The following is a 57,671-nucleotide window of genomic DNA, read 5'->3' as shown; positions in this document are numbered from 1 at the left end:
ACCGACCTGGGCATCATCCGTACCAAGGCCGAACCTCAGGCTGACGGTTCCTACAAGGTCAGCGGCACCAAGATCTTCATCACCGGCGGTGAGCACGACCTGACTGAAAACATCATCCACCTGGTGCTGGCCAAACTGCCGGACGCACCGGCGGGGCCGAAAGGCATTTCGCTGTTCCTGGTGCCGAAGTTCATGGTCAATGCCGATGGCAGCCTGGGCGCGCGCAACCCGGCGAACTGCGGTTCGATCGAACACAAGATGGGCATCCAGGCGTCCGCCACTTGCGTGATGAACTTCGACGAAGCCGTGGGTTACCTGGTCGGTGAGCCGAACAAGGGCCTGGCGGCGATGTTCACCATGATGAACTACGAGCGTCTGGGCGTCGGCATTCAGGGCCTGGCCACCGGCGAGCGTTCCTACCAGAACGCCATCGAATACGCCCGTGACCGCCTGCAAAGCCGTTCGCCGACCGGCGCGCAGAACAAGGACAAGGTGGCCGACCCGATCATTGTCCACCCGGATGTGCGTCGCATGTTGCTGACCATGAAAGCCTCGAACGAAGGCGGTCGTGCGTTCTCCACCTACGTGGCGATGCAACTCGATACCGCCAAATTCAGCGAAGACGCCGCCACCCGCAAACGTGCGGAAGATCTGGTGGCCTTGCTGACACCAGTGGCCAAGGCGTTCCTGACCGATCTGGGTCTGGAAACCACCGTACACGGCCAGCAGATCTTCGGCGGCCACGGCTACATCCGTGAGTGGGGCCAGGAGCAACTGGTGCGCGATGTGCGCATCACTCAGATCTACGAAGGCACCAACGGCATTCAGGCGCTGGACCTGGTGGGTCGCAAGATCGTCGGCAGCGGCGGCGCGTTCTACAAACTGTTCGCCGACGAGATCCGCCATTTCACCGCGACCGCCAGTGCCGATCTGGGCGAGTTCACCAAGCCGCTGAATGACGCTGTCGACACTCTCGACGAGCTGACCTCGTGGCTGTTGGACCGGGCGAAAACCAACCCGAACGAAATCGGCGCGGCATCGGTCGAGTATCTGCAAGCGTTCGGCTACACCGCTTACGCCTACATGTGGGCACTGATGGCCAAGGCATCGCTGGGCAAAGAAGCGCAGGACGATTTCTATGCGAGCAAACTCGGCACGGCGCGGTTCTATTTCGCCCGTCTGCTGCCGCGGATTCACTCGTTGAGCGCGTCGGTGAAGGCCGGCAGCGAGTCGCTGTTCCTGCTGGACGCTGCGCAGTTTTGATGATGTAACGTCATGTAAGCGATCTCTTACATGACGTGCTGCTGTTCTCCCATAGGCGTAGATTGGATCCAGAGCTAATCTACTTTCCATGGACGTCGCGCAGGAAGCGCAAAGCAACAACACGGACACGTAGGATTCTGCCAGGGTGGCGGAGTGAAATGGATGTCAGGGAAACAGTCTGCAAAGCCCCGCTTCGGCGGGGTTTTCTTATGCCCGCAGAAAACTTTTCAGCTCAGCGCGTCCAGTGACGGCGCACCTTTCAGCGGTTTGTCCTCACGCTGCATCACCTCTTCCAGCAATGTTCGCAGCAAGGCCAATGGCGCCTGCTGGCGTTGCACATCGCGACACACCAGCCCGACCTTCAACGGCACGCGCGGCTCACTCAACGGTTTCCACAGCAGGTCCTGATCGTCGTACTCCTTTTGCGAACGACCAGGCAGCACCGTCGCCAGACGGGTATGCGGCAGGCTGTCGAGAATCCCCACCATATTGTTCAGTTCGGCCTGCACTTGCGGGCGTCGTCCGAGGCTGGCCAGTTGCGCCTGCCAGATCTGGCGGATCTGAAATTCCTCACCCAGCAACAACATCGGCAATTCAGCGGCCTGACTCATCGAGACTTTCTTGAATTCCCGCAGCGGATGATCCGCCGGGATGACCAGCGTCAGTTCATCTTCGTACAACATCACGCCGTGCAGACCCGGTTGGCGTGGCGGCAGATAGCTGATGCCGATGTCCAGTGAGCCGTTGAGCAGTCGCCGCTCGATCTCAAGCCCCGTCAGTTCATAAATCTGCACCACCAGATGCGGCTGGGCCTTGCGCACTCTCTCCAGCATTTGCGGCACCAGGCTGGTGTGCACGGTTTGCAGCACGCCGATCGCCAATGTGCGCAGTGCCTGACCCTTGAAGTTGCCCAGCGCCTCACGCGCCCGCTGCAGGCCGTCGAGCAGTGGCAAGGCGTGGTTGTACAAGGTGTGGGCGGCGAGGGTCGGCAGCAGGCGTTTGCTGCTGCGTTCGAACAGGGTGACGTCGAGGTTTTGTTCCAGCTGGCGAATCTGCTGGGACAGCGCGGGCTGAGAGATCGACAGGCGCTCGGCGGCACGCCCGACATGCCCTTCTTCGTAGACCGCGACGAAATAACGCAGTTGTTTGAAATCCATAAGTAATTCTTATCGAAAATGCTGGGAAATCGAAATGGCTCGAAGACAGGAACAGGCCTAGTCTAACCGCATTCACAAGGCTTACAGGGCCGGAAAGCGCAATGACCAGCGTTTGTTTTGAAAGTGTTTGCATAGGCAGTTCAAAAAACCTCGATCGAGGTTTTTTTCAATGAATCTGTTCAGTTTGCGGCGCCAGACGCCGAGCCTCGATGACCTGGCTTTTGAAACCCAGGAATCGGACGTTTCTGATGGCCTGAATGCCGAACGTCTCATGCCCAGCGTCGAGCGCCCACAACAGGTATTCGTTCGCGGCCAGGGCTCCTGGCTATGGGACAGCAATGATCGCGCCTACCTGGACTTTTCCCAGGCCGGTGGCGCCAACAGCCTCGGCCACAGCCCTTCGGCGCTGGTCAAGGCCATCGCCAATCAAGCCCAGGCTCTGATCAATCCCGGCTTCAATCTGCACAACCGCGGCATGCTCAGCCTCGCCGAGCGCCTGTGTGCCAGTACTTCCAGCGATCAGGCGTATCTGCTCAACAGTGGCAGTGAGGCCTGTGAGGCGGCGATCAAACTGGCGCGCAAATGGGGCCAGCTGCATCGCAGTGGCGCCTCGCGGATCATTGTCGCCAGACAAGGCTGTCACGGGCGTAGTCTGGCGACGATTTCGGCGTCAGACAGTTGCAACCTACAAAACCGCTTCGAACCGTTGCTGCCGGGTTTCGATCTGGTGCCGTTCAACGACCTGCCAGCGCTGCATGCGGCAGTCGATGCACAGACGGTGGCAATCATGCTCGAACCGATCCAGAGCGATGCCGGGGTGATTCCAGCGACCGAGCATTACCTCAAGGGTGTCGAGCGCTTGTGCCGTGAGTTGGGGATTCTGCTGATTCTCGATGAGGTTCAGACCGGCATCGGCCGTTGCGGCACCTTGCTCGCCGAACAATCCTACGGCGTGCGCGCCGATATCGTCGTGCTCGGCAAGGGCCTCGGTGGTGGCGTGCCACTGGCGGCGCTGCTGGCGCGAGGCAAGGCCTGCTGTTTCGACTCCGGCGAGTTGGGCGGCACTCATCACGGCAACGCGCTGATGACCGCCGCAGGGCTGGTGGTGCTCGACAGCGTGCAAGACCGCGCATTCCTCGAACAAATCCGGGACAACGGCCAGCATCTGCGCGAAGGGCTCGCCCGTCTGGCCCATCGTTATGAACACGGCGAGTTGCGCGGGCAAGGACTGTTCTGGGGACTGACCCTGTCGGAAGACTCCGCCGAGGCCGTCGTCAAAGCCGCGCTGCATGAAGGCTTGCTGCTCAACGCCCCACAAGCCAACTGCCTGCGCTTCACCCCGGCGCTCAACGTCAGCAAGACCAACATCGACGAAATGCTCCTGCGCCTGGCCCGCGCCTTCTCCCGGGTACGCACCGCGCAGCTGCAATGCCGCAAAGGGATTGCCGTCTGAAGTTTCCCACCCGAATTCAAGAACCGTCTCGCGGTATAACGCACGCTCCACGCCTGATTCTTTTGGCGTGGGGCGTTTTTTTTGTGGCCGGGTAATGGCGATCAGATGGCGAGATTGCGGTTTGCACTGAACCCTGACAAACGGCACAGGTCGATTAGCTTGTATGGCTCAGGTGAGCCAACCCCCAATCAGGAGCTGCCCCATGGACTTTATCCGCATCATCATCGCCATTCTGTTGCCGCCACTGGGTGTGTTTCTGCAGGTCGGGTTCGGCGGCGCGTTCTGGCTGAACATTCTGCTGACGTTGTGCGGTTATATCCCGGGGATCGTGCACGCGGTGTACATCATCGCCAAGCGCTGAGTCTCAGGCCGTCAAACCCATCACTCGCCGGTAGAACCGCCATTCCTGCTCCAGCGCATGGGCCTGATTGGCGGCCCGGCGGAAGCCGTGACGTTCATCGGCGTAGTAATGCGCTTCGACCTCAATGCCGTTTTGCTCCAGGGCCGCGACCATGTCGCGAGTCTGTTGCGGCACGACCACGGCGTCCAGTTCGCCCTGAAAGAAAATCACCGGTACGCGAATGTTGCCTGCGTGCAGCAACGGCGTTCGGGCGGCATAGCGTTCGGCATCTTGCTCGGGATTGCCGATCAGCCAGTCCAGGTAATCGCCTTCGAACTTGTGTGTTCCGCGGGCCAGGGCTACCGGGTCACTGACGCCGTACAGACTGGCGCCAGCGCGGAACACTTGATGGAATGCCAGTGCGCACAGCGTGGTGTAGCCACCGGCGCTGCCGCCACGGATAAACGCACGCTCGCCGTCGATCATGTCGCGATCATTCAGGTAGGCCACCACCGCACAGGCATCCTCGACATCCACTGCGCCCCAACTCAGATGCAACGCCTGTCGATACTTCCGGCCATAACCGCTGCTGCCTCGGTAGTTGAGATCGGCGACGGCGAAGCCGCGTTGCGTCCAGTACTGAATGCGCGGGTCAAGCATCGGGTAGCAGGCGGAGGTAGGGCCGCCGTGGATGAACACCACCAACGGCGGTTTCACATCGCCATTCGTGGCCGGGTAAAAGAAGCCGTGTGCTTCACCCGCACCGCTTGGGTAGCGCAGGGTTTGCGGGCGGCTGATGCGCTCGGCGGGCAGCGGTGCAACACCGCCGGCCAGGACATTCACTTCACGCGATTCGCGATCAATGGCGATCACCGCTGAAGGGCTGACCGGTGAGGCGGCAATGCAGTAAATGAATTGATCATCGACAGCCAGATGACGGAAGCGGCTGTAATCACCGGTGAAGTCTTCGCCGTTGAGCGCCAGACGACCGAAACCGCCTTCGCTCCAGCTCGCCAGAAAGCTTTCGCCGGCGGGCAGCCAGGTGCAGCCGCCAAGTTGCCATGGGGCTGGCGCGTGATCGGCTTCGGCGCTGGCTAACGGTTGCAAACCATTTGCCGACTCGACCCACGGTTGCCAATACCCACCACGATCGGTCAGACAGCCCAGTCGGCCATTGGCATCGAAACGCGGTTGCTGGATCGACTCTTCAAGCGTTTCACCAGCCACGCAACGTGGGGTAGAAAATCCGCTATCAGAACGCTCGGCGAGCATCAGTCGTGTGGATGTCCACGGCTGATGCGGACGGCTCCACTCGATCCACGCCAAGCGCTGGCCGTCCGGGCTGATGATCGGCGATGCATAAAAATCCGCGCCTTCAATCAGCCTATGGCGGTCGCCATTCGCCAGATCGATAGCCACCAGCCGATGCCGATCACCGTTCTCTTCAACGGCCAGCACCTGCCCGTTGGCAAAGTGCAGATCACCATATCGGCAATCTCCGGAGGTCAATGCCACGGGCTCGCCGTCCAACGTCTGTCGGTACAACTGCTGGTCCGCCTCGTTGACGAAAACCACCCCGTCAGGCGTCAGACAAAACGCCCCACCGCCATATTCGTACACCCGGCTACGCACGCTGAAACCCGTAGGCGTCAGACATTTCGCCACACCGTCGCGCCAGTGCCAGATCCGGCAGGCGGCGTCTGTGGGGCGATATTCATTCCAGAACAAACCAAGGGCACCGAGTTGCAATTCGGCAAAATCCACGCCGGCAGCAACCGCAGCGGTGGCGCTGAAGGGCTCAGCCTTTGGCGATGAGGCGCGAGTTTCGTTCATTGCGAAAGGCCAGTTGTTCGATGGTCTGGGTGGCGTGCTCGGCTTCTTCGCGGGCCTTGAGAATCACACCGTGATGTTCGGACTTGCTGCACACCGGGTCGGCATTGCTCGCATCGCCGGTGAGCATGAAGGCCTGGCAGCGGCAGCCGCCGAAGTCCTGTTCTTTTTCGTCACAGGAGCGGCACGGCTCGGGCATCCAGTCATAGCCGCGAAAGCGGTTGAAGCCGAACGAGTCGTACCAGATGTGCTGCATGCTGTGGTCGCGCACATTGGGAAATTGTACCGGCAGCTGTCGGGCCCCATGACAGGGCAGGGCGGTGCCGTCCGGCGTGACCGTCAGAAACAGACTGCCCCAGCCATTCATGCAGGCTTTCGGGCGCTCTTCGTAATAGTCCGGGGTGACGAAAATCAGCTTGCACGGATGCCCTTCGGCTTCCAGCTTGGCGCGGTATTCGTTGGTGATGCGTTCGGCGCGAACCAGTTGCTCTTTGGTTGGCAGCAGGCCGACACGATTGAGTTGCGCCCAACCGTAGAACTGGCACGTGGCGAGTTCGACGAAGTCGGCCTCCAGCGCAATGCACAGCTCGATGATGCGGTCGATCTTGTCGATGTTGTGCCGATGGGTGACGAAGTTCAGCACCATCGGATAACCGTGGGCCTTCACGGCGCGCGCCATTTCCAGTTTCTGCGCAAAGGCCTTTTTCGAGCCGGCGAGCAGGTTGTTCACTTGCTCGTCGCTGGCCTGGAAACTGATCTGGATGTGATCGAGCCCGGCCTTCTTGAAGTCGCTGATCTTCTGTTCGGTCAGGCCGATGCCGGAGGTGATCAGGTTGGTGTAGAAACCCAACTGACGCGCTTCACGGATCAACTCGGCGAGGTCCTGGCGCACCAGCGGTTCGCCGCCGGAGAAGCCCAGTTGCGCCGCGCCCATCTCCCGCGCCTCACGGAATACCTTGATCCACTGCTCGGTGCTCAGCTCTTTGCCCTGCTCGGCGAAATCCAGCGGATTGGAGCAATACGGGCATTGCAGCGGGCAGCGGTAAGTCAGCTCGGCGAGCAGCCACAGCGGCAGGCCGATTTCCGGTTTGGCCGGGACTTGCACCGATGACTCAGGCAAGTTCGATCCAGTGCTGCGCACGGGCAACCTCCATGAATTGCTCGATGTCGTCACCGAGCTCGGGCACGCCGGGGAACTGTCTGTCGAGTTCGGCGATGATCGCCGCGACATCCCGTTCACCGTCGATCAGGCCGCCGATCAGCGCGGCACTTTCATTGAGTTTGATCATGCCTTCCGGGTACAGCAGCACGTGGCCTTTCTGCGCCGGTTCGTACTGGAAACGGTAGCCGGGACGCCAGGTCGGGGTCTTGCTGCGGTCGAAACTCATAAGGCGATTCCTTTATGCCAGACCCGTTGATCGGTGACGCTGTGATACGGCGGGCGGTTCAGTTCGTAGGCCATGCTCATGGCATCGAGCATGCTCCAAAGAATGTCCAGTTTGAACTGGAGAATTTCCAGCATGCGCTCCTGACCTTCGCGAGTCTTGTAGTGCTCCAGCGTGATGGCCAGACCATGCTCGACATCGCGCCGGGCCTGGCCGAGACGGGTGCGGAAATATTCGTAGCCGGCCGGGTCGATCCACGGGTAATGCTGTGGCCAGCTGTCGAGACGCGACTGGTGGATCTGCGGCGCGAACAGCTCGGTCAGCGAACTGCTGGCGGCTTCCTGCCAACTGGCGCGGCGGGCGAAGTTGACGTAGGCGTCGACGGCGAAACGCACGCCGGGCAGCACCAGTTCCTGGGAGCGCAATTGATCCGGATCGAGACCGACGGCCTGGCCGAGGCGCAGCCAGGCTTCGATGCCGCCGTCTTCACCGGGCGCGCCGTCGTGGTCGAGCAGGCGCTGAATCCACTCGCGGCGGATCTCGCGATCCGGGCAGTTGGCGAGGATCGCTGCGTCTTTCAGGGGGATATTCACCTGATAGTAGAAGCGGTTGGCGACCCAGCCCTGGATCTGCTCGCGGGTGGCCCGGCCTTCATACATCGCCACGTGATACGGGTGATGAATGTGGTAATAGGCGCCCTTGGCGCGCAGGGCCGCTTCGAATTCGGCGGGGGACAGCGGGGTGTCGGTCATTGCGGTTCTCCGGGCCATTCGTTACAGGACGATGCTCATGCCGTCATACGCCACTTCAACATTGCGCCGAACCAGTTCCGCGCGTTCCGGCGAGTCTTCGTCGAGAATCGGGTTGGTGTTGTTGATGTGGATAAGCACCTTGCGTTGCTCGGGAAGCTGTTCCAGCACTTCGAGCATGCCGCCGGGGCCGTTCTGGGCCAGGTGGCCCATCTCGCGGCCGGTGCGGGTGCCGACGCCACGGCGCTGCATTTCATCGTCGTCCCACATCGTCCCGTCTACCAGCACGCAGTCGCTGCCGGACATGATTTCCAGCAGCGGCGCGTCGACCTTGCCCAGGCCTGGGGCATAGAACAGCTTGCCGCCGGTGCTGAGGTCTTCGACGATCAGGCCGATGTTGTCGCCTGGGTGCGGGTCGAAGCGGTGCGGCGAGTAGGGCGGTGCCGCGCTGCGCAACGGCAGCGGGGTGAAGCGCAGGTTCGGGCAGGCGGCGACGGTGAAGCTCTGGTCAAGTTCGATGCGGTTCCAGTCCAGCCCGCCGTTCCAGTGCTTGAGCATGGTGAACAGCGGGAAACCGGTGCTCAGGTCTTCGTGGACCATGTCCGTGCACCAGACCTGATGCGGGCAGCCTTCGCGCAGGCTGAGCAGGCCGGTGGTGTGGTCGATCTGGCTGTCCATCAGGATGATCGCGCTGATGCCGGTGTCACGCAGGGCACGGCCCGGCTGCATCGGGGCGAAGCTCTGAAGCTGCGCGCGGATGTCCGGCGAGGCGTTGCACAGCACCCAGTTCACGCCGTCATCGGAAATCGCGATGGACGATTGGGTACGGGCCTGGGCATTCAGGCTGCCGTCGCGAAAACCGGCGCAATTGACGCAGTTGCAGTTCCACTGCGGAAAACCGCCACCGGCGGCCGAACCCAGAATCTGGACGAACATGAACGCTCCATCATTTCAACGCTGAAAATAAAACGCCCCGGCGAGCCGAGGCGTTGCACTGCAGTGTTCTGCTTGAGGCAGGACTCAGCGGCTGGCGAAGTACATGGTGACTTCGAAGCCGATGCGCAGGTCGGTGTAAGCAGGTTTGGTCCAAGCCATCGGGTGACTCCTTTTTCAGGTGGGTGGGATAGCGCTATCCATAGGTATAGTCCACGGCAGCGCGGGGATGTTCCAAATAGTTAGGTGGCTATGTTACTCAAAATCTCAGGGGCTTTGCCCGTGAATCTTTGAGAAAGCTCCTTGCAGCCCCGGTAATGATCATTTTGCCGCTTGCCATGGCGCGTCCGGCGAAGCGGCGTTGGAGAGGCCGTGCCAGCCGCCCTCGGCGCGGATCAGACGTTGTGCGGCGGCCAGCAATGCCGGGCGATCCAGTTGGGCGATGGCGCTGCGCAGATGGGCCAGATAATCCGACGAGTGGCCGGCGAGGCGGGCCTGCCACAGGAGTTCGGCCGCATCTTTGCCGGACAGGACGCTGTCATCGAACTGATCGACAAGCGTCTGGCGTTGCCGGGCGAGGCTCGCGTCATCAAGTCGTTCGACAAGGGCTGGCAGGCTATCGAGAAACTGCTGAATGTGACCGAGCAATTGCGCGGCGGTGGCCGTGGGCGATTGCACACCGAACAGCAATCCGGTCTGGCCGTGGAGCTGACGCAGCCCGCTGAACACCGCATAACCCAGTTGCAGTTCGACGCGCAGGCGTTGGTAGAACGGTGTCTGGCACAGATGCGCTAGCAGGCGCCACGCGGCTTCGTCGGCGATCTCGTGGCTGGCGGTCGGGCAGAACAGCAGCAAGGCGTGTTCGCTGGACGCGCTGTCGATCTGACTCCACCGGTATCCGGCGTTGATTGCCGAGGGTGCGGGAATTTGATTGTCCGGGATGCCGGGGATGCGACTCAGGGCCAGACCCATGGCTGACTGGGTTTGTGGGCTTAACCCCAAAGCCAGACCGTCCCAGCGGGAAGTTGTCCACAGGTGAGCGGCGTCATCGGATTTGCCTACCGCTGGCAGGCATTTTTCCGGCAGTACTTTGAGCAGCTGGCGGATCGGTATCAGCGCAGGTTGCGGCTCGCCTTTCGCGGAATCGGCGCCCACTTGTGTCAGAGATTTCAGTGCGTGCTCCAGGACAACGGGCAGCGTGTCCTGCAGGCCAGTGAGTTTCAGCAGCCACTGATTAGCTGCGGCGCTGAAGGACAACTCGACCCCGGCCTGACGCGCGTCGTCGGAAATCTCCCGCAGACTGCGTTGCAGTTTCGCTTGCAGCTCGGCCGTGGCCGCTGCTTCCGTCTGCCAGCGAACATACACCGCACCTTCGTCATCGTTATCCGGCAGCGCCTGGCTGAATTGCATCGGCGAACGTTCGCGTCGGCTGCGCGAGCGATCCTGAGCGAACGTGCGCAGCCCACGGTGGGCGCTGGTTTGGCCGCGGATCAGGCCGGCGTTGGCCAGCGGTTCGGCTACGCGCAGGAACGGATTGGCAGCGGGCAGATGCCAGTGACTGCTGAAGTTATCCACAGTGCCGATTTTGCCGAGAATCACTTTGAGCGCTGCAACGGCCGATTCGGAGAGGCCGCTTTCGAGTTGTTCGCTGTCGAGTCGCGCCAGTTGCAACGCACCGCTGACCTGCTGCTGACGTTGAAGCTGTGCCGAATATTCCTCGCGTAGTGCCGGCCAGTCCTGCTGCGCTGCGAAGAAGCTCAACCAGTCGAGAAACTGTGCGCGGATGGCGTCGAGTGACCCGGATGCCCCAGTGAACTGAAGATGTAGAAAAGCTTGCCCAGCAAATTGATAAGGCACACAGGCCTGTAAGTCTTCCGCGAATCCCTGCTGCTGCAAGTGAGCGAGCAGCCCACCGGGTTTGGCGCTGTTCAACCAGTGACAGAAAAACGCCAGTGCCTCGGCCGACGACTCCGGCAAATCCTCTAACGCAAACAGCAGATTGCCGTGCCGCTCGCCGACCTGTTGATAACTTTTCTGTGGAATGTCCATCAAGCGAACGGGGGCTGCCTGTGAAGTTTTATCCCCAGCTGTCAGCGCGGCGGCAAACTGCTCCGCCAGCGCTCGCAGTTCTTCCATGTTCTGCGGTCCGACCAGACTCAGGATCATCTGCCCGGTGCGGTAAAACTGCTGATGGAAATCTCTCAACGCCTGCTGAAAATCCGCTTGTTCAACCGGCAGGCTGTCGCGGTTTCCGGCATGAAAGCCGCGCAAAGGATGTGCTGCCGACAATCCCTCAAACAGCGCCTCTTTCTGCTGAGCCGCAGCATCCTGCGTCCACGCGACAAACTCCGCCTGCAACACTTCCCGCTCCCGCAACTGATCGTCCGGATTCATACGCGGATGGGCGAGCATGTCTGACAGACGCTCCAGCCCGGCGCTGAACGACGCTGGCGGCAATTCAAAGAAGAAATCGGTGGTGCGCTCGCGGGTGCTGGCATTCACCTGACCGCCGTGACCTTGCACGTAGGCCATCAGCCCTTGCTGTGCAGGAAAACGCTCGGTGCCGAGAAACAGCAAATGCTCAAGAAAATGCGCCAGCCCCGGCCACGCCAACGGCACGTCATGACTGCCGGCAGCCACCCGCAACGCGGCGGCGCTGCGCTTCAGACCGGGCATGTGGCGCAGGGTCACGCGCAAGCCGTTGGTCAGGGTTTCGGTGTGGGGGCGGGGGTGAGTCGACGCAGGCATGGGCACTTCCAGAACAGTGAAGTGCCAATGCTAGCGGATTAGCGCTTGTTGAGCGCGTCGTAAAGTTCGGGGCGGCGGTCGTTGAAGTAGCGGTTGGCGTTGCGCGAGTCGACCATCAACTGGCGATCCAGCTCACCGACGATCAAGGCTTCGTCCAGTCCGGCCTGGGCGATGCGGCTGCCATCCGGCGCGGCAATGCTGCTTTGCCCGCAGTAATGAATGTCGCCTTCGTGGCCGCAGTAGTTGGCGTAAGCCACGTAGCACTGGTTTTCGAAGGCGCGGGAGCGCACGGAAACATCGGCAATGAAATCAAAAGGAATCATGTTCGCCGTCGGCACCAGAATCAGCTCGGCGCCTTTAAGGGCCAGGCGCCGGGCGTTTTCCGGGAACTCCAGGTCGTAGCAGATCAGGAAACCGAGCTTCCAGCCGTTGAGCTCGACGATGGGAAACTCGCCATCGCCGGGGCTGAACATCGAACGGTCCAGATCGCCGAACAGATGCGTCTTGCGGTAATTGCACAGGCGCTCGCCGTTCGAATCGATCAACTGCACAGCGTTGTAGATCTGTCCTTCGGCGGTGCGCTCAGGATAACCGTAGAGAATCGCCAGGCCGGCAGCTTTGGCGATTCGCCCAACCTGCTGCGCCCATTCGCCGTTATAGACCTCGGCCAATGTCGCAACCGCCTCCTTGCCGATGTTGTAGCCGGTCAGGAACATCTCCGGCACCACCAGCAGGTCGGCGCCTTTGGCCTCCATCGCCAGTTGATGCAAGCGCTGAAGGTTGGCGGCGGGTTCCAGTGGCAGCGGTGGACATTGGTAAAGGGCTACACGCATCGGGGATTCCTCTTACTCGGGCAGGGCGATCGGGCCGATGTCTTTGAACACATCACCCGGGCCGGGGTTCTCTTTATGTGTGGACCCGCCGAAGTGCTTCATGATTCCCCACACCGCGTTGAGCGAGGTCTGTACCGCGCCTTCGACCCAGGCCGGGGTCCACGACACGTCGTCGCCGGCGATGAAAATCCCGCGCTGCTCCGGCGGCATGTCGTCCTGCATGAAGTGCGCGTACATGCGCTGGTTGTAGCGATAGTGGCCGGGCAGGGCGCCCTTGAACGCGCCGAGGAAGTGCGGGTCGGCTTCCCACGACACGGTGATCGGATCGCCGATGATCCGCGCGGCGATGTCGACTTTCGGGTAGATCTTCTTCAGCGCATCCAGCGCCAGTTTCACGCGTTTCTCCACCGGGTGCGGGAGCATCTTCAGCGCATCGCTCATCCACGAGTACGACAGGCAGATCACGCCCGGCTTGTCGTCGCCGTTGTCGAACAGGTAGGTGCCACGGGTCAGGCGATCGGTGAGGGTCATGCTCATCAGGTCACGGCCAGTTTCCGGGTCCTTGTCCTTCCAGAACGGGCGGTCGACCATCACGAAGGTCTTCGACGATTGCATGTAGCGAGTGCGGTCCAGCGCCATCCACATCTTCTGCGAGAACAGGCTTTCGTCGCATTCGATCTGGGTGGTCAGCAGCCAGCTCTGGCAGGTGGTCAGTACGGCGGCGTATTCGCGGGTGTCGCCGTTGTTGTCGGTGACCGCGAAACGTCCGTCAGGTGCGTGGGCGATTTTCTTCACCCCGGAGCGCGGTGCGCCGTGGTGCAGCGATTTCAGGCTGGTGCCTTGCGGCCAGTGCACGCAGCGCTCCGGCGCATGACGCCAGATGCCTTGTGGCACTTGCTCCACGCCGCCGACCACCAGATGCTGGTGATCGTCGCAGTTGGTCATCACGACGCGGAAGATTTCCAGCATCGAGTTGGGGAAATCCGAGTCCCAGCCACCGGTACCGAAACCGACCTGGCCGAACACTTCGCGGTGATGGAACGACAGTTTGGCGAAGGCTTTCGAGGTGGCAACGAAGTCGTAGAAGGTGCGGTCGTCCCACAGCGGAACCAGAGTGTTCCACAGCTCCTTGAGGCGTGGCACGTCACGGTCGCGAATCGCTTGCTGGATATCGGCGAACTGCGAACCGGCCTCCAGAGCGTCGGCCCAGGCGTCAGCCACTTCCTGGAACAGTGCAGGAAGATCCTTCAGGCTCTGTGCGTAATGGGTTTTGCCTTCCAGGTCGATCACGGTGCTGCCGGAGGCCGGCGTCAGCGGGTTGGGGAAGGGCTTGGTTTCGAGGCCGAGCTTGTCGACGTAGTGATAGAACGCGGTGGACGACACCGGGAAGCGCATGCCGCCGAGCTCGGCGACGATGCCGTCAGTGCCGTTGAACGCTTGGGAGCGCAGGCGACCGCCAAGCTTCGAGGCCTCGTACACTACGGGTTTCAGGCCGAGTTTCATCAGCTCATAAGCCGCCACCAGACCGGCGATGCCAGCACCCACGATTGCCACTTCGGCACCGTGGTTGTGCTCGGGAATGCTACCCAGGCCGGCCGGGTGTTCGATCCAGTCGTCGAAGGCGAAAGGAAAGTCCGGACCGAAAATGGTGATCGGTTTCTTACCGTCTGCAGGATGGCGATTGTTCTTGTTCATGGCTGACCTTGCTGGCGACCCGACGCTGGATGCGCGTCTGAGTATAGGAAAAGATGCCAGCCATTCTAGGGAGCGTAGAACACGTTAATAAGACGCAAAATGTCGTCGTTTTGAGCGTTAGTACTGCGATATGACGAAAGCGATGGTCAAACTGGATGCCCGCGATCGATCTTGCTGCTGAGGATGATCGACGTCGTGGTCTTCTCCACACCGTCTACGCTGCCGATCTGATCCAGAAGCTGATCGAGCTGCTCCGGCGAATCGGTCCGCAGCCACGCCACATAATCGAATTCACCACTAACAGCGCACAATTGCTGCACCTGAGCCATCGCGCTCAACCGGCGCAACACCTCTTTGCCGGAGCGTGGCTGCACCTTGATTCCGACGTAAGCCTGCAAGCCGCCATCCACGACACGCTGACCCAGACGCACGCCGTAGCCAGTGATGACCTTGGCCTTTTCCAGACGCGCCAGTCGCGAAGTCACGGTCGTGCGGGCGATCCCCAATTGCCGGGCCAGCATCGCCACGCTCTCGCGGGCGTTGATTTGCAGGGCCGCTATCAACTGTCGGTCAATTTCATCAAGCACGGGTGGGCGGATGTCGGACAAGGGGCGTCTCCATGGGCGCGGATCTTTGGTTGCGCATGTTACAGGCTCGGCCGGCGGTAAGCTTGTGGGCGATACTCGCGCGGTTTTCCATAGGGACTGTCTTGATATCAGACGCTGGCAAATGCCTCACGAAACCGTCGCATGTCGTCTTCCGTACCAACGCTGACCCGAATCCACGTCGGCCACTCTTTCCATACCCGGCCCACCTTGACCCGGCGATCGGCCAACGCCTGCACCACCTCCCTGGCAGAACGTTTCACGTCGACCATGAAGCAGTTGGCCTGCGACACCGTGCAGCGAAAACCGCGAGCGGTCAGCCAGGTGATTGTCTCGTCACGCAGCCTCGTGTTGGTGTGCTTGCGCTGTGGCAGCAACTGCGTGTCCTCGAGACTGGCTATGCCGCCCAACAGCGAAGGGGCCGCCGGCACGTTGTAATTGCCGAACACCTCCAGTTGCTCCAGCAGGGCGGGGTTGGCTATCGCGATACCCAGACGGGCGCCTGCCATGCCATAGATTTTCGAGAAAGTTCGCAGCACCATCAGTTCGGGATGATCCTTGACCAGCGGAATGCAGGTCGGCGCATTCGAGAAGTCGATATAGGCCTCGTCCACCAACAGAATCGTTCCTTTTGGCTTGTTCGCCAGCGCGAGCAGGATATCTGCGTGTGGCGTCACAGTACCGGTCGGATTATTCGGATTGCAGACGTAGATCAGTCCCGCCTGCGGATCGGCCGCCAGCATGTGTGGAAGATCATGGGCATGATCAGGATTCAGTGCTATCTCGTGGACCGCGACCTGTCTGCCGCGAGCCGCCTCGACAGGGTCTTCATAAGAGGGCGACGCAACGACCAGGCTACCCTGTCGAGTGAAGGCGTGAACCGCATGCTGCAAGGCCAGTTTGGAGCCGCAGAAAGTCTGAACATATTCCTCCGGTATGCCTTGTTGGCGGGCAAACAGAGCGTTGAGTCGGTACTGGATCTTGTAGGGATAACGCCCGCACAGTGCAATACCTTCCTGCATCGCCTGTCGGGCGGCGAGCGCCGGTCCCCAGGGGCTCTCGTTGAAATTGATCAGTACCTCATCGCCGGGTACTGGTGCCGGTGCATCCTGACGTTGCGCCTGCCCCCAGGATGACTGCGCGAGCAGGGGGAGTGCTGCGGCGATTCCCATCAGCGAACGGCGAGTGACATCAACCATAAAAATTCCTTTTTCGAATCATCAGATGAGCCTCGGCTTTGGGTGCCAGGACATATGGTGTAACGAAATGGTTAGTTGTCGATTTAGACGGGCATGGGGCAAGCCCTGTTTACGCTTTCAGAAGTCGCACGCTTTGAAGGGAGATGGGACGACGGCCTCGTGGCGGGAAAGACAGAAACGAAAAAGCCGCACATAAGCGCGGCTTTTTCATGTTTGGTGGGCCCACACGGACTTGAACCGTGGACCAAAGGATTATGAGTCCTCTGCTCTAACCAACTGAGCTATAGGCCCTCAGTAGGCCGCGGATTATAGCGACGGTTTCTCGGCTGTGCTATCCGAAAAATCTGATACGGCTATGCGAAGAAACGTCGCGGCAAACTCTTCTGGTGGCAGCGGCAGGCTGACGATGTAGCCCTGAATCTGTTCACAGCCTTCGGCGGCGAGGAATTGTTGCTGGGCCTGGGTTTCCACGCCTTCGGCGATCACGGTGAATTGCATGCTGCGGCCCAGGGCGATGATGGCGCGGACGATCGCCGCGTCGTGCGGGTCGTCGGGCAGTCCGCGAACGAAAGACTGGTCGATCTTGAGGATGTCCAGAGGCAGGCGCTTGAGGTAACTCAGCGAGGAATAACCGGTGCCGAAGTCGTCGATGGCCAGTTGCACACCCAGGTGTTTGAGCTGATGCAGCACCGCCAGCGCTTCTTCAGCCTGGCTCATGATGAAGTTTTCGGTAATTTCCAGTTGCAGTAATTCCGGCCGCAGGCGGTTGTCCTTGAGCAGTTGCTCGATGCGTCCCAGCAGGTTCGGCTGGCGCAGTTGTGCGCCGGCGAGGTTCACCGACAGCGGGCCGAGAGATTCATAGATCTGGCCCCACTCGAACATCTGCCGGCAGGCGGTTTCCAGCACCCAGTCGCCGATTTGCAGAATCATCCCGTTCTCTTCCGCCAGCGGGATGAAGTGCTCCGGCGGCACATCGCCGAAGTTCGGGTGGCGCCAGCGGATCAAGGCTTCGGCGCCGACCAGGCTGTGATCGTCGAGGCTGATTTTCGGTTGGTAATAGAGGTACAGCTCCTCGCGCTCAATAGCCCGGCGAAGTTCGTGCTCCAGCGCCACACGCTCGCTGGCCTGCGCGGTGAGATCGCGGGTGTAGCTTTCGACCCGGTTGCGGCCCTTGGCCTTGGAACGGTACATCGCTGCGTCCGCGTTCTTGATCAGGGTCGCGACATCGCAGCCGTCGCGCGGGTAAAGGCTGGTGCCGATGCTGGCGCTGATGAAAAACTCGTGCTCGCCAGCCTGGAACGGTGCGCCAAAGCAGTTCAGCAGTTTGGTGGCGATGTTGTCTGCATCGCCGGGCTGCTGCAGGCCAGGCAGCAGAATGATGAATTCGTCGCCACCCAGACGCGCGACGGTGTCGATGTCGCGCAGTTGCTCCTTGAGGCGCACGGCGATGCCCTTGAGCAGCAAATCGCCGACCGGGTGACCGAGGCTGTCGTTGATGTGCTTGAAACGATCGAGGTCGAGGAACAGCACTGCGCCCTGACCGCCGTTTTCCTGCTGACTGTTGAGTGCCATCAGCAGGCGACTTTCGAACAGCGTGCGGTTTGGCAGGCCGGTGAGCGGGTCGTGATGCGCCTGATAGTCGAGCTTGGCCTGGGCGTGCTTGAGGCTGGAGATATCGGCGAACACCGCTACGAAGTGAGTGATGAACTTGTCGCGGTTGCGCACGGCACTGATGGTCAGCCAGCTCGGGTACAGCTCGCCATTTTTGCGCCGGTTGGAGATTTCGCCCTGCCAATGGCCTTCGTCAGTCAATTGATGCCACATCGCCGCGTAAAACGCGCTGTCGTGCAGTCCGGAGGCCAGCAGGCGCGGGGTATGACCGAGCGCTTCGCTTTCGCTGTAACCGGTGATTTCGGTGAAGGCCCGGTTCACGGCGCTGATGTGTTGCTGGGTGTCGGTGATCAGCACGCCCTCGGCAGTACTTTCGAACACGGTCGCAGCCTGTTGCAGCTTTTCCTGCATGAGGTGGCGCTCGGTGATGTCTCGGGCGATGGTCAGCATGCAGTCTTCGTCGCCGATCGGTAGCGGACGGCTGGACACTTCGCAGAGGCGGATCTGCCCGTCGCTGCGGCGGATGTGGCAGCTGAAATCGCGGACAAAACCGTCGCGGTGCAGCAGGTCGAGCATTTGCTTGCGTTCGTTGAGGTTGACCCAGATTCCCAGGTCCAGCGCCGAGCGATCCACCGACATCGCGCTGTTGAAACCGGTGATACGACTGAAACCTTCGTTGACCTCCAGCAGCAGGCCATCGCTCTGGCGCGACAACAGCAGGCCGTCCGGCGAGGCGTGGAAGGCCTTGGCGAACTTTTCTTCGGAGGTTTGCAGTTGCTGTTGGGTTTCCTTGAGCTGGGTAATGTCGCGCACCACCACGACCAGCGCCGGTGTCGTGTCGAGCTCGAAGGGCTCGGCGGAAATCAGCCCGGTAAACACCTGGCCATTGCTGCGACGAAAGGGCATCTCCAGGTTGCGAATGCTGCCGGCTTGCAGGCGCTGAAGCAGGCCCGGGCCAACCCCTGGAATGCCCCAGATGTTGAGTTCGGTGGCTGTCTGGCCAATCACTTCTTCGGCCTTGAGCCCGATCTGTTCTTCAAAAGCTTCGTTGACCTCCAGCAGGCAGCCGTCGGAGAGCCGGGCGATGACCAGAATGTCCGGGCATTGCTGGAATACCGAAGCGAATTTCTGTTCCGACAGGCGCAACGCCTCTTCGGTGCGTTTGGTTTCGCTGATGTCGATCATCAGGCCGCGCATCACCGGTTCGTGGCCGTGTTCGATCAGGCTGACGATGTCGCGTACCCACAAGCAACGGCCGTCTGCGGTGATGACGCGGTAATCGAGACTGTGATCGCGCCCGGCCAGCACTTCGTGATCGCAGAAGCTCTGGGCACGAGTCAGATCGGCAGGGTGAATGATGTTGCGCCAAAAGCCTGGAATCAGCCAATGGGACAGCGGATAGCCGAGCAGATCCTCGGCGTGGGGCGAAACATAGCTGTAGGTGAAATCGCTGATCCGCGCTTCCCAGGCGATGGCTGAGAGACTCTCCACCAGCCCGCGATAGTGGTATTCGCTGCTGCGCAGTTCCTGTTCAAGGTCGATGCGTCGGGCGATTTCCGAGCTCAGGCGCCGGTTGATGCGGATCACCACTGCCAGGACGATGACCAGAAGCGATAGCCCCGGTAAACCGTAAACCAGCAGATCCGACCAGAATGTCCGGTGATCGAGGACGTTGCCGACCCAGTGCTCCTGAATGCTGCTGATTTCCTCCGGGGACATGTCGGCCAGCACCTTGTCGAGAATCCCCACCAGCATTTTGTTGTCCCGGGGGACGCCCATCGCCAGCTGGTAGCGATAAGGGGTTTCGCCGCTGACATACAAACCATCCAGTTTGAGCTGGCGCAGGCTCCAGACACTGGAGGCCAGATCGCCGACCACCGCGTCGACTTCATCGGTAGCCAGGGCCTGCAATGCGGAGCTGACGTTGGGCATCGCCACCAGGTTCAGGTCGGGGTGATGTGTGCGCAACAGTTCGTGGGGTGCGTAGTTTTCGACTACGGCGATCTTCAGGCCGTAAAGATCCTCGAGCTTGCGCGGTTGCGGGCCGCCGACGTGGGCGAGGATGACGATCGGAAAGTCGAGATAAGGGCGGGTGAATGACAGGTAACTCTGGCGTTCCGGGGTGGACATGATGCCCGGCAGCAGGTCGATCGTGCCGTTTTTCGCCTGTTCGAGCACCACGGTCCAGCTCACCGGCTCGATGGGGGTGAGTTTGATCGCCAGGCGCTGGCGAATCACATCGATATAGTCCGCTGCCAGACCCTGATAGCGGTTCTGGTCGTCGCGGAACTCGAAGGGCGGCCACGACGCATCCACACCCAGGCGCAAGTCCGGGTGAGCCGCCAGCCAGCGACGTTCTTCATCGGTCAGAGTCAGCGCGTCAGCCGTTGCGGTCCAGATCATCAGTGACAGCAAAAAAAGCACGGACGCCAGTCTGGGCATAACGGTCTCGTTATGGCTCGGGGGAATGTTTCGAGTGTAGACGGGCTGTGCGCGGGGGGAGGGCGGTGCGAGGTATTTAATCTGCGCTAAAAACAAAACCCCCGGCCTGGGCCGGGGGTTCTGGTATCACTCGTCGAGGAAGGAGCGCAGATGCTCGCTTCGCGTCGGGTGGCGCAGCTTGCGCAGCGCCTTGGCTTCGATCTGACGGATCCGCTCACGGGTCACATCAAACTGTTTGCCGACTTCTTCGAGCGTATGGTCGGTGTTCATGTCGATACCGAAACGCATGCGCAGTACCTTGGCTTCACGGGCAGTAAGGCCGGACAGCACTTCGCGGGTCGCTTCTTTCAGGCTCTCAACAGTGGCGACATCGATTGGCGACTGCATGGTCGAGTCTTCGATGAAGTCACCCAGATGGGAGTCTTCGTCATCACCGATCGGGGTTTCCATGGAGATCGGCTCTTTGGCGATCTTCAATACCTTGCGGATCTTGTCCTCAGGCATTTCCATGCGTTCACCCAGCTCTTCCGGGGTCGGTTCGCGACCCATTTCCTGCAACATCTGGCGGGAAATGCGGTTGAGCTTGTTGATCGTCTCGATCATGTGCACCGGAATACGGATGGTGCGGGCCTGGTCGGCGATCGAGCGAGTGATCGCCTGACGGATCCACCAGGTGGCATAAGTCGAGAACTTGTAACCACGACGGTATTCGAACTTGTCCACCGCTTTCATCAGACCGATGTTGCCTTCCTGGATCAGATCGAGGAATTGCAGGCCACGGTTGGTGTACTTCTTGGCGATGGAGATCACCAGACGCAAGTTCGCTTCAACCATCTCTTTCTTCGCGCGGCGGGCTTTCGCCTCACCGATCGACATGCGACGGTTGATGTCCTTGATCTCGGCGATGGTCAGGCCGGTCTCGGTTTCCAGCGCGGTCAGCTTCTGCTGGCAACGGATGATGTCCGGTTGCACGCGGGCAATGGCTTCGGCGTACTTGCTCTTGCCTTTGGCCAAGGCGTCGGACCAGCTTTCGTCGACTTCGTTGCCAGGGAACTGACGCAGGAAATCGGCGCGTGGCATACGTGCATCACGTACGCACAGTTGCATGATCGCGCGCTCTTGCTGACGCAGACGATCCAGGGCACTGCGAACACGCTCGACCAGTGCTTCGAATTGCTTCGGCACCAGTTTGATCGGCATGAACAGCTCAGCCAGAGCCAACAGTTCGGCAATTGCCGCCTTGTTGTGACGACCGTGCTTTTTCAGGGCCTTGCGGGTGATTTCCATCTGGTCGGCGACAGCACCGAAGCGCTGTGCGGCAATGACCGGATCCGGACCGCTTTCGGCTTCTTCTTCGTCATCGGAAGCTTCGGCGTCATCGTCCTCGGAGTCGTCATCCGCTTTCGCCGCTTTCGCGTCGATCGGCGGTGGTACTTCGGCGGCAGGCGGCGCAATGCCGTCATCCGGGTCGATGTAACCGCTCAGAACGTCGGACAGGCGACCACCTTCGGTGGTGACGCGAGTGTACTCGGAGAGAATATGGTCAACCGTGCCAGGGAAGTGCGCGATGGCGCTCATCACTTCACGGATGCCTTCTTCGATACGCTTGGCGATTTCGATTTCGCCTTCACGAGTCAGAAGCTCGACCGTACCCATTTCACGCATGTACATGCGCACCGGGTCAGTGGTGCGACCGATATCGGTCTCCACCGCCGCCAACGCAGCGGCTGCTTCTTCCGCAGCGGCCTCGTCGGTATCGGCGTCGGCCAGCATAAGGGCGTCCGCATCCGGAGCACTCTCGTGTACGGGGATCCCCATGTCGTTAATCATGCGGATGATGTCTTCCACCTGCTCCGGATCTGAAATATCCTCGGGCAGGTGGTCGTTGACCTCGGCGTAAGTCAGATACTTCTGCTCACGACCCAGTTTGATCAACTCAATAATACGAGACTGCTGTTGCGCTTTTCCGGACATAACACCCTATCCACTGAAGGTCTTGGCGGGCAAAAAACAAGCCGAGGATTATACCTGAGCTATGACCTCACGCGCCAGTTGAGGTCGGGTTTGATGCGGAAACATTGCGACTTAAAAGGTCGCGCAGTTGATTTTTCTCTTCGGCGCTCAGTTCGCTTTGACGCGCTTTCCTGAGCAGTTGTTCCAGATTTCGCTCGCGTTGGCGGGCTGACAAGCTAGTAATGGTGTCGAAAAACTGTTGTTCAAGGTTGTCTCCGTCAATCAGCCATTCCTTTTCCGCCAGCGCCTTGAGCAGGCGACCCTGTTCGGTTCCGTGCCATCGCGCGATCAACTGAAATGAGTTTAGCTTGGGATTCTTCTGCACGGCTTCGAGCAGTGCCACCAGCAGCTGTGCGTTGGTCTGGTTCTCGTCCGCGAAGTGCCCGGCGTCCTCGACCTTTTCCGCCAGTTGCGGGTGATGCAGCAAGGTTCTCAGAGCGGCCAGGGTCGGAGGTTCGACGGCGGCCGGCACGCGTGGGGCACGCGGCTGATCGCGATCACCGCCACGCTTGCCATTTTTGTCCCACGGTTTCTTGTCCCATTTCTTGCCGCCGGCGCCGGTTTTTTTCGGCGTCCATTCCTGCTGCGGCACATACATGTCCTGTGCCTGCGGCTGATGGTAGTCGCTGTAGTCCGGCATGGCGTCGTAATCGATGCCCGGGTCATAGGCCGGCGGTGCTTCCTGAGGAGCGCTCTGGGCCAGCTGGCTGACGCTTTCGCTGCTCAGACCGGTGATCTCGGTCAGGCGCTGGCGCATCAGGATGCGCAGATTGGCGCCTGGGACCTTGTCGATCAATGGTGCTGCGAGGGTGGCCATGTGGGCCTTGCCCTCCAGCGAACGCGGGTCGGCTTCTTCGGTCAGTTGCTGGAAGAAGTAGTCCGCCAGCGGCTGTGCGTGCTGATTGATCCGGGCGCGGAAGGCGTCTGTGCCTTCGGCGCGAATCAACGTATCCGGGTCTTCGCCTTCAGGCAGAAACAGAAAGCGTGCACGGCGCCCGTCCTGCAGGCAGGGCAGTGTGGCTTCGAGTGCGCGCCAGGCGGCATTGCGGCCAGCCTGGTCGCCGTCAAAGCAAAACAGTACGTTCGGCACTACGCGAAACAGACGCTTGAGGTGTTCTTCGCTGGTGGCGGTGCCGAGTGTCGCGACGGCATTGCGCAGGCCTTGCTGGGCTAGAGCGATGACATCCATATAGCCCTCGACGACGATGATTTCGTCGAGGTTGCGATTGTTCTTGCGGGCTTCGTACAGGCCGTAGAGTTCCTGGCCTTTATGGAAGACCGGGGTTTCCGGCGAGTTCAGGTACTTTGGCTTGTCGTCGCCGAGCACTCGACCGCCGAAAGCAATGATCCGTCCACGGGTGTCGCGGATCGGGAACATCACGCGATCGCGGAAGCGGTCATAGCGTTTACCGGTTTCGGCGTTCTCGATCAGCAGGCCGGCGTCGATCATGGCTTTCTGCTGCAAGGTGTCGCTGCTCAAGTGTTTGAACAGGTTGTCCCAGCCCGGCGGTGCGAATCCGAGACCGAAGTCCCGGGCGATTTCGCCGGTCAGGCCACGACCCTTGAGGTAATCCACTGCTGCCTTGCGTGCCGGGTGGCTCTTGAGCGCCTGCCGATAAAAGTCGGCAGCGGCGGTGAGCAGCGGGTACAGCGGTGAATCGGTCGGCTGGCGCGGCTTGTTCGAGCGGCCGCCTTCTTCTCGCGGCACTTCCATGCCGGCGGCCTTGGCCAGATCTTCGACGGCCTGGGGGAAGTCCAGATTGTCGTGATCCATGAGAAAGCCGAGGGCGTTGCCGCCGGCGCCGCAGCCGAAGCAGTAATAGAACTGCTTGTCGGGGCTGACGCTGAATGACGGGGTCTTCTCTTTATGGAACGGGCAGCAGGCGGTGTAGTTTTTACCGGCCTTCTTCAATTGCACGCGCGAGCTGACCACGTCGACGATGTCGGTGCGGTTCAGAAGGTCGTCAATGAAGCTCTGGGGAATCAGCCCGGCCATGGCGTTCTCGTCTGCGCTGTAATGGATCCGATGCGAAAGTCTGCCGGACGCGGGTCATTGAGTGATGCGCGCACGTGGTGCGGCTCGACCGGTGTCGTTTGCGTAATCGCTGTCGGGAAGTGTATCTGCCGAAAATCCACTGACGTTAGTACTCATCAGTCTTCGACTATTCGAAAATGTTGCGCTGAATCCGCTGACGGCCTGTAATCGGCCTCGGATAGCTCATGAAGCGGGCACGCAAGCAGGTGCCTTGGGCTGATCGTCGTAAGAGGAATCAGTGGGTGTGCTCGTCAGTAGCCTTGAAAGGCTCGTCAGAAAAGACGTGCACCGCTGGCAAAAGAGCCAGGCCTGACGCGGTGAAGCGGGTTTGTCTCGGTCGCATCTGCGGCTTCGACGGTGAAGCATCAAGCGTTTTACGCAAATGCCATTAGCCCGGCTGAGGGCCGGGCTTGGCAGAAGCTTGCTACGATCGTCTGTGTATTAGTACAGACGAACGGCGCGGCGCTGTTCGCGCTGAACTTTCTTGGCGTGACGCTTAACAGCAGCAGCTGCCTTGCGCTTACGCTCAGAAGTTGGCTTCTCGTAAAATTCGCGGCTACGAACTTCAGCCAGTACACCGGCTTTTTCGCAGGAGCGCTTGAAACGACGCAGAGCTACGTCGAAGGGTTCGTTCTCTTTAACTTTGACGGCTGGCATCCAGAGCTACCTTCATTCATTACCGGGGTCAACATCCTCGCGGCAAAAGAGCACTTGAAGACGTCGGTTTTTAAGGGTTGCGGATGTTAACCCCTCATCGCTCGGAATGCAAAGCCTCTGATCGAAAACCGCTGGTCGGGGCATCACGCGGCGACTATTATGCGCGCCTTCGAATTCAGCCTAAACAAGGCGCAAACCCATGCTAGTACTGGGATTAGAAACTTCCTGCGACGAAACCGGCGTCGCTTTATACGACAGTGAGCGCGGCCTGCAGGCCGACGCGTTGTTCAGTCAGGTCGACCTGCACCGCGTCTATGGCGGCGTGGTACCGGAGCTGGCCTCGCGCGATCACGTCAAGCGCATGCTGCCTTTGATCCGTCAGGTGCTGGCCGAAGCCGGCTGCGTGCCGACCGAGATCGACGCCATCGCCTACACCGCGGGTCCCGGCCTGGTCGGGGCGCTGCTGGTGGGGGCCTCATGCGCCCAGGCGCTGGCGTTTGCCTGGGGCATCCCGGCGCTCGGCGTGCATCACATGGAAGGCCACTTGCTGGCGCCGATGCTGGAGCCAAAACCGCCGGAATTCCCGTTCGTCGCTTTGTTGGTCTCTGGTGGTCATACGCAGCTGGTTCAGGTCGATGGCATCGGCCAATACAGCCTGCTCGGTGAAACGCTGGACGATGCCGCGGGCGAAGCTTTCGACAAGACTGCAAAAATGATGGGCCTGAATTATCCGGGCGGACCGGAAATCGCCAAGCTGGCAGAGAAGGGTGTCGCAGGACGTTTCACCTTCCCGCGTCCGATGTGTGATCGCCCGGGTCTGGATTTCAGCTTCAGCGGCCTGAAGACCTTCGCCCTCAACACCTGGCAGCAATGCGTCAGCGCCGGGGACGACAGCGAGCAAGCCCGTTGCGACATCGCGCTGGCGTTCCAGCAGGCCGTGGTGGAGACTTTGACCATCAAGTGCAAGCGTGCCCTGAAGCAGGCCGGCATGAAGCGTCTGGTGATCGCCGGAGGCGTCAGTGCCAACAGGGCGCTGCGTGTTTCGCTGGAGAAGATGCTCGGCGACATGAAGGGCGATGTGTTCTATGCCCGTCCCGAGTTTTGCACCGATAACGGCGCAATGATTGCGTTTGCCGGCTGCCAGCGTTTGCAGGCCGGCCAGCAGGAAAGCCTGGCGATCAGCGTGCAGGCGCGCTGGCCGATGGAGCAATTGTCAGCGCTGTGATAAGCAGCGCTCACATGCGGTATTTAAAAATGCCGTTCGCGCCCGGCGAACAGGTCGCGTAGATTGCCCCGATGGCGCCAGACGATCAGCAGTGTCAGCGTGCTCATCGGCAACAGCGCCGCCGGTTCCTGCCAGGCCAGCAACGGCAGTGTCAGGGGTGTAGCGATCAACGCCGCCAGCGAGCTGGTGCGGGTCAGGTAGAACGTCAGCAACCAGGCGCACACGGCCAGCAGCGCGGCGGGTGGATACAGGCCCAGCAGCATGCCGGCCGCCGTGGCAACACCCTTGCCACCGCGAAAGCGGAAGTACAACGGGAACAGGTGACCGATCACGGCGCAGACGCCGATCCACGCCTGATCCTGCAGCGAAAGGCCCATTGCCGAAGCGATCAGCACCGGCAGCAGGCCTTTGCACAGATCACCCAGCAGGGTCAGGATCGCGAGTTTGCGTCCGGCCAGGCGCAGCATGTTGGTGGCGCCGGCATTACCCGAGCCACTCATTCGCGGATCCGGATTTCCGGTCAGGCGGCTGAGCAAAATGGCGAAGGACAGAGAGCCGAGCAGGTAGGCGAGGATCGCCAGTAACCAAAACATGCTAACTATTCCGGGCGAGGACGCCCTGATTCTAACGGCGCATTGCGCCCTTGTCGTGCAGCGGAGAAAAGTGCTTGGACAGAGTGTTTATCGAGGGCCTGGAAGTCGACACCGTGATCGGTGCCTACGACTGGGAGCGCGGCATCCGACAGTGCCTGCGTCTTGATTTGAGCTTCGCCTGGGACAATCGCCCGGCCGCCGCCGGTGACGACCTGACCCTGGCGCTCGATTACGCCAGTGTGTCCACACGGATCCAGGCCTTTGCCGAGCAATCCCGGTATCAACTGGTCGAGACCTTCGCCGAGCGTCTGGTTGAAGTGCTGATGAATGAATTCAAGATCACCTGGGTGCGCCTGAAACTGACCAAGCCAGGTGCCGTGCCGGCCGCCAAGGGTGGTGTGGGTGTGGAGATCGAGCGCGGATGCCGCTGACCCAGGTCTATCTCGGGCTCGGTAGCAATATCGAGCGCGAAACCCATTTGCAGGCCGGTCTGGATGCCTTGTCCACGTTTCTGGTGGATATACGCTGTTCGCCTGTGTTCGAAAGCCAGCCGGTGGGAATCAAGAGCGGGCCGTTCTTCAACTTCGTGGTGTCGGCGTTCACCGATCTGCCGTTGATCGAGCTGGATCGCCGTTTGAAGTTCATTGAAGCGGACAACGGTCGTTATGCGCCGGATCGCAAGGGCTTGCCGCTGGATATCGACGTGTTGCTGTACGGCGATCTGGCCGGCAATTTCGACGGGCTGATCCTGCCTCGTGCGGAAATCCTGAAAAATGCTTTTGTGCTGTGGCCGCTGTCGCTGATTGCGCCGGATCGGGTGCATCCCGGTGCAGGAAAAAGCTTTGCCGCATTGTGGGCCGAGGCGCAGATCGATCAGGTGCTGGCGCCGGTCGGATTTGAATGGCGCGGTATTCAGCTCACGCCTTCAGATCTGTCTTGAATGGTTTGATCCGCCCTCGTGAGGGCGGATCGGGTGTTTCAGGACGCCGCCGATTCCTTGTAAGCCTTCAACGCCTTGAGCCGTTCGCGCTTGAGTGCCTCGCCCAGTTCCGGGCCTTTGAATCCCTTTTCCAGCAACGGCTGCACCGCCACGCCGCGTGCCACATTGGCCGCGCCGCGCAGGTAATCCGCCTGTGGATAACTGCGTTGTTCGAGCCCTTTGCGGCCTCGGGCATCCATCTCGCACGCGACGATGAACTCTTCGAAACGCTGTGGCCGACGGTAAACGTCAAAGCTTTGCAGCAACTCGAGCAAGGTCGAAGCCTTCAGCTCCAGGGCGCGATGCCCGTGGGTGTGATATTGGCCGACCAGCAAGGCCAGTTCCTGACAGTCCTTCGGTGCCTTGAAGCGCTCGTTGACGGCTTTGATCAACTTCAGGCCTTTGTGCTCATGGGCGATGTGTCGTGGCCATTCCTCCTCTGGAGTAAGGCCTTTGCCGAGGTCGTGCAGCAGGCAGGCCCAGCGCACGGTCAACGGCTGCTTGTGCAGGGCTGACTGCTCAAGCACGCTCAGGGTGTGGATGCCGCTGTCGATTTCCGGGTGATGGGCTTCCGGTTGCGGCACGCCGAACAAGGCATCGACCTCTGGCATCAGCACCTTCAAGGCGCCGCAATCGCGCAGCACCTGAATGAAAACCTGGGGCTGATCTTCCATCAGTGCGCGGGAAATCTCTTTCCAACTGCGTTCGGCCGTAAGGGCTTCCAGCTCACCCGATTCGCTGAGCTGACGCATCAGCTCCAATGTCTCGGGCGCCACCTTGAAACCAAGCTCCGCGTAGCGGGCAGCAAAGCGCGCAACGCGCAGAACCCTGAGCGGATCTTCGGCAAACGCGGGGGAAACGTGACGCAGAATCCGTTCTTCGAGATCGCGCTGGCCGTGGTAGGGGTCGGTCAGATTTTGCTGATCATCCTCAGCCATGGCGTTGATCGTAAGGTCACGGCGGATCAGGTCTTCTTCAAGTGTGACCTCGGGGCTGGCGTGAAAGGTGAAACCACCATAACCGCGACCGCTCTTGCGCTCGGTGCGGGCGAGGGCGTACTCCTCGCCGCTTTTCGGGTGAAGAAAAACCGGGAAGTCCGCGCCGACCGGGCGAAACCCCTTGGCGAGCATTTCTTCTGTGGTCGCGCCGACCACCACCCAATCGATATCGGTGACCGGGTTGCCCAGCAGGCGATCACGTACCGCACCGCCGACCTTGTAAATCTGCATAAAAAACCTCCGTTGGCCCGACAGGATAACTCTTGCGCCGGACTTTCGGAGGCCTGAACGGGATCAAAGATGAATGACGGCCAGGTCGAGTCGACCGTAATCCCCCTCGCTGTGTTCGCTACGAGGCGGAACGTGATGGGTCTTCATGATCTGGTCGCCTTGCAGGGTTTCCAAATGAATGTCGAAGCCCCACAACCGGTGCAGGTGTTTCAGGACCTCCTCGGTGGAATCGCCCAGCGGTTTGCGGTCGTGTTGCTGGTGGCGAAGAGTCAGCGAGCGGTCGCCGCGGCGGTCGATGCTGTAGATCTGCACGTTCGGTTCGCGATTGCCGAGGTTGTATTGCGCTGCGAGCGTTTCGCGAATGATCCTGTAGCCGCCCTCGTCATGGATCGCAGGCACCAGCAGATCGTCCTTCTGGTCGTCATCGAGAATGCTGAACAGTTTCAGGTCGCGGATCACCTTGGGTGACAGGTACTGCAGGATGAAGCTCTCATCCTTGAAGCTGCTCATGGCGAACTTGATGGTCGACAGCCAGTCGCTGCCGGCGATTTCCGGGAACCAGCGGCGGTCTTCTTCCGTAGGCTCTTCGCACATGCGACGGATGTCGCGATACATCGCAAAGCCCAGTGCGTATGGGTTGATGCCGTTGTAATAAGGGCTGTCGAACCCCGGCTGGAACACCACGCTGGTGTGGGACGTCAGGAACTCCATCATGAAGCCGTCGGTCACCAGGCCTTCGTCGTACAGGTCGTTCATCAGCGTGTAGTGCCAGAACGTCGCCCAGCCTTCGTTCATCACCTGGGTCTGGCGCTGTGGATAGAAATACTGGGCGATCTTGCGCACGATCCGCACGATCTCGCGCTGCCAAGGCTCCAGCAATGGCGCGTGCTTCTCGATGAAATACAGGATGTTTTCCTGTGGCTCGGCCGGAAAGCGTGCGTTGTCCTTGTCGCTGTACTTGTCTGCGCCTTTGGGAATGGTGCGCCACAGGTCGTTGATCTGCTTCTGCAGGTGTTCTTCGCGATCCTTCTGCCGACGCCGCTCTTCCTCGGCGGAAATCGGGTACGGACGTTTGTAGCGGTCGACACCGTAGTTCATCAGGGCGTGGCAGGAATCGAGCAGATCCTCTACGGCATCAATCCCGTGGCGCTCCTCGCACTGCATGATGTACTGCTTGGCGAACACCAGGTAATCGATGATCGAACTGGCGTCGGTCCAGGTGCGGAACAGATAGTTGCCCTTGAAGAAACTGTTGTGGCCGTAGCAGGCATGCGCAACCACCAGTGCCTGCATGCAGATGGTGTTTTCTTCCATCAGGTACGCGATGCACGGGTCCGAGTTGATCACGATCTCGTACGCCAGCCCCATCTGCCCGCGGCTGTAGGATTTCTCAGTGCTGAGGAAGTGCTTGCCGTAGGACCAATGGTGATAGCCCAGCGGCATGCCAACCGAAGCGTAGGCGTCCATCATCTGCTCGGCGGTAATCACTTCGATCTGGTTGGGGTAGGTATCCAAAGCATAACGGGCCGCGATACGGGCGATTTCACGGTCGTACGTCTGGATCAGCTCGAAAGTCCATTCCGAGCCTGTGGAAATGGGTTGGCGCTTCTGCTCTTTGGCGGTCTTGGCGGTCATGTCACTAACCTGCGCTGGAAGAGTTCACGGAAGACCGGATAGATATCCCCGGCCGAGACCAGTTGCTGCTGGGCAAAAGTGTCGGAAAAGGCTTCGGCGATGCGTTCGTACTCGTACCACAAGGCCTGATGTTCGCGCGGGGTGATCTCCACGTAAGTGTAGTACTGCACAAAAGGCATGATCTGGTTGATCAGGATGTCGCGGCAGATCGGCGAGTCGTCGTTCCAGTTGTCGCCGTCGGAAGCCTGCGCGGCGTAGATGTTCCATTCATTGCTCGGATAGCGCTCGGCCATGATCTCCTGCATCAGTTTCAGGGCGCTGGAAACGATGGTGCCGCCGGTTTCGCGGGAATAGAAAAACTCCTCTTCGTCCACTTCACGGGCGCTGGTGTGGTGGCGGATGAACACCACGTCGATCTTGTCGTAGTTCCGCTTGAGGAACAGGTACAACAGGATGAAAAACCGCTTGGCGATGTCCTTGGTCGCCTGGGTCATGGAGCCGGAGACGTCCATCAGGCAGAACATCACGGCCTTCGAGCTGGGGTTTGGCTGCTTGATCAGCAGGTTGTACTTGAGGTCGAAAGTATCGAGGAACGGCACCCGATGTATACGCGCACTTAGTTTCTCGATTTCCGCCTCGAGATCCTGAATGTCGCCGAAGTTGTCGGGTTCTTCGCGTTTGAGTCGCGCCAGTTCCTCTTTGACCTCGCGCAGTTTGGCGCGGCTGCTGCCCGAGAGCGCAATGCGCCGGGCGTGGGCCGAACGCAGGGTACGGATGATGTTGATCCGCGACGGGTTGCCCTCGTTGCTGATCCCCGCACGTACGGTCTTGAAGGTGTCGGTGCCGGTCAGGTTGCGCTTGACCAGGTTGGGCAGTTCGAGGTCCTCGAACATGAATTCGAGGAATTCTTCCTGGGTGATCTGGAAGACGAACTCGTCCATGCCTTCGCCGGAGTTGCCGGCCTTGCCCGGCCCTCGGCCTCCGCCGCCTCCCGGCGGACGGGCGATGTGTTCGCCAGCGGTGAATTCCTTGTTGCCGGGGTGAACCACGGTCTGCTTGCCGCCGCGACCATGGTGAAGCACCGGTTCGTCGATATCGCGACCGGGAATGCTGATCTGCTCGCCGTGTTCCATATCGGTGATGGAACGCCGGCTGACCGCCTCTTCGACAGCCTTCTTGATGTGGTCACGGTAACGCCGCAGGAAGCGCTGACGGTTCACCGTGCTCTTGTTCTTGCCATTGAGACGTCGGTCGATCACATAGCTCATGACTGCTCCTTAGAAGCTGTCCTGCAAAGGGGCGAGCGGTCATGCAGCATTGAACCGAATGCCAAGGGACGTACACGCTCCCCCAAGCGCTTTGGGTGCTGCCTGAACCTCGCTACCGCCTTTCGAACACCTTCCAGAGGCCTGTGTAGCAGAAAATGCAGGCACAGGCCTCGGGCTGACGACAACCGGTCTGACCGGCCGCGGTTTACTGTGATTTTCTGACCCGCAGGTACCACTCGGAGAGCAGTCGTACCTGTTTGTCGGTGTAGCCGCGTTCGACCATTCGTGTAACGAAGTCGTTGTGCTTCTGTTGATCCTCTTTGCTGGCCTTGGCGTTGAAGCTGATGACTGGCAGCAGGTCTTCGGTGTTCGAGAACATTTTCTTCTCGATGACCACCCGCAGTTTTTCGTAGCTGAGCCAGGTCGGGTTCTTGCCGTTGTTGTTGGCCCGGGCGCGCAGCACGAAGTTGACGATTTCGTTTCGGAAATCCTTCGGATTGCTGATGCCGGCCGGTTTCTCGATTTTTTCCAGCTCCTCGTTGAGGGCGACGCGGTTGAGGATCTCGCCGGTTTCCGGATCGCGGTATTCCTGATCCTGAATCCAGAAGTCCGCATACAGCACGTAGCGGTCGAAGATGTTCTGGCCGTACTCGCTGTAAGACTCGAGGTAGGCGGTCTGGATCTCCTTGCCGATGAATTCGATATAACGCGGTGCCAGGTACTCTTTCAGGTAGCGCAGATAGCGTTCCCGGGTCTCGGCCTGGAACTGTTCCTGTTCGATCTGCTGTTCCAGCACGTAGAGCAGGTGTACCGGGTTGGCGGCGATTTCATGGGGATCGAAGTTGAAGACCTTGGACAGGATCTTGAACGCGAACCGGGTCGACAGACCGTTCATGCCTTCGTCGACGCCCGCTGCATCGCGGTATTCCTGGATCGACTTGGCCTTCGGATCGGTGTCCTTGAGGTTTTCGCCGTCATACACCCGCATCTTGGAGTAGATGTTGGAGTTTTCAGGCTCCTTCAGGCGGGACAGCACGGTGAACTGCGCCAGCATCTTCAGGGTGTCCGGCGCGCAATGCGCCTTGGCCAGGGAGCTGTTGAACAGCAGCTTGTCGTAGATCTTCACCTCGTCACTGACGCGCAGGCAGTACGGCACCTTGACGATGTAGATCCGGTCGATGAAGGCTTCGTTGTTCTTGTTGTTGCGGAAGGTGTGCCACTCCGATTCGTTGGAGTGGGCGAGCAGGATCCCGGTGAACGGAATCGCGCCAAGGCCTTCGGTACTGTTGTAGTTGCCTTCCTGAGTGGCGGTCAGCAATGGGTGGAGCACCTTGATCGGTGCCTTGAACATCTCGACGAATTCCATCAGGCCCTGGTTGGCCCGGCACAGCGCACCGGAGTAGCTGTAGGCGTCGGCGTCGTTCTGCGGGAATTCTTCGAGTTTGCGGATATCGACCTTGCCCACCAGCGCGGAGATGTCCTGGTTGTTTTCGTCACCCGGTTCGGTCTTGGCCACGGCGATCTGGTTGAGGATCGACGGGTACAGTTTGACCACACGGAACTGGCTGATGTCGCCGCCGAATTCGGCCAGGCGCTTGGTGGCCCATGGCGACATGATGGTGTTCAGGTAGCGCCGTGGAATGCCGAAGTCTTCTTCGAGGATCGCGCCATCTTCGGTGGCGTTGAACAGACCCAGTGGCGATTCGAATACCGGCGAGCCCTTGATCGCATAGAAGGGCACTTTTTCGATGAGCTGTTTCAGCTTCTCGGCCAGGGACGACTTGCCGCCGCCGACAGGGCCGAGCAGATAGAGGATCTGTTTCTTCTCTTCCAGGCCCTGAGCGGCATGACGGAAATACGACACGATCTGGTCGATGCATTCTTCCATCCCGTGGAAGTCTTCAAAGGCCGGATAGCGACGGATCACCTTGTTGGAAAAGATGCGCGACAGTCTCGAGTTGGTCGAGGTGTCGAGCAGTTCCGGTTCGCCGATGGCCAGCAATAGACGCTCGGCGGCGGAAACGTAGGCACTGCGATCCTTTTTGCACAGTTCCAGGTACTCCTGCAGGGAGAATTCTTCCTGGCGTGTGGACTCGAAGCGTTGTTGGAAGTGGCTAAAGATACTCATGACGTCACCTCGCTCGATACGTGGAGCCGACGCCGGATCACTCAGTCGATGCTGGCAAGCAGCTGCGATGGCAGCTGTTGTTTACCCCCCAGAACACTTTCGCGATCGACAATCGCGAAAGTCACTCCCGATGACCCGTGCGCCGGTGTACCGGCTCTCCCCTGTTTTGGATGGCCTGGGCTTAAGGATAGTTGGGAATTCGGGAGGTAAAGGCGAGATACGTAATTAGTTGTGGCAGACCGTTCGTCTGCCACCGCGCAAGCCCGCGGGAGCCGGGGCCTGCACGTTACAAAAAAATTATTCGGAGGTGCCTTGCGCGGTTTCCGCAGGAAAAGTCGTACGCCACAGTTCGAAGCCGCCGTCCATGCTGTAGACGTCGGAGAAGCCCTGGCTCACGAGGTACGCCGCAGCACCCTGGCTCGAGTTGCCGTGGTAGCAGACCACGACGGTGGGTGCATCGAGGTCGGCGCCCTGGATGAAAGCATGGAGGGAATGATTATCCAGATGCTTCGAGCCGCTGATGTGCAGTGCGGCAAATGTTGCCGGGTCACGGACGTCGACGACCACAGCACCTTGCTCGCGCAGGGCCTGGGCCTGTTCCGGGGGGATACGTTTGAATTCGCTCATGGCGGGCTCCTGTGGCTCGGCTGAAAACGCAGTCTAGCGCGGGGCGCTGACGGGAGAAGATTCGGTGATCAGTGGCGCGACGCTGGGCAGTACGGCCCCATGCTCGTCGCATTTGCATGACAGGCGTTCGCCGCTGTCGACGTTCATCAGGGTCAGGCTGCCGCCCCATACGCAACCGGTGTCGAGGGCCGAGATGCCGGGCTCGTGAACGTTGCCTTCCAGTGCCGCCCAGTGACCGAAAATGATCCGCAGACCACGGGTCTTGCGTTCCTTGTGCTGGAACCAGGGCTTGTAGCCCGGCGGCGCGGTGTCGAGGCCTTCCTTGCTCTTGAGGTCGAGCTTGCCTTCGGCGGTGCAGAAACGCATGCGGGTGAAGTAATTGGTGATGACTCGCAGGCGTGTCACGCCTTTGAGGTCGCTGTCCCATTTCGCCGGCTCGTTACCGTACATGCCGTCGAGAAAGGGTGGAAGCAGGTTGTCGTCACGCAGCGCGGTCTCGACTTCTTCAGCGTACTTGAGCGCCTTGCGCAGCGACCATTGCGGCGGGATACCCGCGTGCACCATGGCCACTTCGCGTTGTTCGTCGTAGTGCATGAGTTTCTGCTGGCGCAACCATTCCATCAGTTCGGCGCAGTCCGGCGCTTCAAGGATTTCACGCAGCGTGTCGGACTTCTTCATGCGCTCGATGTTCTTCGCCGCTGCCAGCAAGTGCAGGTCGTGATTACCGAGTACGCAGACCAGCGAGTCGCGCATGCCATAAAGGAAGCGCAGGGTTTCCAGCGATTGGGGGCCTCGGTTGACCAGATCACCCACCAGCCACAGGCGATCCAGAGCCGGGTCGAACGCCACCTGCTTGAGCAGGCATTTGAGCGGTTCGAGGCAGCCTTGCAGGTCGCCGACGGCATAGGTCGCCATCAGTGCAGGGCTCCGGGAACGGCGAGGCGGAAGGGCTTGATGATCGCATCGAAATGCTTGCCGTCGTCGGCGACCATTTCGTAAGTGCCCTGCATGGTACCGACCTTGGTGGTCATCACCGTGCCACTGCTGTAGGTGTGGCTTTTACCGGCGCCGATCAACGGTTGCTGGCCGACCACGCCGGCGCCGCGCACTTCTTCGACATGCCCGTCGCCATCGGTTATCACCCAGTGGCGCGACATCAGGCGGGCCGGTTGCTCGCCATTGTTCTGCACGGTGATGGTGTAGGCGAAGGCAAAGCGCTCGTGCTCGGGTTGCGATTGGTCTGCCAGATAGTGGGTAACGACACTGACATCGACCTGGTAGCGAGGATCGGACATGCAAAAGGCCTTAAAAACGAAGCGGGACGCGGGGCGTAGCTGATTGGGATTCAGTCTAGGCAAGTATCGGGCAGTAGACCAGAGTTGGCGTCCCGCCCGATAGCGATCATTGCCGGTCAGTCGGCTTCAGGTGCTTTCGCCGGCTGTTCGGCGAGCTTGTCGGCCAGACGTACGAACGCGGCCAGATCGAGTTGCTCGGGGCGCAGGCTGCCATCGACTCCGGCGGCTTCGATTTCGGCATTGCTCAGCAACTGCTTGAGGGTGTTGCGCAGGGTCTTGCGGCGCTGGTTGAAGGCTTCACGCACCACACGCTCGAGCAGGCGATGATCCTTGGCCGGATGCGGCAGCACCGCGTGCGGTACCAAGCGGACAATTGCCGAGTCGACTTTCGGTGGCGGATTGAATGCGCCCGGGCCGACGTTGAACAGGTGTTCGACCCGGCAGTGGTACTGAACCATGATCGACAATCGACCCCAGTCACCGCCACCCGGACCTGCGGCCAGACGCTCGACCACTTCCTTCTGCAGCATGAAGTGCATGTCGCGGATGATGCCGGCGTTGTTCAGCAGGTGGAAAATCAGCGGCGTGGAGATGTTGTATGGCAGGTTGCCGACCACGCGCAGGCTGTTCGGCGCAGCGTTCAGGCTGTTGAAATCGAACTTCAGCGCATCGCCCTGATGCAGGTTGAAATTGCTCTTGTTGGCAAACTGCTGGTTGAGGATCGGGATCAGGTCCTTGTCCAGCTCCACCACGTCCAGCTGTGCGCCGGAATTGAGGATGCCGGCGGTCAATGCGCCTTGGCCAGGCCCGATTTCCAGCATGCGGTCGCCGGCCTTGGCACTGATGGAGCGCAGGATGCGGTCGATGACGCCGGCATCGTGCAGGAAGTTCTGGCCAAAGCGTTTGCGCGCCTTGTGTTGGTATTGCTCGGTCATAAACGGGTCTCGGCCATCTGGTAGGCGGTTTCCAGGGCGACTTTCAGGCTGCCGGTGTCGATCTTGCCGCTGCCGGCCAGATCCAGGGCGGTGCCATGGTCGACCGACGTGCGGATGATCGGCAGGCCCAGGGTCACGTTGACCGCGGCGCCGAAGCCTTTGTATTTCAGTACGGGCAGGCCCTGGTCGTGGTACATCGCCAGCACTGCATCGCAGTGCTCCAGATATTTGGGGGTAAACAGAGTGTCGGCAGGCAGCGGGCCACGAAGGTCCATGCCCTCGCCGCGCAGGCGCTCCAATGTGGGTTCGATGATGTCGATTTCTTCATGGCCCAGGTGTCCGCCTTCACCGGCGTGCGGGTTGAGCCCGCAGACCAGGATACGCGGTTGGGCGATGCCGAATTTTTGTTGCAGATCGGTGTGCAGAATCCGCGTGACCCGCTCCAGCCGCTCGGGCGTGATCGCATCGGCGATGTCGCGCAAGGGCAAGTGAGTGGTGACCAGCGCCACGCGCAAACCGCGGGTGGCGAGCATCATCACCACCTGGGCGGTGTGAGTCAGGTCGGCGAGAAATTCGGTGTGACCGGAAAACGCGATGCCCGATTCGTTAATCACGCCCTTGTGCACCGGGGCGGTGATCATCCCGGCGAAATCGCCGTTCAGGCAGCCAGTGCCGGCGCGGGTCAGGGTTTCGAGGACGAATGCGGCGTTGGCCTTGTCCAGTTGCCCGGCGACCACGGGGGCGCTGAGCGGGGTGTCCCAGACGTACAGGCTGTTGGCGGGCGCCGGTGCGTCCGGCCAGTGGTCATGCGCCACTTCCAGCAAGCTGACGGCCAGCCCCAGCTGCGCGGCCCGCTCTTGGAGCAGGTCGCGGCTGGTGATGGCAATCAGGGGATGTGGCTGGGCTTGCGAGGCGAGCAGCAGGCACAGGTCGGGACCGATGCCGGCCGGTTCGCCGGGTGTCAGCGCGAAACGCTTGGGTTTCACTGCGCTGCCTGGTCTGCACCAGGGAGTTTGATCTCTACGTACGCTTCGTCACGGATCTGACGCAGCCAGGTTTGCAGCTCTTCGTCGTATTTGCGGTTACGCAGTACGGTCATCGCTTGCTGCTCACGGGCCTGTTCGGTGCTATCGGTGGCGCGACGGCCAAGGACTTCCAGAACGTGCCAGCCGTACTGGGTCTGGAACGGCTTGGACAGCTGACCCTGCGGGGACTTGGCCATCACGGCGCGGAATTCCGGTACCAGTGCGTTCGGGTCGATCCAGTTCAGGTCGCCGCCGTTGAGCGCAGAGCCCGGGTCTTCCGAATACTTCTTGGCCAGTTCGGCGAAATCTTCACCGGCTTCGATGCGGTTGTAGAGCGACTGAGCCAGTTCCTTGGTCTTGGCTTCGTCGCGAACCGGACTTGGCTTGACCAGGATGTGGCGCACATGCACTTCGTCGCGCATCTGGCTCTCGCCACCACGTTTTTCCAGCAGCTTCAGGATGATGAAACCACCCGGAGTGCGTGCCGGTTGAGTGATTTCGCCAGTCGCCATGCGGCTCAGTTCACGGTCGAACGGCGGTGGCAGTTGAGCGGCTTTACGCCAGCCCATATCGCCGCCTTCCAGCGCGTTGTCACTGGCAGAGTTGGCTACGGCCATCTGGCCGAAGTCGGCGCCTTGCTTGAGCTGCTGGTAAACCTCCATCGCCTTGCGAGCGGCACTCTGAATCGCTTCGGAGTTGGCGCTTTCCGGGGTCGGGATCAGGATGTTGGCCAGATGCAGCTCTTCGGACAGTTGCATCTTGCCCAGGTCGGAGGCAAGGAAGTTCTTCACCTCCTGTTCCGAGACCTGGATGCGTTCGGCCACGCGGCGCTGGCGTACACGGCTGATGATCATTTCGCGGCGGATCTGCTCGCGAGCGTCTTCATAGGAGAGGCCGTCACGGGACAGGGCAATGCGGAACTGCTCCGGGGTCATGTTGTTGCGCTGGGCAATGGTGCCCACAGCCTGGTTCAGTTCCTCATCGGTGATGCGGATACCGGAACGCTCGCCGATCTGCAGTTGCAGGTTTTCGACGATCAGGCGCTCGAGCACCTGTTGGTCCAGCACGCCCGGAGGTGGTAAACCGCCGCCACGCTTGGCGATGGTTTGCTGAACTTCGTGGACGCGTTGATCCAGCTGGCTCTGCATGACTACGTCGTTGTCGACGATGGCCACCACTTTATCGATGGACTGCACCGCGGCGTTGGCCGCGGTACCCAGGAACAGCGCGCCCAGCATCAGCGGGCGCAGACAATCAGAAAGCTTGGTCTTCACGTTGACGATAACCTTGGATGCCTTTGTCGAGGAAGCTCTCTACCTTGGCGCCGGTGAGGCCGCCGAGTCCCTTCAGAACAATTTGGAGGAAGACGCCGTGGTCGCCTTTTTCGTTTTGCGGAGCTTCCTGACTGAATTCGTCGTAGGAAACCCAGTAACGGTTGATCAGGCGCAGTTTCCAGCAGCAGTTGTCGTACTCGAAACCACCGAAGGCTTCCAGTGTACGGTTGCGGTTGTAGTCGTACTGCCAGCGGCTGATGGCGCTCCATTGTGGAACGATTGGCCAGATGACCGAGAAGTCATGCTGCTGGATCTTGTAGTAGTCCTTCACGTAGCCAGGTTGACCCGGCGTGCCGTAGTCACCGCCGCCCACCGACCACTTGCCGGTGTTCTGGTCGTAACGAACCTGGTCGTTGCGATAGCGGTAGCCGACGTTGACCACCTTGTTCGGGTTGTCTTCAGGCTGGTAATGGAACATCGCGCTGCCGGAACGCGGGCTGTGGCTGTCCGGATCCCAGTTGTAGTCGGCAGTGGTGCGCCAGTCGCGGTTCCAGCGGTATTCGTATTCCAGTGCATAAGGCGAAACACTGGACTTGGCGTCGTCGCGATCGTTGAACGCGATACCCGGAAGTTGAACCTTGCGATCCTTGAAGTACAGCGCCTGGCCGACACTGATGCGTTGACGTTCGAAGCCGTCGTCTTCGATCCAGCGACTGGTCACGCCCAGCGACAGCTTGTTCTCGTCGCCGACACGGTCGGAGCCGGAGAAGCGGTTGTCACGGAACAGCGACGCGTAGTTGAAGGTGTACTCGCTGGTGTCGAATACCGGAATGTCTTCCTGGTCCACCTCGGGTACATAGAGGTAGAACAAGCGCGGTTCCAGGGTCTGACGATAGTTCTTGCCAAAGAAGGATGTGTTGCGGTCGAAGTACAGGCCACCGTCAATGCTGGCGATAGGTACGCCGCGGTTCTGATTGCTGTCGAACTTGCCGAACAGTTTCTGGTTCTCCGGCGACAACGCGGCGATATCCGACTTGCCTTTGCTGTCCAGATCCAGTTGATACTGCGTGTACTGGTACTTCAACGATGGTTTCAGGAAACCATAGGTCCAGTTCATTGGCAGGCTGACGCCTGGTTTCAGATTCAGACGGTCGCCATTGGCGCGAGCGAGGCCGAACACGTTGTTGTCGAGGCGAGGCTCGGTTGTGCCGTCTTCGTTCGTGAAATCGCCATTTTTCAGATCGCGATCGAAACGAACGATCTCGGTCTCGTAATCGAAATCCAGTCCTTCCGGATGATACGGCAGCTGGCCATTGAAGGTGATTTGCGGCAGGCGGTCATACGGTGTGATGTTCGATACGGTTGCCAGCTGATACGCCTGGGCATTCAAACGGGCGGTGTAGCTGTCGCCACGATAGGTGACCGAGCCCTGCTGGTTCACGTAGTCGGCACTTTTCACGCCGATCTGGTCGGTCTGCAGATCCTGGAAGTAATAAGGATCGCTGATCTTGGTGTAGTCCACTTGGGTGAGCACGCGGGAGTCGAGACCACCCTTGTGCTGCCAGTTGTACATGTAGCGAGTCTTGTCGTAGTCGGTCTGGCCCTTGCGCTCGTCGTCCTCGTCGTTGAGATACGCTGCGCCGAACTGACCTTCGCTCGACTTGGTCAGGTAACGGAATTCGCCTTCCATCAACATGCCGCGCTTGCTCATGTAGCGCGGATACAACGTGGCATCGTAGTTCGGTGCCAGGTTGAAGTAGTACGGGGTCACCAGCATGAAGCCGGTGTCGCTGCCGGTGCCGATGGTCGGCGGCAGGAAACCCGACTGACGACGATCGTCGATCGGGAAGTAGATGTACGGCGTGTACAGGACAGGAATGTCCTTGACCCGCAGCGTCACGTTGGTCGCGGTACCGAAGCCGGTAGCAGGGTTCAGGGTGATGTTGTTGCCCTTGAGCTGCCAGGCGTTGCTGTTCGGTTCGCACGTGGTGTATGTGCCGTCCTTCAGACGGATGATCGCGTTTTCGGCACGCTTGGCGTACAGCGCGTTACCGCGGATGCGCGACTTGTGCATGACGTATTCGGCGTTGTCGACCTTGGCTTCACCGGTGTCCAGCTGCACATCGGCGTGGTCGCCGACGATCAGTGCACCGTTGTCGCGAATGCGCACGTTGCCCGCCAGTTCGCCACGGCTTTCGGCCTGATACAGGTTGGCCTCGTCGGCTTCGACCTGCATGCTGCCCTGACGCATGACCACGTCACCGGCGAGACTCGCGACCTGCGAATCCTGCTGGTAACGCGACGCTTTGGCGCCGATGAAGGTCGGGGCGTCACTTTTATTCGTCTTGTCATTCATGCCAGGACGAATCGGTTCGATATAGGAACCAGAGCAGTAAGGACCGGTCTCGGCCAGCTGGGCGGCGGTGAGCTTCTCGCGCGGAACCCAGTCGAGGTGACTGTAGTCTTCGCTACGGGATTTCAGGCCACGGCCCTTGGACTCGGTAACCAGTACCGGCTTGGGCCCGGACTCCGCAGTGGAGCCGCTCTCGGCCGGGGCTTCGCCAGCGGCACTGACGGCACTGCCGTCATGCACGGGACGCGGCGGCAAGGTAGCGGCCGGCGTCTTCGGCGAGCAGGCCCAGCCTCCCGTTGCCGAGACGGCGCAGTCATACTGCTCGGCGGCAACAACGAATGAACTGGCCAGAGGTTGCATAGCCAGCAGACTGCCGGTTACCAACAACGGAAATTTTTTACGAAACGCGGGGGATTTCAATGCCATCTTATTAGTCCGGGCTTCCTGCGTGCCATCTGCCCGCGGTGTGGGCCGCACGCCTCTCGATGGTCTGAAAAAGATGCTGGATAATAAAGCATGACCCGCTTGACGGCTAGCGCCGTCGGAGACCCTTGCAATGCCTGATCAAGATGTACGCTTGCAACACCTGAAAGTTTGGCTCGATGAACAGTTGACAACCCTTTTTGCAGATCAGGGCTGGGGAGCCGTACCCCCGGCCACGTTGACCGCGGCCAGCAGCGACGCGAGTTTCCGTCGGTATTTCCGTTGGGAAGGCGCGGGTCGCAGCTTCGTCGTGATGGACGCGCCGCCACCTCAGGAAAACTGCAAACCGTTCGTGGATATCGCCTTTTTGCTCGCGAAATCCGGCATCAACGTGCCGAAAATTTATGCAGAAGACCTCGAACGCGGGTTTCTTTTGCTCAATGACCTGGGCAACAAGACCTATCTGGACGTGATCGACAGCGAAAATGCCGACGCGTTATTCAGCGATGCCCTGCAAGCACTGCTGGCTTTTCAGCAGCTGCCGATGGTGGCGCCGCTGCCGAGCTATGACGTCGCGTTGTTGCGCCGCGAGCTGGAACTGTTTCCCGAGTGGTACGTGAAACGCGAGTTGGGCGTCGAGTTCGATGCAACCCAACAGCAGCAGTGGCAAAAGGTCAGCGATCTGCTGATCGACAGCGCCCTGGCCCAACCGAAGGTCTTGGTGCACCGCGACTACATGCCACGCAACCTGATGCTCAGCGAGCCAAATCCCGGCGTGCTGGATTTTCAGGACGCCGTGTACGGCCCGGTGACCTACGACGTGACTTGCCTGTTCAAGGACGCCTTCCTCAGCTGGCCTGAAGAGCGTGTGCGCGGCTGGCTGGAAAGCTACTGGCAGCAGGCGTCGGCGCTTAACATCCCGGTGCAGCCGGACTTCGAAGAGTTCCTGCGCGCCAGCGACCTGATGGGCGTGCAGCGCCATCTGAAAGTCATCGGCATCTTCGCCCGCATCTGCCATCGCGATGGCAAGCCGCGTTACCTCGGCGATGTGCCGCGTTTCTTCTCCTATATAGAAGCGGTCATCGCGCGCCGTCCCGAGCTGGCGGATCTGCAGGCACTGCTGGTCAGCCTGCGTGGTGGAGTGACGGCATGAAGGCAATGATTCTGGCGGCGGGCAAAGGCGAGCGCATGCGCCCGCTGACCCTGACCACCCCCAAACCGCTGGTGCGAGCCGGCGGTGTGCCGCTGATTGAATACCACCTGCGTGCCCTGGCCGCGGCCGGCTTCAATGAGATCGTGATCAATCACGCCTGGCTCGGACAGCAGATCGAAGATCATCTGGGCAATGGTTCGCAATTCGGCGTGTCGATCCAGTATTCGCCGGAGGGCGAGCCACTGGAAACCGGCGGCGGAATTTTCCGCGCCTTGCCGCTGTTGGGCGACGACGCGTTTCTGGTAGTCAACGGTGACATCTGGACCGATTACGACTTCAGCGTGCTGCATCAGCCGATCACCGGCCTGGCGCATCTGGTGTTGGCGGACAACCCGGCCCATCACCCGACAGGCGACTTCACCCTGACCGACGGCCAGGTGCGTGATGGCCAGGCCGATGCGGCGACCCTGACCTACAGCGGCATCGCCGTACTGCACCCGCAGTTGTTCGACGGCTGCAGCGACGGCGCTTTCAAACTGGCGCCGCTGTTGCGTAAAGCCATGGCGGACGGGCAGGTAACCGGCGAGCGGTTGAAAGGTCACTGGGTCGATGTCGGCACGCACGAGCGTCTGGCCGAAGCCGAAGCCTTGATAGAAGCGAGTCGCTGATATGTTGTGGCCAGGGACTCTGATTGGAGCCGGAGCGGGTTTTGCGATCGCCAGCATTCCGGGGGCCATGCTTGGTGCTTTGTTGGGGCAGGCGCTGGATCGGCGTCTGCATTTGCAGAGCTGGGGGCATTTGCGGGAAAAACTCGGCGGTCGGCCGATGCTGCGCAACGACGAGCTGTTGTTCGTGTTGCTCGGGCGTCTGGCCAAGAGCGACGGGCGGGTCACGGACGGTCACATCCAGCAGGCGCGTCACGAGATGCGCGCGCTGGAAATGAGCGAGCCGGCGCAGCGCCGGGCGATTGCCGCGTTCAATCGCGGCAAGTCAGGCAACGACAATCTGCGCGGTTATCTGCGTCGGTTGAGTGCTCAGCCTCATGCGGCCGAAGGCGTGTTGCGCGCCTGTTGGCGAATGGTCTGGGCCGATGGCCGGGCCGGTGTCAGCGAGCGTGAATTGCTGGCGCAGTGGGGCAAGTGGCTGGGCTGGACGACGCACCAGATTCAGGCGCTGGCGGCGGATTACGAGCCGCACAAGCGTCCGATCGTCAGCGCGGCGGTGAGCTATCAGGAGGCGATGCGCCTGCTCGGCGTATCGGCCACCAGCGAACCGGCGCAGATCAAGCGTGCCTATCGACGCCTGCTCAGCCGACATCACCCGGACAAGGTGGCCGGGACGGGCGCCACGCCGGCGCAGGTGCGTGAGGCCACCGAGAGGACCCGCGAATTGCACAATGCCTACACGTTGATTCGCGAACGGCGGGATTTTCGTTAGGCATAAAAAAATCGCAGCGTTGAGCTGCGATTTTTTTGTCTGCGTTTTTACAGTCCGGATTTTTAGTCCGGGCTCTGCGGATTCAACCAGCCCCGCACCCGGCGGAACAATTGCTCCTGCTCGGCCTTGTTGTCCGGCAGGGCCTTGAGTGCGACCTGACTGAAAGAGGACGTCTTCAGCCGCTTGCTCGCCTGCATGCGCTCCAGTGCCGAGTTGCGGTCCGGCGCCTTATCCATGTAGAAAATGTCGGCTGTCGGCAGTTTCAGGGTCGGCGTCAGTTCCACCAGTTCCGGTTTGGCCTTGGCCGGGGTCTGTGCGGCCACCAGCAGCAGCTTCTCGACCTGCGAGCTCTGTCGCTCGCTCACGTAACGCGCCGCCCAGTAGGCGCCGGTACCATGACCGAGCACGACGATGCTGCGCGCGCTTTGTTGTTCGGCGTAGGCCAGTGCCGCGTCGATGCGGGCGAAGATTCGCTCGGCATCGGCCTTTGACTGTTCCTCGGTGGTTTCGGCAACGACCTTGTCGGCCACATCGGCTTCGCCGCCGGCGGCTTGTTCAATCGGTTCGGCGGTGGTCGAATCCTTGCTGCCCGGGTCGGCAGTTTTCGGTGCGGCGGGTGCTTCGACCACGCGCGGTGCGATGGCATCGCTTTGCAGATCGGGCAGGGTGATACTCAGGCTGCTCCACTCGACGTCCGGCAACTTGCGGCGCAACGGGCCGATCGCCTGGGGCCAGTCAGCGGTTTCGCCGGCACCGGGAACGAGGATCACCGCGCCTTTGGGTTCGGCGGTGTTGGCCGGTTTCCACAGGGCGAGGAAGGTGTCGCTGCCCGCTTGCAGTTGCTGTTGTTCCTGGGCCGGAACCTTGCGTTCGAGTGCCGCGGCTTCTTCCTGACTACGCTCAAGCAGTGGCTGGCGTTCGACCGGTTTTTCTTCGGCAGCTTTTTCTGCGGCGGGGGCAGGTGCCGGATCCGCGGCTTCGACGGAAAACGCACAAGGCAGGATCAGCGACAGGCACAATGCTGGCATTGCCAGGCGATAGACAGGGGGCATCGGTTATTCCAGGCCAGAAGTTATCCCGGCAGCCTAATGGGTTGGTCAGAATTTGTCAGTGTATGAGACTTCAATGATGCGTTTTTGCTGCCTGTGGGTTATCGGCTGTCTGGCGTTTCCCTTGATGGGCTGGGCGGCGCCTGCGCCACCGAGCCACCTCGCGCGGTTGTCGGCGAGCGAACAGCAGTGGCTCGCACAGCACAATGAATTGCGCGTGGGCCTGGTGTTGCAGGCGCCGTACGCGCAATACGACCGGCGCTTGCAGCGGCTGTCAGGGGCCAACGTCGAAGTGATGAAGGCATTGGCCAGGGCGCTGAATGTCGAGCTGAGCTGGCGCAATTTTCAGGATCTGGCCCAACTCGAGGCCGCTGCCCGGGACGGCGAAATCGACATCGCCCCGGGCCTGACCCAGACCCCGGGCGGGCTGCGGCTGTGGCAGTTTTCCGACCCGTACATGCGCGTGCCGCAACTGGTGGTCAGCGACCAGAAAAGCAGCGCGACCGTGGAACTGGAAAAACTCGACAGCCAGACCCGCGTCGCCGTTCGCATGCCCGGCGTCACCGCCGATTACCTGCGCGGCAACTATCCCCACCTGAATCTGCAAGGCGTACCGATGGAGCGTCAGGCGCTGCAACTGTTGCTGAGTCAGCAGGCGTCCTACGCGGTGGTCGATGAAGCGCAGCTCGGTCGGCTGTCGGCGGAACCGGAGTTCGCCGGGCTGGTGGTGGTCGGGGACATCGGTTTGCCGCAACTGCTGCGCATCGGCACCCGCCGCGACTGGCCGGAACTGGCCGGAATCGTTGAAAGCGCCCTGCGCGCAATCCCGGCCAAGGATCTGGAACGCCTGCATGCGCAATGGCTGCAACCCAAATATCCACGGCTTTCCGAGTCGCCGGGCTTCTGGCAGAACCTGAGTCTGTTGTTCGCGGTGCTGCTGCTCAGTTGCGTGGCCATCGTGTTCTGGCAACGCCGCCAGCAACGCAGTCTTGAACAACGCCTGTTCGATGCGCGCGAAGACATCGCTTTGCGTGCCGCCAGCGAAGAAGCCCTGCGTCTGACCCAGTTTTCCATCGACCAGAGCACCGTCGGCATTCTTTGGGTGAACTGGGACAGCCATGTGCGCTACGCCAACCGTGCGGCAGAACACATGCTCGGTTATCCACAGGGCGCCATCATTGACCGGCCGTTGATCGACTTCGAACCGGGCCTGCACATGGATCGCTGGCTCAACCTGTGGAAACGCGCCCGGGCCAGCGAAGAAGGGCCGCTGAGTTTTGAAACCAACTGTGTGCGGGCCGATGGCAGTGTGCTGCCGGCGGACGTGTCGCTTAGCTTCCTGCGGTTTCGCGATGGTGAGTATCTGGTGGTTTACCTCACCGATGTCACCGAGCGCCGTCGTGCCCTGGCTGCGTTGCAGGAAAGCGAGGCGCGGCTGCAAGGCATCGCGGCCAATGTGCCGGGGCTGGTGTTCCGTCTCGAGCGCGCACCGGTCACCGGGCAGATCGACTTCGCCTACATCAGCGAGGGCAGCGAAAGTCTGGTCGGCTACGCGCCGGCCGCCATCGCCCACCGCGACATGGGCCTGCGCAGCCTGGTGCATCCGGATGACCGGGCCGCTTATCACCAGACCCAGGATCAAGCGCTGGACACCGACAGCGACTGGTCGTGGCAGGGCCGGATCCTCACGCGCCAGGGCGAGCAGCGCTGGGCCGAAATCAAGGCCATCACCCGTCAGCTGGAAGGCGGGTCATATGTCTGGGACGGCATTGTCTGGGATATTACCGAAAGCAAACGCATCGAACTGGAACTGGCGGCCTCCCGCGAGCAACTGCGCGAATTGTCGGCGCACCTGGAAAGCGTGCGGGAAGAGGAAAAGGCGCGCATCGCCCGCGAGGTTCACGATGAGCTGGGGCAGATGCTGACGGTGCTGAAACTGGAGACATCGATGTGCGAACTGGCCTACGCGCAACTCGACCCCGGTCTGAACGAACGGCTCAACAGCATGAAACGCCTGATCGCCCAGTTGTTCCAGCTGGTGCGCGATGTGGCGACGGCGTTGCGCCCGCCGATTCTCGATGCCGGGATCGCCTCGGCGATCGAGTGGCAGGCGCGGCGGTTCGAGGCGCGCACGCAAATTCCGTGTCTGGTGCAGGTGCCGGACAACCTTGCGCCGCTCAGCGACGCCAAGGCCATCGGCCTGTTCCGCATTCTTCAGGAGGCGCTGACCAACGTCATGCGCCATGCCCAGGCGCATACTGTGGAACTGACGCTGGCGCAGGAAGGCGACGAATTGTGTCTGACGGTCAGCGATGATGGCGTAGGATTTGTCGCCGCTGCCGGCAGGCCGACATCCTTTGGACTGGTGGGCATGCGCGAGCGGGTGTTGATCATGGGCGGGCAGCTGTCACTCGACAGCGAGCCGGGCGAGGGCACCACGCTGAGCGTGCGGGTGCCACTGGATGAGGAGAAGTAAGTGATCCGTGTACTGGTAGCCGAAGACCACACCATCGTTCGCGAAGGCATCAAGCAATTGATCGGCCTGGCCAAGGATCTGCAAGTGGTGGGGGAGGCGAGCAACGGCGAGCAATTGCTGGAAACCCTGCGCAACGTGCCCTGCGAAGTGGTGTTGCTGGATATCTCGATGCCTGGCGTCAACGGGCTCGAAGCGATTCCGCGGATCCGCGCGCTGAACCATCCGCCGGCGATTCTGGTGCTGTCGATGCACGACGAGGCGCAGATGGCCGCCCGGGCGCTGAAGGTCGGCGCCGCCGGGTATGCGACCAAGGACAGCGATCCGGCGCTGCTGCTGACGGCGATCCGCAAGGTCGCGGCCGGCGGGCGCTACATCGATCCGGAGCTGGCCGACCGCATGGTCTTCGAAGTCGGCCTGACCGATGCGCGGCCACTGCACTCGCTGCTGTCGGAGCGCGAGTTCTCCGTGTTCGAACGCCTGGCCCAGGGCGCCAACGTCAACGACATCGCCCAGCAATTGGCCCTGAGCAGCAAGACCATCAGCACCCACAAGGCGCGGCTGATGCAGAAGCTCAACATCACTTCGCTCGCCGAGCTGGTGAAGTACGCGATGGAACACAAGCTCCTCTGAACCACACCTCTATCCACTGTGGGAGCGAGCTTGCTCGCGAAGAGGCCGTGTCAGACAGAAAAGATGGCGACTGACACATCGCTTTCGCGAGCAAGCTCGCTCCCACAGGTTTCTTCATCGATCCTGCGATATTGGGCATATCTGTCAGCGACACGCGCTTTTGCTTGTTCTTGCGGCTTGCAGCTCAACACTCGCCACTGCTCTGTCTATTAGCGCCATCCTTGTAGGGCAATCCCTACCCCCGGCCTTCCATCCGGCTGAGGCGATTCTCTCCTGCGCCCCGATTTGCGTGACTGCAAGCAGCCACTAGGCTTAATCCCACAGCAGTCATCAATAACAAAGGTGTGGGTATGAGCCAGGTCGAATCAAACGCAGGGGCCAGCGATGTGCTGGTCAGCTTTCGTGGAGTGCAGAAGAGCTACGACGGCGAGAACCTGATCGTCAAAGACCTCAACCTGGACATTCGCAAGGGCGAATTCCTCACCTTGCTCGGGCCGTCCGGCTCGGGCAAAACCACCAGCCTGATGATGCTCGCCGGTTTCGAAACGCCGACCGCCGGTGAAATCCTCCTGGCCAGGCGGGCGATCAACAACGTGCCGCCGCACAAGCGCGACATCGGCATGGTGTTCCAGAACTACGCGTTGTTCCCGCACATGACTGTCGCTGAAAACCTCGCGTTCCCGCTGACCGTGCGCGGCCTGAACAAGAGCGATGTCAGCGACAAGGTCAAGAAAGTCCTGAGCATGGTCCAGCTCGACGCGTTCGCATCGCGTTACCCGGCGCAACTGTCCGGCGGTCAGCAACAGCGTGTGGCGCTGGCCCGTGCGCTGGTGTTCGAGCCGCAACTGGTGCTGATGGACGAACCTCTTGGCGCTCTCGATAAACAACTGCGCGAACACATGCAGATGGAAATCAAACACCTGCACCAGCGTCTCGGCGTGACCGTGGTCTACGTGACCCACGACCAGGGCGAAGCCCTGACCATGTCTGACCGCGTCGCCGTGTTCCACCAGGGCGAGATCCAGCAGATCGCTCCGCCGCGCACCCTCTACGAAGAACCGAAAAACACCTTCGTCGCCAACTTCATCGGCGAGAACAACCGCCTCAACGGGCGCCTGCTCAGTCAGAACGGCGAGCGCTGCGTGGTCGAGCTGGGGCGTGGGGAAAAGGTCGAGGCGCTGGCGGTCAACATCGGCCAGACCGGCGAGCCGGTCACTCTGTCGATCCGTCCGGAGCGCGTCAGCCTCAACGGTTCGAGTGACCAATGCGTAAACCGCTTCTCCGGGCGGGTGGCCGAATTCATCTATCTGGGCGACCACGTCCGGGTGCGCCTGGAAGTCTGCGGCAAGACCGACTTCTTCGTGAAACAACCGATTGCCGAGCTCGATCCAGCGCTCGCGGTCGGCGACGTGGTTCCGCTTGGCTGGCAGGTCGAGCACGTTCGCGCGCTCGATCCTCTTCTAGAGGCGCATTAAGCGCCCCGGCAATACCAACACCAACCCTGCACGTGGAGAGAACAATAAATGTTGAGATCCCTGAAGTTCACAGCCCTGACCCTGGGCCTGATGGGTGCGGCAAGCGCAATGGCCGCTGGGCCGGATCTGACCGTGGTGTCGTTTGGCGGGGCGAACAAGGCGGCGCAAGTCAAAGCCTTCTACGCACCGTGGGAAGCAGCGGGCAATGGCAAGATCGTCGCCGGCGAGTACAACGGTGAGATGGCCAAGGTCAAAGCCATGGTCGACACCAAGAGCGTGTCCTGGGATCTGGTAGAGGTTGAATCGCCGGAACTGTCCCGTGGCTGCGACGAAGACATGTTCGAGCAACTGGACCCTGCGCTGTTCGGCAAGTCCGAAGATTACGTCAAAGGCGCAATCCAGCCATGCGGCGTGGGCTTCTTCGTGTGGTCGACCGTGCTGGCCTACAACGCCGACAAGCTGAAAACCGCACCGACCAGCTGGGCGGATTTCTGGGACACGAAAAAATTCCCGGGCAAGCGCGGCCTGCGCAAAGGCGCCAAGTACACCCTCGAATTCGCACTGATGGCTGATGGCGTTGCGCCGAAAGACGTCTACAAGGAACTGGCCAGCAAGGGCGGTCAGGATCGTGCGTTCAAGAAACTCGACGAGCTGAAACCGAACATCCAGTGGTGGGAAGCCGGCGCCCAGCCGCCGCAATACCTCGCTTCCGGTGACGTGGTCATGAGCTCGGCCTACAACGGTCGTATCGCCGCCGTGCAGAAAGAATCCAACCTGAAAGTGGTGTGGAACGGTGGCATCTACGACTTCGACGCCTGGGCCATCCCGAAAGGCCTGGACGCCAAGCGTGCGGAAGCGGCGAAGAAATTCATCGCGTTCTCGGTGCAGCCGCAACAGCAGAAGACCTACTCGGAAAACATCGCCTACGGCCCGGCCAACTCTCAGGCAGTGCCGTTGCTGGACAAGGAAATCCTGAAAGACATGCCGACCACCCCGGAAAACATCGCCAACCAGGTGCAGATCGACGTCAGCTTCTGGGCTGACAACGGCGAGCAACTGGAGCAGCGCTTCAATTCCTGGGCTGCGAAGTAACCAGAGGGCTCGCCCTCCTGTGGGAGCGAGCCTGCCCGCGATTGCGGTGTGTCAGTCGGCATCAATGTTGAATCCGAAGGCGCTATCGCGAGCAGGCTCGCTCCCACATTCTCGATTGATCAAAGATTTGCGGAGTACGTCATGGCCATCGCCGTTCCCCTGAACGAGGGCAACAGCCCCACCTTGAAGCAGCGGCTCAAGCACGCCGAGCGGGTCAACCGCTGGAAGGCCCAGGCGCTGATCGCGCCGCTGGTGCTGTTTCTGTTGCTGGTGTTCCTGGTGCCGATCGTGGCGCTGCTCTATAAAAGCGTCGGCAACCCGGAAGTGGTCGGCGGCATGCCGCGCACCGTAACCGCGATTGCGGCGTGGGACGGCCGAGGCCTGCCCGCCGAACCGGTCTATAAAGCCGCCAGCGAAGACCTCGCCGAAGCGCGCAAAAACCAGACCTTGGGCGATCTGTCCAAACGCCTGAACATGGAGTTGGCCGGCTATCGCAGCCTGCTGACCAAAACCGCCCGCTCGCTGCCATTCGCCAGCGAACCGGCCTCTTATAAAGAAGCGCTGGAAGGCCTCGACGAGCGTTGGGGCGATCCGGCCTACTGGCAAGCGGTGAAGCGCAACACCAGCAGCATCACCCCGTTCTATCTGTTGGCGGCGGTGGATCACCGCATCGACGACCTCGGCGAAATTGCTCCGGCCACCCCGGATCAGGCGATCTACCTCGACATCTTCGCCCGGACTTTCTGGATGGGCCTGATCATCACCGTGATCTGCCTGGTGCTGGCCTATCCGCTGGCGTACCTGCTGGCCAACCTGCCGTCGCGTCAGAGCAACCTGCTGATGATTCTGGTGCTGCTGCCGTTCTGGACGTCGATTCTGGTGCGTGTCGCCGCGTGGATCGTGTTGCTGCAATCTGGCGGATTGATCAACAGCGCGCTGATGGCGATGGGCATCATCGATAAACCGCTGGAGCTGGTGTTCAACCGCACCGGGGTCTACATCTCGATGGTGCACATCCTGCTGCCGTTCATGATCCTGCCGATCTACAGCGTGATGAAAGGCATCTCGCCGACCTATATGCGTGCCGCGATTTCTCTGGGCTGCCATCCGTTCGCCAGTTTCTGGCGGGTGTACTTCCCGCAGACCTACGCCGGTGTCGGCGCCGGTTGCCTGTTGGTGTTCATCCTCGCCATCGGCTACTACATCACCCCGGCACTGCTGGGCAGCCCGAACGATCAGATGGTCAGCTACTTCGTCGCGTTCTACACCAACACCAGCATCAACTGGGGCATGGCCACTGCACTCGGCGGCTTGTTGCTGCTGGCGACCGTGGTGCTTTATCTGATCTACAGCTGGCTGGTGGGCGCCAGTCGCCTGCGCCTGAGCTAAGGGGAATTTGAAATGCTGAGTCCTTATATGTCGCCCGTCGAGCGGGTGTGGTTCTACAGCTTGCGGATCCTCTGCGGCTTGATCCTGTTGTTTCTGATCCTGCCGGTGCTGGTGATCGTGCCGCTGTCGTTCAACTCGGGCAGTTTTCTGGTGTACCCGCTGCAAGGCTTTTCGCTGCACTGGTACCAGGACTTCTTCGCCTCGGCGGAATGGATGCGCGCGTTGAAGAACAGCATCATCGTCGCCCCGGCCGCGACCGTGCTGGCGATGGTGTTCGGCACGCTGGCGGCCATCGGCCTGACCCGTGGCGACTTCCCCGGCAAGCCGCTGGTGATGGCGCTGGTGATTTCACCGATGGTGGTGCCGGTGGTGATCATCGGCGTGGCCAGTTACCTGTTCTTCGCGCCGCTGGGGCTGGGCAACAGTTTCTTTTCGCTGATCGTGGTGCACGCGGTGTTGGGTGTACCGTTCGTGATCATCACGGTGTCGGCGACGTTGCAGGGATTCAACCATAACTTGGTGCGGGCGGCGGCCAGCCTGGGCGCCTCGCCACTGACTACGTTCCGTCGGGTGACCTTGCCGCTGATTGCGCCGGGGGTGATTTCCGGGGCGCTGTTTGCCTTTGCGACCTCGTTCGATGAAGTGGTGGTGACACTGTTCCTCGCAGGTCCCGAGCAGGCGACGTTGCCTCGGCAGATGTTCAGCGGGATTCGCGAGAATCTGAGCCCGACGATTGCGGCGGCTGCAACGCTACTGATTGCCTTCTCGGTGATTCTGCTGCTGACGCTGGAGTGGTTGCGTGGGCGGAGTGAGAAACTGCGTACTGCTCAGATTTAGTGTTCGGCTCAAGAGCCACCCCTCACCCCAACCCTCTCCCCAATGGGGAGAGGGGGAAAGGGAGCCGATCTCTATGCTTATCAAAATTTGAGTTCAACTCGGTAATTCAGGTCAATGGATGGCGAAAGTTCACCACGGTCAGTCCCCTCTCCCTCCGGGAGAGGGTTAGGGTGAGGGCGCTCTTGTTCCTGCTTCAGTCATTCACACCCTGAATACCAGACAACCCGAATTCCCCAGCTACGCTTGTGCTCAGCTCCCACATCTATAAGAGGCTGCGCACGATGAGTCTTTCCTCGTTCAAGATCGCTCACAAACTGATCACCGGCGCCGGGGCCATCGAGCAACTGGCGGCCGAGCTCACGCGGCTGGACATCGACAACCCGCTGATCGTCACCGATGCCGCACTGGTCAAGTCCGGCACGGTGGAGTTGGCGCTGGCGCAGATCGGTGAGCGCGAGTACGAAATCTTCGACCGGGTGCTGCCCGATCCGGAAATCGCCATCGTCGAGGATTGCATGCGCGTCTATCGCGAAGGCGGGCATGACGGTCTGATCGGCCTCGGGGGCGGCAGTGCCATCGACATCGCCAAGAGTGTTGCCGCCTATGCTGGTTATCACGGTGCGCTGGAGGATCTGTTCGGCGTCGATCAGGTGCCGCGCAAAGGTCCGCCGCTGATCGCCATCCCGACCACGGCCGGCACCGGTTCCGAAGTGACCAACGTCGCCATCCTCTCGGACAAGGTCGCCCAACTGAAGAAAGGCATCGTCAGCGATTACCTGTTGCCGGACGTGGCGCTGGTCAGTCCGCAGATGACCCTGACCTGCCCGCGCAGTGTCACCGCCGCCAGTGGCGTCGATGCGCTGGTGCATGCCATCGAATCCTACCTGTCACTGAATGCCTCGCCGATCACCGATTCGCTGGCCATCGGCGCGATCAAGTTGATCGCCCGATCCTTGCCCAAGGCCTACGCCAATCCGTCCAACCTGCAAGCCCGGGAGGATATGGCCACCGCCAGCCTGATGGCCGGCATGGCGTTCGGCAATGCCGGGGTCGGCGCGGTGCATGCGCTGGCGTATCCGCTGGGCGGGCGCTTCAACATTGCTCACGGCGTCAGTAATGCGTTGCTGCTGCCGTATGTCATGACCTGGAACAAGATGGCCTGCGTCGAACGGATGCAGGATATTGCCGAAGCCATGGGGGTGAAGACCGCTCATCTGAGTCTCAATGAAGCGGCCGATAGCGCCGTCGCGGCGATGACCGAACTGTGCGCAGTGGTGGAAATTCCGCTGGGCTTGCGCAGTTTCGGGGTGCCCGAAGAGGCGATCCCGGCCATGGCCGTAGAGGCCGCAGGCATCGAGCGCCTGATGCGCAACAACCCGCGCAAGCTCAGCGCCGCCGACATCGAGAAGATCTACCGGGCGGCCTACTGAGAAACTGCCGGCCGCCGGTCATGGCACAACCCAATCATCGCGGTCACGGTGCGCGCGCGGAAACTTGAGGTATACAATGCGCGCCATCGTGATTTAGCTCAGAAAAGGTGCGTCATGCAGCCCTTCGTTATTGCTCCGTCGATTCTCTCCGCCGACTTCGCCCGCCTGGGCGAGGAAGTGGACAACGTTCTGGCCGCCGGTGCCGACTTCGTCCACTTCGATGTCATGGACAACCACTATGTACCGAACCTGACCATCGGCCCGATGGTCTGCGCCGCACTGCGCAAGTACGGCGTGACCGCGCCGATCGACGCGCACCTGATGGTCAGCCCGGTGGATCGCATTGTCGGCGACTTCATCGAGGCCGGCGCCACCTACATCACCTTCCACCCGGAAGCCACGCTGCACGTCGATCGTTCGCTGCAACTGATCCGTGAAGGCGGCTGCAAATCCGGCCTGGTGTTCAACCCGGCGACCCCGCTGGACGTGCTCAAGTACGTGATCGACAAGGTCGACATGGTCTTGCTGATGAGCGTCAACCCGGGCTTCGGCGGGCAGAAATTCATCCCCGGCACCCTCGACAAGCTGCGCGAAGCGCGCGCAATCATCGACGCCTCGGGCCGTGACATCCGCCTGGAAATCGACGGCGGCGTCAACGTCAACAACATCCGTGAAATCGCTGCCGCCGGCGCCGACACCTTTGTGGCCGGCTCGGCGATCTTCAACGCGCCGAACTATCAGGAAGTCATCGACAAGATGCGTTCCGAACTGGCGCTGGCTCGCCCATGAGCGGTTTTGAGCAGCTGTTCCCGGGGCAACTGCCGCGGTTGGTGATGTTCGATCTGGATGGCACGCTGATCGATTCGGTACCCGACCTGGCGGCGGCGGTGGATAACATGCTGCTCACCCTCGGGCGCAAGCCTGCCGGTATCGAGTCGGTTCGCGAGTGGGTCGGCAACGGTGCGCCGGTGCTGGTGCGCCGCGCCTTGGCCGGCGGCATCGATCATTCTTCCGTGGATGACGTCGAAGCCGAGCACGCGCTGGAAGTTTTCATGGAGGCCTACGGCGCCAGCCATGAGCTGACCGTGGTCTATCCCGGCGTGCGCGACACCCTCAAATGGCTGCACAAGCAGGGCGTGGCCATGGCGCTGATCACCAACAAGCCGGAGCGCTTCGTTGCGCCGCTGCTGGATCAGATGAAGATCGGCCGCTACTTCAAGTGGATCATCGGCGGCGACACCCTGCCGCAGAAGAAGCCCGATCCGGCGGCGCTGTTCTTCGTCATGAAGATGTCCGGTATCCCGGCCTCGCAATCGCTGTTCGTCGGCGATTCGCGCAGCGACGTGCTGGCGGCGAAAGCGGCGGGGGTCAAATGCGTAGGGCTGAGTTATGGCTACAACCATGGCCGGCCGATTGCCGAGGAATCCCCGGCGCTGGTGATCGACGATCTGCGCAAGCTAATTCCCGGTTGCCTGGATACGGCCGCTGAGATAACGTTGCCCGACGCTTCTCAATCCCCTTCTGGAAACGCCATCGTGGTGGTCACCCGCAAACTCTGGATGAAAGTCATCAAGGCCCTGGCCCGCTGGCGTTGGCGCGCCTGACTTGTTCCTGGCCGGCCTGCCGGCGCGTTTGCACACCTGACTGATTTGCCCCTCACACCACGAGGCACCCTATGATCCGCGAAGAATTCCTGCGTCTGGCCGCTGACGGCTATAACCGCATCCCGCTGGCCTGCGAAACCCTGGCCGACTTCGACACTCCGCTGTCGATCTACCTGAAACTGGCCGACCAGCCCAACTCCTACCTGCTCGAATCGGTGCAGGGCGGCGAGAAATGGGGCCGTTACTCGATCATCGGCCTGCCGTGCCGCACCGTGCTGCGAGTTCACGATCATCACGTGAGCATCACCGTCGATGGTGTCGAAACTGAAAGCCATGACGTTGAAGACCCGCTGGCCTTCGTCGAAACCTTCAAGGCCCGCTACAACGTGCCGACCATTGCCGGTCTGCCGCGCTTCAACGGCGGTCTGGTGGGTTACTTCGGTTACGACTGTGTGCGCTATGTAGAGAAGCGCCTCGGAAAATGCCCGAACCCGGATCCGCTGGGCGTGCCGGACATTCTGCTGATGGTTTCCGATGCGGTGGTGGTGTTCGACAACCTCGCCGGCAAGATGCACGCAATCGTGCTGGCCGACCCGGCGCAGGCCGATGCCTACGAGCAGGGCCAGGCGCAATTGCAGGAGTTGCTGGAAAAACTGCGTCAGCCGATCACCCCGCGCCGTGGCCTGGATTTCAGCAAGCAGCAGGCGGCCGAGCCGGTGTTCCGCTCCAGTTTCACCCAGGATGACTACGAAAAAGCCGTCGACACCATCAAGGAATACATCCTCGCCGGTGACTGCATGCAGGTCGTGCCGTCCCAGCGCATGTCGATCGACTTCAAGGCGGCGCCGATCGATCTGTACCGCGCACTGCGTTGCTTCAACCCGACGCCGTACATGTACTTTTTCAACTTCGGCGACTTCCATGTTGTCGGCAGTTCGCCGGAAGTGCTGGTGCGGGTCGAAGACAACCTGATCACCGTGCGCCCGATTGCCGGCACCCGCCCTCGCGGGGCCACCGAAGAGGCGGACGTGGCGCTGGAAGAGGACCTGCTGTCCGACGACAAGGAGATCGCCGAGCACCTGATGCTGATCGACCTCGGTCGCAACGACACCGGGCGCGTTTCGGAAATCGGCTCGGTGAAACTTACCGAGAAGATGGTCAT

General features: G+C 60.8%; 48 protein-coding genes and 1 tRNA gene (2 of these 49 only partly in view). 19 read left to right on the top strand and 30 right to left on the bottom strand.

What is annotated here, in order from left to right; translation table 11 throughout:
* A protein-coding gene (locus ABFB52_RS26760; RefSeq protein ID WP_102685698.1) for an acyl-CoA dehydrogenase C-terminal domain-containing protein crosses the window boundary here: on the top strand, window positions 1-1,263 show its 3' portion. Its footprint begins 516 nt before the window's first position; 1,263 of the gene's 1,779 nt are visible here — the last part of the coding sequence; its start codon lies off the left edge, out of view; it ends in the stop codon at window positions 1,261-1,263.
* 227 nt (window positions 1,264-1,490) lie between these two features.
* Here the strand turns inward: ABFB52_RS26760 and ABFB52_RS26755 are convergent, their stop codons facing one another.
* Window positions 1,491-2,420 (bottom strand): LysR family transcriptional regulator, encoded by a 930-nt coding sequence (locus ABFB52_RS26755; protein WP_129972185.1) that lies wholly within the window; start codon window positions 2,418-2,420, stop codon window positions 1,491-1,493.
* 169 nt (window positions 2,421-2,589) lie between these two features.
* On the opposite strand from ABFB52_RS26755, the gene ABFB52_RS26750 reads away from it, so the two are divergent.
* Both ABFB52_RS26750 and ABFB52_RS26745 read left to right on the top strand, forming a co-directional pair.
* Window positions 2,590-3,873 (top strand): aminotransferase class III-fold pyridoxal phosphate-dependent enzyme, encoded by a 1,284-nt coding sequence (locus ABFB52_RS26750; RefSeq protein WP_129972184.1) that lies wholly within the window; start codon window positions 2,590-2,592, stop codon window positions 3,871-3,873.
* 202 nt (window positions 3,874-4,075) lie between these two features.
* A complete protein-coding gene (locus tag ABFB52_RS26745; protein ID WP_003228885.1) occupies window positions 4,076-4,234 on the top strand; it encodes a YqaE/Pmp3 family membrane protein in 159 nt (52 codons plus the stop codon).
* A gap of 3 nt (window positions 4,235-4,237) precedes the next feature.
* On the opposite strand, the gene ABFB52_RS26740 is transcribed toward ABFB52_RS26745, so the two are convergent.
* The 16 genes from ABFB52_RS26740 to rpsU form a co-directional block, all read right to left on the bottom strand.
* Window positions 4,238-6,046 (bottom strand): S9 family peptidase, encoded by a 1,809-nt coding sequence (locus ABFB52_RS26740; protein WP_129972183.1) that lies wholly within the window; start codon window positions 6,044-6,046, stop codon window positions 4,238-4,240.
* Complete coding sequence (gene pqqE / locus ABFB52_RS26735) at window positions 6,012-7,184, bottom strand: pyrroloquinoline quinone biosynthesis protein PqqE (RefSeq protein WP_007959875.1); 1,173 nt, start codon at window positions 7,182-7,184, stop codon at window positions 6,012-6,014. The genes ABFB52_RS26740 and pqqE overlap by 35 nt, the downstream gene beginning before the upstream one ends.
* Window positions 7,156-7,431: a pyrroloquinoline quinone biosynthesis peptide chaperone PqqD gene (gene pqqD, locus ABFB52_RS26730; protein WP_007959876.1), complete on the bottom strand. Its 276-nt coding sequence runs from the start codon at window positions 7,429-7,431 to the stop codon at window positions 7,156-7,158. Before pqqD ends, pqqE begins: the two co-directional genes overlap by 29 nt.
* Window positions 7,428-8,180: a pyrroloquinoline-quinone synthase PqqC gene (gene pqqC / locus ABFB52_RS26725; RefSeq protein ID WP_011336228.1), complete on the bottom strand. Its 753-nt coding sequence runs from the start codon at window positions 8,178-8,180 to the stop codon at window positions 7,428-7,430. The genes pqqD and pqqC overlap by 4 nt, the downstream gene beginning before the upstream one ends.
* 21 nt (window positions 8,181-8,201) lie before the next feature.
* Window positions 8,202-9,113 (bottom strand): pyrroloquinoline quinone biosynthesis protein PqqB, encoded by a 912-nt coding sequence (gene pqqB / locus ABFB52_RS26720; protein WP_102685695.1) that lies wholly within the window; start codon window positions 9,111-9,113, stop codon window positions 8,202-8,204.
* Window positions 9,114-9,197: 84 nt separating this feature from the next.
* Complete coding sequence (gene pqqA / locus ABFB52_RS26715) at window positions 9,198-9,272, bottom strand: pyrroloquinoline quinone precursor peptide PqqA (protein WP_003444522.1); 75 nt, start codon at window positions 9,270-9,272, stop codon at window positions 9,198-9,200.
* 159 nt (window positions 9,273-9,431) lie between these two features.
* Window positions 9,432-11,858 carry a pyrroloquinoline quinone biosynthesis protein PqqF gene (gene pqqF / locus ABFB52_RS26710; RefSeq protein WP_129972182.1) on the bottom strand — a complete coding sequence of 809 codons (2,427 nt, stop codon included), beginning with the start codon at window positions 11,856-11,858 and terminating at the stop codon, window positions 9,432-9,434.
* Between the two features lie 38 nt (window positions 11,859-11,896).
* Window positions 11,897-12,691 (bottom strand): carbon-nitrogen hydrolase family protein, encoded by a 795-nt coding sequence (locus tag ABFB52_RS26705; RefSeq protein ID WP_129972181.1) that lies wholly within the window; start codon window positions 12,689-12,691, stop codon window positions 11,897-11,899.
* A 12-nt stretch (window positions 12,692-12,703) separates the two neighbouring features.
* Window positions 12,704-14,386 carry an NAD(P)/FAD-dependent oxidoreductase gene (locus ABFB52_RS26700; protein WP_085746599.1) on the bottom strand — a complete coding sequence of 561 codons (1,683 nt, stop codon included), beginning with the start codon at window positions 14,384-14,386 and terminating at the stop codon, window positions 12,704-12,706.
* 146 nt (window positions 14,387-14,532) lie between these two features.
* A complete protein-coding gene (locus ABFB52_RS26695) occupies window positions 14,533-14,994 on the bottom strand; it encodes an Lrp/AsnC family transcriptional regulator (protein WP_064599860.1) in 462 nt (153 codons plus the stop codon).
* A 107-nt stretch (window positions 14,995-15,101) separates the two neighbouring features.
* Window positions 15,102-16,190 carry a pyridoxal phosphate-dependent aminotransferase gene (locus ABFB52_RS26690; RefSeq protein WP_085746598.1) on the bottom strand — a complete coding sequence of 363 codons (1,089 nt, stop codon included), beginning with the start codon at window positions 16,188-16,190 and terminating at the stop codon, window positions 15,102-15,104.
* 214 nt (window positions 16,191-16,404) lie between these two features.
* A tRNA-Ile gene (locus tag ABFB52_RS26685) sits at window positions 16,405-16,481 on the bottom strand.
* Between the two features lie 15 nt (window positions 16,482-16,496).
* Complete coding sequence (locus ABFB52_RS26680; protein WP_129972180.1) at window positions 16,497-20,243, bottom strand: bifunctional diguanylate cyclase/phosphodiesterase; 3,747 nt, start codon at window positions 20,241-20,243, stop codon at window positions 16,497-16,499.
* A gap of 126 nt (window positions 20,244-20,369) precedes the next feature.
* Window positions 20,370-22,217 (bottom strand): RNA polymerase sigma factor RpoD, encoded by a 1,848-nt coding sequence (gene rpoD / locus ABFB52_RS26675; protein WP_102685691.1) that lies wholly within the window; start codon window positions 22,215-22,217, stop codon window positions 20,370-20,372.
* Window positions 22,218-22,284: 67 nt separating this feature from the next.
* Complete coding sequence (gene dnaG / locus ABFB52_RS26670) at window positions 22,285-24,252, bottom strand: DNA primase (protein WP_085746595.1); 1,968 nt, start codon at window positions 24,250-24,252, stop codon at window positions 22,285-22,287.
* Between the two features lie 480 nt (window positions 24,253-24,732).
* Window positions 24,733-24,948, bottom strand: a complete 216-nt coding sequence (rpsU, locus tag ABFB52_RS26665) for a 30S ribosomal protein S21 (protein WP_002551877.1) — start codon at window positions 24,946-24,948, stop codon at window positions 24,733-24,735.
* Window positions 24,949-25,147: 199 nt separating this feature from the next.
* Between rpsU and tsaD the strand changes: the two genes are divergently transcribed.
* Window positions 25,148-26,173: a tRNA (adenosine(37)-N6)-threonylcarbamoyltransferase complex transferase subunit TsaD gene (gene tsaD / locus ABFB52_RS26660; protein ID WP_129972179.1), complete on the top strand. Its 1,026-nt coding sequence runs from the start codon at window positions 25,148-25,150 to the stop codon at window positions 26,171-26,173.
* Between the two features lie 23 nt (window positions 26,174-26,196).
* Here tsaD and plsY read toward each other — a convergent pair whose 3' ends face one another.
* Window positions 26,197-26,766 carry a glycerol-3-phosphate 1-O-acyltransferase PlsY gene (gene plsY, locus ABFB52_RS26655; RefSeq protein ID WP_007959895.1) on the bottom strand — a complete coding sequence of 190 codons (570 nt, stop codon included), beginning with the start codon at window positions 26,764-26,766 and terminating at the stop codon, window positions 26,197-26,199.
* Between the two features lie 74 nt (window positions 26,767-26,840).
* On the opposite strand from plsY, the gene folB reads away from it, so the two are divergent.
* Window positions 26,841-27,197 (top strand): dihydroneopterin aldolase, encoded by a 357-nt coding sequence (folB, locus tag ABFB52_RS26650; RefSeq protein WP_085697719.1) that lies wholly within the window; start codon window positions 26,841-26,843, stop codon window positions 27,195-27,197.
* The gene (folK, locus tag ABFB52_RS26645) at window positions 27,188-27,706 is read left to right on the top strand and encodes a 2-amino-4-hydroxy-6-hydroxymethyldihydropteridine diphosphokinase (protein ID WP_102718003.1); all 519 of its coding nucleotides are present in this window, start codon (window positions 27,188-27,190) and stop codon (window positions 27,704-27,706) included. Before folB ends, folK begins: the two co-directional genes overlap by 10 nt.
* 38 nt (window positions 27,707-27,744) lie before the next feature.
* Here folK and ABFB52_RS26640 read toward each other — a convergent pair whose 3' ends face one another.
* The 11 genes from ABFB52_RS26640 to ABFB52_RS26590 all read right to left on the bottom strand — a co-directional run bounded on the left by ABFB52_RS26640 (window position 27,745) and on the right by ABFB52_RS26590 (window position 41,940).
* Window positions 27,745-28,974, bottom strand: a complete 1,230-nt coding sequence (locus ABFB52_RS26640) for a multifunctional CCA addition/repair protein (protein ID WP_129972178.1) — start codon at window positions 28,972-28,974, stop codon at window positions 27,745-27,747.
* A gap of 63 nt (window positions 28,975-29,037) precedes the next feature.
* Window positions 29,038-30,609 carry a SpoVR family protein gene (locus tag ABFB52_RS26635; protein WP_011336213.1) on the bottom strand — a complete coding sequence of 524 codons (1,572 nt, stop codon included), beginning with the start codon at window positions 30,607-30,609 and terminating at the stop codon, window positions 29,038-29,040.
* Window positions 30,606-31,877, bottom strand: coding sequence for a YeaH/YhbH family protein (locus ABFB52_RS26630; protein ID WP_007959907.1), 1,272 nt, complete (start codon window positions 31,875-31,877; stop codon window positions 30,606-30,608). The genes ABFB52_RS26635 and ABFB52_RS26630 overlap by 4 nt, the downstream gene beginning before the upstream one ends.
* A 205-nt stretch (window positions 31,878-32,082) precedes the next feature.
* Entirely contained in the window at window positions 32,083-34,005 is a 1,923-nt protein-coding gene (locus ABFB52_RS26625; protein WP_007959909.1) for a PrkA family serine protein kinase, read from the bottom strand.
* Between the two features lie 297 nt (window positions 34,006-34,302).
* A complete protein-coding gene (glpE, locus tag ABFB52_RS26620; RefSeq protein ID WP_085746591.1) occupies window positions 34,303-34,632 on the bottom strand; it encodes a thiosulfate sulfurtransferase GlpE in 330 nt (109 codons plus the stop codon).
* 33 nt (window positions 34,633-34,665) lie between these two features.
* On the bottom strand, window positions 34,666-35,547 hold the full coding sequence (locus ABFB52_RS26615; RefSeq protein WP_102718001.1) for a symmetrical bis(5'-nucleosyl)-tetraphosphatase: 882 nt from the start codon (window positions 35,545-35,547) through the stop codon (window positions 34,666-34,668).
* A complete protein-coding gene (apaG, locus tag ABFB52_RS26610) occupies window positions 35,547-35,927 on the bottom strand; it encodes a Co2+/Mg2+ efflux protein ApaG (protein WP_064380341.1) in 381 nt (126 codons plus the stop codon). Before apaG ends, ABFB52_RS26615 begins: the two co-directional genes overlap by 1 nt.
* A gap of 116 nt (window positions 35,928-36,043) precedes the next feature.
* Window positions 36,044-36,862 (bottom strand): 16S rRNA (adenine(1518)-N(6)/adenine(1519)-N(6))-dimethyltransferase RsmA, encoded by an 819-nt coding sequence (gene rsmA, locus ABFB52_RS26605; RefSeq protein ID WP_085746589.1) that lies wholly within the window; start codon window positions 36,860-36,862, stop codon window positions 36,044-36,046.
* A complete protein-coding gene (gene pdxA / locus ABFB52_RS26600) occupies window positions 36,859-37,848 on the bottom strand; it encodes a 4-hydroxythreonine-4-phosphate dehydrogenase PdxA (protein ID WP_129972177.1) in 990 nt (329 codons plus the stop codon). Before pdxA ends, rsmA begins: the two co-directional genes overlap by 4 nt.
* On the bottom strand, window positions 37,845-39,161 hold the full coding sequence (gene surA, locus ABFB52_RS26595; protein WP_139832903.1) for a peptidylprolyl isomerase SurA: 1,317 nt from the start codon (window positions 39,159-39,161) through the stop codon (window positions 37,845-37,847). The genes pdxA and surA overlap by 4 nt, the downstream gene beginning before the upstream one ends.
* Window positions 39,142-41,940: an LPS-assembly protein LptD gene (locus ABFB52_RS26590; protein WP_102685685.1), complete on the bottom strand. Its 2,799-nt coding sequence runs from the start codon at window positions 41,938-41,940 to the stop codon at window positions 39,142-39,144. The genes surA and ABFB52_RS26590 overlap by 20 nt, the downstream gene beginning before the upstream one ends.
* A gap of 130 nt (window positions 41,941-42,070) precedes the next feature.
* On the opposite strand from ABFB52_RS26590, the gene ABFB52_RS26585 reads away from it, so the two are divergent.
* From ABFB52_RS26585 to ABFB52_RS26575, 3 genes are read left to right on the top strand one after another with little or no spacing between them, the layout of a single operon-like run.
* The gene (locus tag ABFB52_RS26585; RefSeq protein WP_129972176.1) at window positions 42,071-43,090 is read left to right on the top strand and encodes a phosphotransferase; all 1,020 of its coding nucleotides are present in this window, start codon (window positions 42,071-42,073) and stop codon (window positions 43,088-43,090) included.
* Window positions 43,087-43,758 carry an N-acetylmuramate alpha-1-phosphate uridylyltransferase MurU gene (murU, locus tag ABFB52_RS26580; RefSeq protein ID WP_129972175.1) on the top strand — a complete coding sequence of 224 codons (672 nt, stop codon included), beginning with the start codon at window positions 43,087-43,089 and terminating at the stop codon, window positions 43,756-43,758. The genes ABFB52_RS26585 and murU overlap by 4 nt, the downstream gene beginning before the upstream one ends.
* A 1-nt stretch (window position 43,759) precedes the next feature.
* Entirely contained in the window at window positions 43,760-44,527 is a 768-nt protein-coding gene (locus tag ABFB52_RS26575; protein ID WP_102685683.1) for a TerB family tellurite resistance protein, read from the top strand.
* Between the two features lie 62 nt (window positions 44,528-44,589).
* On the opposite strand, the gene ABFB52_RS26570 is transcribed toward ABFB52_RS26575, so the two are convergent.
* Complete coding sequence (locus ABFB52_RS26570; protein ID WP_129972174.1) at window positions 44,590-45,579, bottom strand: alpha/beta hydrolase family protein; 990 nt, start codon at window positions 45,577-45,579, stop codon at window positions 44,590-44,592.
* Window positions 45,580-45,652: 73 nt separating this feature from the next.
* Here ABFB52_RS26570 and ABFB52_RS26565 point away from each other — a divergent pair, with 73 nt between their 5' ends.
* From ABFB52_RS26565 to trpE, 10 genes are all read left to right on the top strand, one after another.
* Window positions 45,653-48,052 (top strand): sensor histidine kinase, encoded by a 2,400-nt coding sequence (locus ABFB52_RS26565; protein ID WP_129972173.1) that lies wholly within the window; start codon window positions 45,653-45,655, stop codon window positions 48,050-48,052.
* The gene (locus tag ABFB52_RS26560; RefSeq protein WP_007959929.1) at window positions 48,053-48,682 is read left to right on the top strand and encodes a response regulator transcription factor; all 630 of its coding nucleotides are present in this window, start codon (window positions 48,053-48,055) and stop codon (window positions 48,680-48,682) included. It begins immediately after the preceding gene.
* 350 nt (window positions 48,683-49,032) lie between these two features.
* Entirely contained in the window at window positions 49,033-50,157 is a 1,125-nt protein-coding gene (locus ABFB52_RS26555; protein ID WP_129972172.1) for an ABC transporter ATP-binding protein, read from the top strand.
* A gap of 48 nt (window positions 50,158-50,205) precedes the next feature.
* A complete protein-coding gene (locus tag ABFB52_RS26550) occupies window positions 50,206-51,249 on the top strand; it encodes an ABC transporter substrate-binding protein (RefSeq protein ID WP_085746582.1) in 1,044 nt (347 codons plus the stop codon).
* 141 nt (window positions 51,250-51,390) lie between these two features.
* Window positions 51,391-52,638, top strand: a complete 1,248-nt coding sequence (locus ABFB52_RS26545) for an ABC transporter permease (protein ID WP_007959935.1) — start codon at window positions 51,391-51,393, stop codon at window positions 52,636-52,638.
* A gap of 12 nt (window positions 52,639-52,650) precedes the next feature.
* A complete protein-coding gene (locus ABFB52_RS26540; protein WP_085746581.1) occupies window positions 52,651-53,475 on the top strand; it encodes an ABC transporter permease in 825 nt (274 codons plus the stop codon).
* A gap of 281 nt (window positions 53,476-53,756) precedes the next feature.
* Window positions 53,757-54,905: an iron-containing alcohol dehydrogenase gene (locus ABFB52_RS26535; RefSeq protein WP_085746580.1), complete on the top strand. Its 1,149-nt coding sequence runs from the start codon at window positions 53,757-53,759 to the stop codon at window positions 54,903-54,905.
* A gap of 114 nt (window positions 54,906-55,019) precedes the next feature.
* The gene (gene rpe / locus ABFB52_RS26530; RefSeq protein WP_007918813.1) at window positions 55,020-55,694 is read left to right on the top strand and encodes a ribulose-phosphate 3-epimerase; all 675 of its coding nucleotides are present in this window, start codon (window positions 55,020-55,022) and stop codon (window positions 55,692-55,694) included.
* Window positions 55,691-56,509 (top strand): phosphoglycolate phosphatase, encoded by an 819-nt coding sequence (locus ABFB52_RS26525; RefSeq protein WP_129972171.1) that lies wholly within the window; start codon window positions 55,691-55,693, stop codon window positions 56,507-56,509. Before rpe ends, ABFB52_RS26525 begins: the two co-directional genes overlap by 4 nt.
* Before the next feature lie 71 nt (window positions 56,510-56,580).
* Window positions 56,581-57,671, top strand: partial view of an anthranilate synthase component I gene (gene trpE / locus ABFB52_RS26520; RefSeq protein WP_039768096.1) — the 5' portion only. It continues 388 nt past the right edge of the window; 1,091 of the gene's 1,479 nt are visible here — the first part of the coding sequence; its start codon is at window positions 56,581-56,583; its stop codon lies beyond the right edge, outside the window.

It is taken from the genome of Pseudomonas sp. 9.2(2024) (genome assembly GCF_039695385.1).
GTDB classification, from domain to species: Bacteria; Pseudomonadota; Gammaproteobacteria; order Pseudomonadales; family Pseudomonadaceae; genus Aquipseudomonas; species Aquipseudomonas paraglycinae.
The sequence above is the reverse complement of the archived record's forward strand: the minus strand, read 5'-3'. Positions and strand labels throughout refer to the sequence as shown.

Coding starts and splice junctions, on each gene's coding strand:
- ABFB52_RS26755 (WP_129972185.1), bottom strand. CDS start 2,420: ATGGATTTCAAACAACTGCGTTATTTCGTCGCGGTCTACGAAGAAGGG.
- ABFB52_RS26750 (WP_129972184.1), top strand. CDS start 2,590: ATGAATCTGTTCAGTTTGCGGCGCCAGACGCCGAGCCTCGATGACCTG.
- ABFB52_RS26745 (WP_003228885.1), top strand. CDS start 4,076: ATGGACTTTATCCGCATCATCATCGCCATTCTGTTGCCGCCACTGGGT.
- ABFB52_RS26740 (WP_129972183.1), bottom strand. CDS start 6,046: ATGAACGAAACTCGCGCCTCATCGCCAAAGGCTGAGCCCTTCAGCGCC.
- pqqD (WP_007959876.1), bottom strand. CDS start 7,431: ATGAGTTTCGACCGCAGCAAGACCCCGACCTGGCGTCCCGGCTACCGT.
- pqqC (WP_011336228.1), bottom strand. CDS start 8,180: ATGACCGACACCCCGCTGTCCCCCGCCGAATTCGAAGCGGCCCTGCGC.
- pqqB (WP_102685695.1), bottom strand. CDS start 9,113: ATGTTCGTCCAGATTCTGGGTTCGGCCGCCGGTGGCGGTTTTCCGCAG.
- pqqF (WP_129972182.1), bottom strand. CDS start 11,858: ATGCCTGCGTCGACTCACCCCCGCCCCCACACCGAAACCCTGACCAAC.
- ABFB52_RS26705 (WP_129972181.1), bottom strand. CDS start 12,691: ATGCGTGTAGCCCTTTACCAATGTCCACCGCTGCCACTGGAACCCGCC.
- ABFB52_RS26700 (WP_085746599.1), bottom strand. CDS start 14,386: ATGAACAAGAACAATCGCCATCCTGCAGACGGTAAGAAACCGATCACC.
- ABFB52_RS26690 (WP_085746598.1), bottom strand. CDS start 16,190: ATGGTTGATGTCACTCGCCGTTCGCTGATGGGAATCGCCGCAGCACTC.
- ABFB52_RS26680 (WP_129972180.1), bottom strand. CDS start 20,243: ATGCCCAGACTGGCGTCCGTGCTTTTTTTGCTGTCACTGATGATCTGG.
- rpoD (WP_102685691.1), bottom strand. CDS start 22,217: ATGTCCGGAAAAGCGCAACAGCAGTCTCGTATTATTGAGTTGATCAAA.
- dnaG (WP_085746595.1), bottom strand. CDS start 24,252: ATGGCCGGGCTGATTCCCCAGAGCTTCATTGACGACCTTCTGAACCGC.
- rpsU (WP_002551877.1), bottom strand. CDS start 24,948: ATGCCAGCCGTCAAAGTTAAAGAGAACGAACCCTTCGACGTAGCTCTG.
- tsaD (WP_129972179.1), top strand. CDS start 25,148: ATGCTAGTACTGGGATTAGAAACTTCCTGCGACGAAACCGGCGTCGCT.
- plsY (WP_007959895.1), bottom strand. CDS start 26,766: ATGTTTTGGTTACTGGCGATCCTCGCCTACCTGCTCGGCTCTCTGTCC.
- folK (WP_102718003.1), top strand. CDS start 27,188: ATGCCGCTGACCCAGGTCTATCTCGGGCTCGGTAGCAATATCGAGCGC.
- ABFB52_RS26640 (WP_129972178.1), bottom strand. CDS start 28,974: ATGCAGATTTACAAGGTCGGCGGTGCGGTACGTGATCGCCTGCTGGGC.
- ABFB52_RS26635 (WP_011336213.1), bottom strand. CDS start 30,609: ATGACCGCCAAGACCGCCAAAGAGCAGAAGCGCCAACCCATTTCCACA.
- ABFB52_RS26630 (WP_007959907.1), bottom strand. CDS start 31,877: ATGAGCTATGTGATCGACCGACGTCTCAATGGCAAGAACAAGAGCACG.
- ABFB52_RS26625 (WP_007959909.1), bottom strand. CDS start 34,005: ATGAGTATCTTTAGCCACTTCCAACAACGCTTCGAGTCCACACGCCAG.
- glpE (WP_085746591.1), bottom strand. CDS start 34,632: ATGAGCGAATTCAAACGTATCCCCCCGGAACAGGCCCAGGCCCTGCGC.
- ABFB52_RS26615 (WP_102718001.1), bottom strand. CDS start 35,547: ATGGCGACCTATGCCGTCGGCGACCTGCAAGGCTGCCTCGAACCGCTC.
- apaG (WP_064380341.1), bottom strand. CDS start 35,927: ATGTCCGATCCTCGCTACCAGGTCGATGTCAGTGTCGTTACCCACTAT.
- rsmA (WP_085746589.1), bottom strand. CDS start 36,862: ATGACCGAGCAATACCAACACAAGGCGCGCAAACGCTTTGGCCAGAAC.
- ABFB52_RS26590 (WP_102685685.1), bottom strand. CDS start 41,940: ATGGCATTGAAATCCCCCGCGTTTCGTAAAAAATTTCCGTTGTTGGTA.
- ABFB52_RS26585 (WP_129972176.1), top strand. CDS start 42,071: ATGCCTGATCAAGATGTACGCTTGCAACACCTGAAAGTTTGGCTCGAT.
- murU (WP_129972175.1), top strand. CDS start 43,087: ATGAAGGCAATGATTCTGGCGGCGGGCAAAGGCGAGCGCATGCGCCCG.
- ABFB52_RS26575 (WP_102685683.1), top strand. CDS start 43,760: ATGTTGTGGCCAGGGACTCTGATTGGAGCCGGAGCGGGTTTTGCGATC.
- ABFB52_RS26570 (WP_129972174.1), bottom strand. CDS start 45,579: ATGCCCCCTGTCTATCGCCTGGCAATGCCAGCATTGTGCCTGTCGCTG.
- ABFB52_RS26565 (WP_129972173.1), top strand. CDS start 45,653: ATGATGCGTTTTTGCTGCCTGTGGGTTATCGGCTGTCTGGCGTTTCCC.
- ABFB52_RS26555 (WP_129972172.1), top strand. CDS start 49,033: ATGAGCCAGGTCGAATCAAACGCAGGGGCCAGCGATGTGCTGGTCAGC.
- ABFB52_RS26550 (WP_085746582.1), top strand. CDS start 50,206: ATGTTGAGATCCCTGAAGTTCACAGCCCTGACCCTGGGCCTGATGGGT.
- ABFB52_RS26545 (WP_007959935.1), top strand. CDS start 51,391: ATGGCCATCGCCGTTCCCCTGAACGAGGGCAACAGCCCCACCTTGAAG.
- ABFB52_RS26540 (WP_085746581.1), top strand. CDS start 52,651: ATGCTGAGTCCTTATATGTCGCCCGTCGAGCGGGTGTGGTTCTACAGC.
- ABFB52_RS26535 (WP_085746580.1), top strand. CDS start 53,757: ATGAGTCTTTCCTCGTTCAAGATCGCTCACAAACTGATCACCGGCGCC.
- rpe (WP_007918813.1), top strand. CDS start 55,020: ATGCAGCCCTTCGTTATTGCTCCGTCGATTCTCTCCGCCGACTTCGCC.
- ABFB52_RS26525 (WP_129972171.1), top strand. CDS start 55,691: ATGAGCGGTTTTGAGCAGCTGTTCCCGGGGCAACTGCCGCGGTTGGTG.